Raw genomic sequence first — 57,671 nt, 5'->3', positions numbered from 1 at the left:
TTTAAATTTTCCTCTTTTACAAAAAAATTGTCGTAAACAAAAAATATAAAAAATGATACAATAACTCCTATACTGGAATTAACAAAATAAAAAATATAATGACTAGTTACTATATTTTTTTTACTGACAGGTAGAGTTAAAACATATCTATCATATCCAGAACTATTTTCTTTCTTTATTATTTCTAAAGAAGGTAATGAAGTTAATAATAAAATAATCATTATAGCTATTGGTAATGATTTTTCTGATGAGAACCAAAGTAATACAAAAGCAACTAAACTAGCGATAAATATATAAGACAAGACACTTCTATGTACTAAGTAGTAGTTTGTAAGTAATAAACCTTTCATTTTACTCCCCCCCTGTTAGTAATAAAACCATTTCCTCTAAATCAATGGCTTTATACTCTATGTTTTTAGGTATATTAGATCTATCTGAAATTAGTATTTTTTTCTTATTGTTATGTAAAGTGGTTTGATAAATAATTATATTTTTCTCAACAATATTTGAATCTTCGACCTCTACAACTGCATAATTTTGCATAATATTCTCTTTACTATCTTTCAAAATTATTTTACCTTTTTTTAAAATAATTAAGTGTGTTGCTATCTTTTGAACATCCCCTAGTATATGAGAAGATAACAAAATAGCTCCATTGTTTATTTCATTATAGACTTGTAATTTTTCAAGAAGCTTATTTCTTGAGACAGGATCTAAACCTCCTGTTGCTTCATCTAATAGTAAAACTTTGGCATTATGAGCCATTGAGATTGAAACTGAGAGCTTCATAGACATTCCCCGTGATAAAGTGGATACTTTTTTATTTAAAGGTAAATCAAATTCTTTAAGTAAATCAAAATACTCATTTTGATTCCATTCACTGAATATTTCTTGAAAGACATTATTTAGTTGTTTAGCAGTCAAGTCTGATGGTAAATTAATAGCATCAAAGACTGTTCCTATTTTATTCTTTAAATTTATATTTAAATCTAAATCTTCGTTAAAAAACAAAACTAATCCTTCATCTTTTGAAATAAGGTTTAACAAAGTTTTAAATGTTGTAGATTTGCCAGCTCCATTTTCACCTATAAACCCTACAATTTCACCTTCATTAATTTCAAAATTCAAATTATCTAAAATTTTTTTATTATCTATACTTTTACTAAGATTTTCAACTTTTAGTAAGACCATCATTTTTCCTCTCTAACAAATAAAATTTGGCACAAATAGTTATTATTAACACAATCTTCACACAATTTCATATATTTGTAAACTATTTTAATATTAAAATAGTGTAAATATAATTATAATATTGACTAAAATAATTATAATTATAAATAAAACATCAATAATATCTCGGAGGGATTATTATGAAAAATATAATAAAAATTGATTGTGGTTTTACTGATTTTTATATATTTAATAATGAACAATGCACATTTAATTTATCTCATTATTTTGTATTTTTCTTCAATATGATGTTACTCTTTTTAACAAGAGTTCGTGCATATATGCACCAATCCCCTCACTATTATGAGTAGTGAGGTTTTATTTATGTTGGCTAGTCGCCTATTTTACTTATCATCACGATTGCGTAGCCAAAACTGCTCATAACAACAAGCTCATCACATGAAATTCTCACAACCAATCCCCAAATATAAGCAAAAGCCGAGACAACGTTTCTTGTCTCGGCTCCATTCATTACGATACGCACATGCGTACAGCTCTTTATTATGATTGCATGATACTAAATTCCGCTGTGACTTTTGCCACTTCTTTGCGGTTCTTAAATAATGTCATTTGATATTGATAAAATGCATTATCTCCCTCTTTAGTTTCATTTAAACATTCTAATTCTGCGATGTAATTTTCTAATGTCATGATACGTTCTGTCTGTTCAAACTCACTTTTAATTTGTTTAAGTTTTGTATCATTTCTCATAAATGGCTTAAAACTATTAAACTCTCGAAGTACGCTTAATAAGTATTGAACTGGCACTTCTTCATAGTACTGATATCCCATTATATTACAATAATCTAAAACCGCTTCATCGTTAAATGAAATGCGCATTGTTTCCAATAATTCCACCCGCCATTTCTTGAGGCTAATCTCAGTTGTAATTGTACTTTAAAGAGTATCATCATTCAAGTGAATTTTTACTATGACTTATTACTCTAAATGTCGTCTTCTTCCCTTAAATACGCATTATTATCTAGTATAACTTCTACATTAGGATGATTATACAAAACAGATGCTGGTAAGTCTGTTGTTATGTCACCTGTTAATAATCGTTTAATCGCTTCTGCTTTCTTCGGTCCATAAGCTAATAGAATTATACGTTTAGCTTTCATAATAGATTGAATACCCATAGAAATAGCTTGTTCTGGTACTTCTTCAATTGTTTCAAAATATCTACTATTCGCTTCTATTGTAGACTCTGTTAAATCAACAATACTTGTCACACTATCAAATGAAGTGCCTGGTTCATTGAAACCTATATGTCCATTTTCTCCAATACCAAGAATTTGAACATCTATTGGTCCTTCTTGATCTAATAATGCTTCATAACGTTTCGTTTCTGCATCTAAATCCTCTGCTGAACCGTTTGGTAAATGTATACGCGATTCGTTCCAAGATGGTAAATGATTAAAGAGTACGTCATGCATATATGTGTAGTAACTTTCTGGATGATCATAATCGATGCCAATATACTCATCTAAATTAAATGTCGTGATTTCACTCAAATCAATTTCATTAATTCTAATCAAGTTCACAAGTTGTTCGTATACACGAACCATCGTTCCACCAGTTGCTAATCCAAGCACACTTTTTTTATTTGAAATAATTTGCTTTAATAACTCATTCGCAACATAATGGCATGCTTCCTCTTTAGATCCTAAATTCATGATTTGCATAATTATCCCTCTATTTCTTTTATAAATCTTTTCGCTATTTCTAAAGGTCTCGTAATAGCGCCGCCAACGACTGTACAATGTACACCTAAATCTGTTACGCGTTTAAACATTTCAGGTGTAATAACATTTCCTTCTGCGATTACTTTTGCGTTAACATTATCTAATACATCTTTTAAAAATTGAAAATCATTTTCGTATAATACATGACCTTTTGTATATTCTGTATAACCTCTTAAAGTTGTACCAACATAGTCGAATCCTAATTTATCAGCCTGAATAGCTTCTTCTAAATCAGAGACATCTGCCATAATTTCAACATTTGGTGCATGCTCTCTAATATATGAAACAAGTTCTTCAAGTGACTCTTTAGGTCTTTCTTGTTTAGTTGCATCTAAAGCAATAACTTCACAACCACTTTCAATTAATTCATCGACTTCTTTTGAAGTTGCTGTGATAAATACTTTTGAACCTTCATAATCACGTTTTACTATTCCGATTACCGGTAAATCAACTTCTTCTTTAATAGCGATAATATCTTCTTTCGTATTCGCTCTAATACCTTTAGCACCTGCTTGAGATGCAGCTAACGCCATCTTACTCATAATAAAAGATGAATGTAATGGTTCATCCGGTAAAGCCTGACATGACACGATTAATCCTTGTGGTAACATTTATAAAAACACTCCTTATTGATTTTCTAACGCTTCTTCTACTTCATTTTTTATAGTCGTAACATGTGGACCATAAATAATTTGAATACCCGTTCCTTTTTTGACGATACCTCTTGATTCTGTCGTCTTAATGAGATCTTCGTTGAACAAATGCTCATCATTAATCGTTACACGTAATCTTGTTGCGCAACAATCGACTGTATCTATGTTTTCTTTTCCACCTAAACCTTTAATGATTGTTTCGGCACGTTCACTTGCTTCAACAGTTTGAACCGCTTCACTATCTTCACGTCCTGGTGTCTTAAAGTTAAATTTCGTAATTAAAAATCTAAAAGTCACATAGTATAAGAAGAACCAAACTATACCGATCGGAATGACTAATAAATAGTTCGTCTTACTATTCCCTTGTAACACACCGAAGAGGATATAATCAATGAATCCGCCACTAAAGGTTTGACCGACAGTGATGTTAAATATGTCAGCCATCATAAATGCTAAACCATCAAATATTGCATGGATAACATATAATACTGGAGCAATGAATAAGAAACTAAATTCAAGTGGTTCTGTAATACCTGTTAAGAATGATGTTAATGCTGCAGAAAGCATTAAGCCACCTACTACTTTTTTCTTCTCTGGTTTAGCTGTGTGGTAAATTGCTAAAGCTGCACCAAGCAATCCGAACATCATTGTTATAAAGCGACCAGACATGTATCTTGAAATACCTGAATAATAATGTGTTAAATCTGCATCTCCTAATTGTGCGAAGAAGATATTTTGAGTCCCTTGTATGATTTTCCCGTTGATTTCCATCGTACCACCAAGTGCAGTTTGCCAGAATGGTAAGTAGAATATATGATGTAAGCCAAATGGCCCAAGCATACGTAATATAAATCCATAAATAAACGTCCCGATGACACCTGTTTTATTAACAAGACCACCCGCATTAAATATCCAACCTTGAATCGTTGGCCAAACAAAGAACAAAATAACACCTAGTACGATTGACGCAATTGACGTTACAATCGGTACAAATCTCGATCCACCAAAGAACCCTAAGAACGGTGGCAATGTGATTTTGTTATATTTATTGTGTAGCATGGCAGTCATAATACCGACGATAATCCCACCGAACACACCTGTTTCGACAGTTTGAATACCTAGTACCATACCTTGTCCTGCTTTAGCTAATGCTTCTGGTGCTGCAACATTATCCGTAATCGTTAATAATGCGTTCATCGTCGCATTCATAATTAAGAATCCTAACATTGCTGCTAAACCTGCTGTACCTTTATCACTTCTTGCTAAGCCTATCGCAACCCCGATTGCGAATAATACTGGTAAATTCGCAAAAACGATATTCCCCGCTGATGACATCAAAATAAATATATACTGTAATAAATCTACGTCTAAAATCGGATATGCTTTAATTGTGTTTGGATTACTTAAAGCACCACCTATACCTAATAACAACCCTGCTGCAGGTAAAATTGCTATGGGTAACATAAATGATTTCCCGAATTGCTGTGCTTTATCAAAAATTTTACTCATTCGAACACCTACCTCCCTATTTATCCTAAATATAACACCACGAAAATTACAGTCAACTTTATTAATTGTTTTGAAAAATATTTTCAATTATAATGTTATTTATTCTATAAATTGAGGTGTCCTTCATGAATTTTGAAAATCGTATTCAACAATTTTCATACCTTTTCACAAAGTCCGATGAAAAGATTGCTAGATTTATACTCGATCATCCAGTTGGCGATCATTTTTCAACAATTACTTCTTTAGCTTATGCAATTGGTGTATCAACTTCTAGCATTACAAGATTTAGTCATAAATTGAACTATCAACATTTTCAAGATATGAAGTTCAATATTCAACAAACTTATGAGAAGACAGATATTCAAAACGTTCCACTCATTAAAAGAATCCACGAATATCATCAAACGCTTATACAACAAACAGGAGAATTTATATCTAATGATAAAATTAATCAACTGATTGATATATTGACCAATAGCCGACAAACGCTTTTTGCAGGTTTAGGAAGTTCTGGTTTAACGGCAACTGAATTCTATTATCGAACGATGAGAATGGGCATAGCTGGAAGTTCTGTAACTGATGCGCATCAAATGAAAATTGGCGCTTCGCTATTAAATAGAAATGATGCGTTAATTGCTTTTTCTAATAGTGGCAAGACAGAAGAACTGATTAATGCTGCGAAAATTGCGAAATCTCAAGGGGCAACTGTTATTGCGATTACAAACTATGCTGGCAGTGAGCTGACTGCTTATTCTGACATTGTCATCATGACGATTGATCAAACGAGAGTGAACGATAGACAATTCATTAATACACAAATTTCAGCACATTTCTTGATTGATGTGGTCAGTTATATGTTGTTAGAGCGCCAAGATAATATGAATCTTTATCAGCATACGAGAGATGTCATACTTCAAGACAATAAATCATAACTTGTGAGCAGAATGTATATAAATTTACTCAAGAATTTAGTAGAATAGTAAAGTATATACTATGAGGAGTGAAAGGCATGGAATTAATTCAAGTAGATCAAGTACAATCACTAATATCGGAATATGAAAATAAGCCAGTTTATCTCCATGTAGAAACAACAAATGGTGCTTATGCAAACCATTTTGATAGCAAAGTATTTAATGCTGGTACATTTTTAAGAAATATTCAAGTTACTTTTACACACGCACATTTAACGGGCGGTAATAAAGAACCTTATCGTGTTGGTTTAAAATTAGACAACAATGGTTGGGTTTATGTTCAAGGATTAACACATTATGAAGTAACTGAAAATAACGAACTATTAATAGCGGGACTAAATTATGAAGGACAACTTGCTGCAACTTTAGAAATTAGTAGCAATCCTTTCAAGGATTAAGAGGTGAATACAATGAATGACGAAAGACAAGTATTAGTTATTTTTCCACATCCAGACGACGAAGCATTTGGAACATCTGGTACATTAAGTAAGTTCGTGGACAATGGTACACCAGTAACTTACGCATGTTTAACGTTAGGACAGATGGGCCGTAACCTAGGTAACCCACCTTTTGCTACACGTGAATCTTTACCATTTATAAGAGAACGTGAATTAGATGCAGCAGCTGAAGCGATCGGTATCACAGATTTAAGAAAAATGGGCTATAGAGATAAAACAATCGAATTTGAACCTAAAGATGAATTAGATAATATGGTAAAATCATTAATAGATGAACTTAACCCATCATTGATTATTTCATTCTATCCTGGTTATTCCGTTCACCCTGACCATGAAGCAACTGCAGAATCAGTTGTAAGAACAGTCAGTCGTATGGAAGCATCAGCAAGACCTAAATTACACCTTGTGGCATTTAGTAATGACACATACAGCGATTTAGGAGAACCGGATATTAATATAGATATTACTGGATATGAAGAACGCAAGATGAAGGTCCTTCAAGCTCATGCGTCTCAAACAGGTCCAATGTTACAAAACCTTGCTTCAAATACTCAAGAAGGTGAAGCAGCTAAAGATATGTGGATGAAGACAGAACATTTCTGGACATATCATATTGAATAGATAGTGGAGGCAATGTGAATGACACAATTAGATTTATCAACACGTGAAGCGCGCTGGAAATATTTCGGTTCAGTTGACCCTATTAAAGGTACGAAACCAACTGAAAAAGAAAAGATGCCTGATTTACAAAGCTCTAAGAAAGATTTCCTGTTCGAAATTGAACATGTTGGTATCAAGAACTTAATTTACCCTGTAAGAATTGATGATTTTCAAACAGTTGGAAACTTCGAATTTTCAACTAGTTTAAATCAAGACGAAAAAGGTATTAATATGAGCCGTATTATCGAAAGTGTTGAAAAACATTATGATAACGGTGTAAAACTAGATTTCGATCATCTAACAACATTATTAAATACACTACAAACTGCAATGATTCAAAATACTGCATCAGTAAATGTAACAGCAAAATGGTTCTTTAACCGCTTTAGCCCAGTTACAAACCAAAAGGCAGTCGGTCATGCAGATATTAGATATATCTTATCCGTTTCAGAAGATAAAATAATAAAGAAATCTTTAGGTATAGAAGTACCTGTAACAACGTTATGCCCATGTTCTAAAGAAATTAGTGAATACTCTGCTCATAATCAGCGTGGTATCATCACAGTCCTAATTGATTTAGATCCAGAAGTAAGCCTACCAGATAACTACAAAGATATTGTATTAGACGGTATGGAGGCTAACGCAAGTTCAATGCTATATCCAATCTTGAAACGAACTGACGAAAAAGCTGTAACAGAAAGAGCATATGAGAATCCAAGATTTGTAGAAGATTTAATTAGATTAGTAGCAGCTGATTTAGTAGAATTAGAATGGATTCAAGGATTCGAAATCGAATGCCGAAACGAAGAATCTATACATCAACACGACGCATTCGCAAGATTAAAATATACTAAGTAATTTAAATAGAGAACGGACCGACGTATAAAGTCGGTCCTTTTTTTGGGGTTGTGGACCGTTAATTTTTCGTATCGGTCCATATTTCCCACTCCCATCCCGACATTTCCACCATTCTCTATAAAGAAAAGAGCAACAGCCTAAGCTGTTGCTCTCCTCTTATTATGAATTTACTTCTTCTGTTTCAATCCATGGGTTATTTTGTATTAATTTTGTGATTTGTTCTGTAAATAATTTAACGCGTAATTTAATATCATCTACATCTACATAATATGTGCCGTCTTCTGTTTTACCATAATCTGCATCTTGTGTTGAGATTTGAACTGGTACTGCAATACCTAATAAGTTTCTCATAATAATACGTAAATGTGATAATGGTTCTGTACTGCGCATACCACCACTGTTACATATTAAGCCAACAGGTTTCATTTTAAATTGATCCATCGTTAAATGATCTAATGCATTTTTCAGTATACCTGAATATGAACCGTGATAATTTGGTGTACCGATAATTATTGCATCGGCTTCTTCAGCTTTCTCACGTAATTCATTTACATTATCTTTAACGCGTTCGTCATTTAAATGCTTGCCTGATACATCTAAAAACGGTATTGGTTTATCATATAAATCAACCAATGTTACTTCTGCACCTTGTTCTTCTAAATTACCTCGAACAAATTGTGCTAATGCATGTGTATGTGAATATTGTTTTGCGCTACCTACAATAAGTAATACTTTCAATGTTGTCACCTCAAAATTTTAATGATTATCATTACGGACCATTATAACATACAAAAAAACTATGAATTTAAATTTATAGAAAAATCATTCTTTTGGACGATGTTTTAGCGGTCATAATCTTTGAGTGCATGTATAATCGCTTTACCTACACCACTGTGTTCATTAGTGTCTGTAACATAATCTGCTATCTCTTTAACTTCGGGTGCACCATTTTCCATGGCAACTGCATAGCCTGCTTTTTCTAACATAGAAACGTCATTTAAATTATCACCAATTGCCATTACATCTGACATTGGGATGTTTAATTGATTTGCGATTTCTTCTAAAGCAATACCTTTTTGAGCATCTGAATGCGTAATTTCGATATTCCCTCTTGATGATGAAGATACAGCTAAGCTTTTTGATTCTGAAATTTCAGCTTTGGCTCTATCAATTTTAGATAAGTCACTCGCGAATGCTAATATTTTCAAAATGATTTCGCCTGGTCTATTTTTGATTTCATCGTAGCTATCAACCGTTTTTAAAGTACCGTTGTCAATTCTACTTTGAATGTTGGCACGAATTTTTTTAACATCTGCTTTTTGACCAGCTTTTTCAGCGATATCAACGTAGATTTCTAAATCTTTTTCTGGGTCTTCTGTATATATACCAAAGTTTGTATATACTTGATAATAAATATCTTCTTTATTTAAGACGCCTGTGATTTTGTTGATTAATGGACGTGTTAATTTAGATGTATGAACGATGTTGAATTCTTCATCCCTTACTTCTGCACCATTCAAACAAATATATGGTAATGTTAAATCTGTTTTTTCAATTGGACTGTTTGCTTCATAAAATGCTCTACCCGTAGCTATAACGACAGTTATCCCTTTAGATTGTGCATACTTTATTGCTTCATAATTTTCATTAGAAACTTCATGTGCAGCGTTTAATAAAGTACCATCCATATCTGTTGCGATTAACTTAATCATGAAAGTAACCTCTTTTCTTTATATTCAACATAAATTTTAACAAATAACAGTAATAATCTCTATGAATCTGTATTATTCTGCTTAATTTGTTTTTTTAAAATCCTTTTTTCCTTAAAAAATGTTCGTAACATGTCACCACATTCTTGTTCGAGTATCCCTCTTTCAACTGTAGAACGATGATTGAAGCGTGTATCTTCAATTAAATTCATTAAGCTACCACTACAACCGCCTTTTAAATCTGTCGCGCCGTAAACGACATGAGGAATTCTACTCATAACAATAGCGCCTGAACACATCACACAAGGCTCTAACGTGGCATATAATGTTGTCTCTTCAAGACGCCATGAATTAAGATGCTTGGCCGCTTCTTGTATCGCAATCATCTCAGCATGCGCTACAGGACTTTGATCATGTTCTCTTAAATTATGCCCTCTGCCAATTACTTCATTTTTATAAACAATTATTGCGCCAATCGGTACTTCATCCATAGCCCAAGCTTTTTTTGCTTCTTCAATTGCAAGTTTCATATATTTTTCATGCACGTCACATTTCACTCCGTTTAATTTGTGATAGAATAGGTATGTCTATTTTAACATCTGGAGAGATATATATGAAAAAAACCTTTATCGCAATTGAAGGACCTATCGGCGTCGGGAAAAGCTCTTTAACGAAAAAGCTTGCTGAAGCGCTCCATTACACTGAAGAATTTGAAATTGTTGATGAGAATCCATACTTAAGTGATTTTTATGACGATATTTCTAAGTGGAGCTTTCAAACCGAAATGTTCTTCTTGTGTCATCGTTACAAACAGTTAACCGATTTAGAAAATATTAACGGTATTGTGAGCGACTATCATATCTTTAAAAATAAGATTTTCGCTAAAAACACATTAAATGAAACTGAATTTGATAAATTTAGTAGAATTTATGATATCTTAACTGAAGATATTCGCATGCCTGACCAAATTATCTTTCTCGATGCATCCCTCGAAGTACTTCAACAACGAATTGCCCATCGAAATAGATCATACGAAACTCAAATTGAAAATGATTATTTAGCTCAACTTAAACGTGACTATAATCAATTTTATGAAGAAGTAAAAAATGAAATTGATGCCATTCAAATCGATACTTCTCATTTAGATTTCGTGAATAACACCGCAGATTATCAACAAGTCTTAAACTTATTACAACCTTTGATTGGAGAGATTATACATGACAAATAAAGTCATACCAAATGATGCTATCATCACAATTGCTGGTACTGTTGGTGTTGGAAAATCATCTTTAACACAAGCACTTAGCGAACGACTAAACTTCAAGACTTCTTTTGAAAAAGTCGATAACAACCCTTATTTAGAAAAATTTTATCACGACTTCGAACGTTGGAGTTTCCATCTACAAATTTACTTTTTAGCAGAACGCTTTAAAGAACAAAAGAGAATGTTCGAATATGGTGGCGGATTTATCCAAGACCGTTCAATATATGAAGACGTTGATATATTTGCTAAAATGCACGAAGAACAAGGCACAATGACGGAAGAAGATTATGCGACGTATAGAGAATTATTTGAAGCAATGGTTATGACACCTTACTTCCCTAAACCTGATGCATTAATCTATTTAGAATGTGACTATAATGATGTTATCCAACGTATCCAAAGACGTGGACGTCAAATGGAAATTGAAACAGATGAAGCATACTGGAAAAAATTATTCTCACGTTACGATAATTGGATTAATAACTTTACAGAATGTCCAGTTGTACGTGTAAATATTAACGACTATGACTTATACGAAGATCCAGATTCCATTAACCATATTATAGATAAAATTGCGCATGTCATTGAAACACACCGTTCAATCGATACACGCGTGAAATAATAAAAAGGCCATAAACATGCTGTTATTAGCATATTTATGGCCTTTTATTTTATTTACTCCATTCCGCTTCTTGTGCGTAAAATTCATTAATATCTTGATAAATAAAGTCTGCTTCTGATAAATCTTCTTTATTACCCGTACCGCTCAGAACGCCAATAACTTTCTTGAAGTGTGCATTCTTACCCATTTGTATATCTGTTGGTGTATCGCCTATAATCACAATTTCATCTGGTGATGCTTTCCATTTTTCATAAAATGCTTCTACCATTTTTGGATTTGGCTTTTGATAACCGTTAATAGATGCTGTTATTTTTTCATCTATTAAATGACCTACACCTGCATCTTGAATAAATCGATTTGTCCCGTCGATATCATCACTTGTTATAATTGCGATTTGGTATGACTTCTCTTTAAATGCTGTTAATGTTTCTACCATTCCTTCTATAACGATCGTTTCTGGTTCGTACTCTGCGATTAAATCTTTGCTTAATTGTACTGTCCAGTCTTCAATTTCTTTTGGATCAGCATTCTCTGCAAATTGTGTAAACACACGTACGATATCAGCTAACGTTCCAGATGCTAATATACCACTTGATAGAAATTGTCCATCTACATATCCTAACGCTTCTTGTAATGATTGTTTTTGCTCTATATGATATTTCTCTACAAAGCGATCAATCATCACAAGTGATATTTCAGACCATGTTTCATCAAACTTAAGCAATGTCCCATCTTTATCAAATAATAACCATTTAATCATCACTTTACTCCTTTAAAAAAGAGCCTGCTACAGATACTGTCTCAGACTCTCTTCTTATTATTGAATTTATTTACACAATTTCAATGTGGCTTTCTTGTCCTACAACAACTCTCCAACCATGTTTATCTTCTTTCTTACCTGTTTGGATTGCTGTATATTCATCAAATAACGTTTGAGTAACCGGACCGATTTCATTATTATTAATTGTAATTTCAGCTTCTTCGTATTTTAGGAATCCTACTGGAGAAATAACTGCTGCAGTTCCTGTTCCAAAAATTTCTGTTAAACAACCGTCATGATGAGCATTTATAATATCATCAATAGATAATCGTTTCTCTTCAGTTTCATAACCTAACTCTTGAGCAAGTTCGAGAACTGTTTTACGTGTAATACCTGGTAAAATACTACCATTCAACTCAGGTGTTACAACTTTACCATCGATGACGAAGAATATATTCATACTTCCGACTTCTTCGATGTATTTTTGTTCAACGCCGTCTAACCATAATACTTGATCAAATCCAAGTTCATTAGCACGTGTTTGCGCGATTAAACTTGCTGCGTAGTTACCACCACATTTAGCAAATCCAACGCCACCTCTTACAGCACGTACATATTCATCTTCAACATATATACTTGTTGGTTTCATTTGATCATCACCGTAATAAGCGCCTACTGGAGAAAGTATTACTAAAAATTCATAGTCCGTAGAAGAACGCACACCTAAGTATGGTTCAGTTGCATATACAAATGGTCTAACATATAAAGATTGACCTTCTCCACTTGGAATCCAATCGCGCTCTAAATCAATAAGTTGAATTAAACCGTTCAACACTTTTTCTTCATCGATTTGAGGCATTTCAAGTCTTTTTAAAGATAAATTAATTCGCTTGAAATTTTGGTCAGGTCTGAATAACGTAACTTCATCACCATCTTTATATGCTTTCATTCCTTCGAACACTGTTTGTCCATAATGAAGACCTTGTGCACTTGGTGACAACGTAATCGGCCCATATGGAATTATTTTTGGCTCTGACCAGCCTTCACCCTGTTTATATGACATAGATAGCATATAATCAGTAAAGATTTCGCCAAAGACCAAATTTGAAAAATCCGGTTTCTCTTTAAGCTGTTCACGCTTTTCTACGTAAAATGTTTCTGTCATAATGATTCCTCCTAGGCTAATTAATAATTAATGTTATCAAGTATATCAGTCATAGAGGTGTTATTCAATGAATTTTTGGAAAATTTAAAAAATATACACAATAAAATTACTGCTTAGCTAAATTATCTTTTTCTTCAATAGCTTTAAGCATTAATGAAGTCATTTTTTCTAAATCATAAGTTGGTGAGAAATCCCACTCTTCTTTCGCACAAGTTGAATCAATAGAATTTGGCCAGCTATCAGCAATTGCTTGTCTTTCTGGATCCACATCATAACCTAATTCGAAATCAGGCATATGTTTTTGGATAGCAGCTTTAATTGTCTCAGGATCAACACTCATTGCGCTCACATTATATGCATTACGGTTAATTAATCGTGAACTATCCGCTTCCATCAATTTAATGATTGCATCAATAGCATCATCCATGAACATCATATCCATAAATGTACCTTTATCTATATAGCTGTCGTATCTTCCTTCTCTGATAGCTTTGAAATAAATTTCCACTGCATAGTCAGTTGTACCGCCACCTGGTTCTTTAACATAAGAGATTAACCCAGGAAATCTCATACTTCTCGTATCTACGCCAAATTTCGTGTAGTAATAGTCACATAATAATTCCCCAGCTACTTTGTTTACACCATACATTGAAGTTGGTCTTTGAATTGTAACTTGTGGTGTCATATCTTTAGGTGTATTTGGTCCAAACGCACCGATTGAACTTGGTGTGAAGAATTGCATATCGAATTCACGTGCTATTTCAAGTGCATTCACTAATCCACCCATATTTAAATTCCAAGCGAATAGTGGATTCTTTTCAGCAGTTGCTGAAAGTAATGCTGCCATATGCATTAAAGTATCTGCATTGAAGTTTTCAACTAATTCATGAAATCTTTCTTGATCTGTAACATCTAAAATTTCAAATGGTCCATTGTTAATTTCGCTGTCACTTTCTGGTTCTCTAATATCAGTCGCTAATACATTTTCATTACCATATTTATTTCTTAGCTTTATAACTAATTCTGTCCCTATTTGTCCTAACGCCCCAGTGATTATTATCTTTTTCATTTTAAATCCTCCTGTATTGTTGAAATGTTCATTTGTGCGCTCAAGAAATACAAAAGCGCTTTCTTCAATGATATTTTACTATATTTTTACCGTTTTGTATACTTCAGAAGTACATAAGAATGATAAATTAAGTTACCTAATACAAAAAAACAATCGTATTGTAATACATAAGTTGAGAATAAAATGTTAGTTACGGTACGTTTCGTTACAAAAGTATGGAGTTTTGTTACTAACGCCCTCCTTAGTTACAAAAGTTCAGAGTTTTGTTACTAACAGCACCCTTAATTACAAAAGTTCAGAGTTTTGTTACTAACAGCTCCCTTAATTACAAAAGTTCAGAGTTTTGTTACTAACGCCCTCCTTAATTACAAAAGTTCAGAGTTTTGTTACTAACAGCACCCTTAGTTACAAAAGTACGGAGTTTTGTTACTAACAGCCCCCTTAATTACAAAAGTACTAAGTTTTGTTACTAACTCAAACTATCAAATTAAAAGCGCATGGGACGTATACATTTGTCCCATGCGCTTGATGAAATATTAATTATAGTAATCCTAATTCTTTACCGATTTTTTCATAAATATCAATTGCTTGATCTAGTTGTTCTTTAGTGTGAGCAGCTGTTGGCATATTTCTTACACGGCCAGTACCTCTTGGAACTGTTGGGAATACGATTGCTTTCGCATATACACCTTCGTCCATTAATCTCTTACTAAATGTTTGAGCTTTTTTCTCTTCACCGATAATTACAGGTGTAATTGGTGTTTCTGAATGACCAATATCGAAGCCTTTTGCTTTTAAGCCTTCTTTTAAGTAATTAGCGTTATCCCATAATTTATCATGTAATTCTGTAGAAGCCATTAATTTTTTCACTGATTCTGTAATAGCTTTAGTGTCTCCAGGTGCTAATGAAGTTGAGAATAAGAATGGTCTTGAAGCAACTTTTAACCAGTCGATTAAATCTTTAGTACCAGCTACATAACCACCTACAACTCCAATTGCTTTTGATAGTGTTCCGATTTGGAAATCAATTTTGTCTTGAAGTCCGAAATGTTTAACTGTACCTGCGCCTTTACCCATTACACCAGAACCATGCGCGTCATCAACATATGTGATTAAGCCAAATTCTTCAGCAATTTCTACAATTTCAGGTAATTTTGCTACGTCTCCATCCATTGAGAATACGCCATCTGTAATGTACATAACTTTATTATATTGACCTGATTCAACCGCTTCTTTAGCTTTCGCTCTTAAATCATCCATATCTGAGTGATTAACACGAATAATTTTCGCTTTAGATAAACGACATCCATCAATAATTGAAGCATGGTTTAATTCATCAGATAAGATTGCATCATTTTTATTCATAACAGCTGAAATAGCAGCCATGTTACAGTTAAAGCCTGATTGGTATGCAATTGCACTTTCAGTACCTTTGAACTGAGCTAAAGTTTCTTCAAGTTCTCTATGCAAGTCTAATGTACCATTAATTGTACGTACTGCCCCCGCACCTACACCGTGAGAATCTATCGCATCTTTAGCAGCTTTCTTTAAATCTTCATCTGTTGCTAATCCAAGATAGTTATTTGAAGATAAGTTAATGTAATTTTTACCTCCAATTGTAATCTCAGCACCATTTGCACCTTCAACGACATCAATCTCGTTATATAGACCATTGTCTTTTAATTCATTTAAATTTGTTTGTAAGAATGAATCTAATGTTTGTACCATTTAAACCTTCTCCTTTAGCACTTTTTCTCAATCATAACACATCAAAATCAAAGAATTAAGCGTTATCATCTCAAATTGAATTGTTTAAATTTTCTATAAATTTTGCTACAATTATCATATTATATTTTTAAAGAACTGAAAGAAGGTTTATGAATGGTTAATTGGAAAGAAGAAGTAGATAAAAAATTCGATCGACTTGTAGACATCAGAAGATATATGCATAAAAATCCTGAACTATCCTATCATGAGGAAAAAACTCATGATTTTATTTTATCTGAATTAAAGAAACTAGATAAATTAGAGATTAAAGCGCCAGTCGGGGAACGTGGTATTGTCGCTAAATTAAAAGGGAATGAACCTGGTCAAACGATCGCATTTCGTGCAGACTTTGATGCTTTACCTATTCAAGATGAAAAAGACGTACCTTATAAATCGACTGTTGATGGTGTAATGCATGCTTGTGGTCATGATGGTCATACCGCTACACTCTTAACATTCTGTGAAATACTGCATGAACATCAACATTTGCTTAAAGGGAATGTTGTTTTTATTTTTCAATATGCAGAAGAGTTAAGTCCTGGCGGTGCTAATCCAATGGTTGATGATGGTGCATTAGAAGGTGTCGATAAAGTTTATGGAAACCATTTTTGGAGTGGTCATGAAACATCTTCAATTAAGACACGTCCTAATGAAATGATGGCATCACCTGACTACTTTGAAGTGACCATTCAAGGTAAAGGTGGTCACGGTGCTAAACCTCATACATCAATCGATCCGATTGTAATCGTAGCTGAATACATTTCTAGCATCCAAAAAATCATTTCTCGAAACATAGACCCAATTGATCGAGGTGTGATTACAGTTGGGAAAGTAGATGCGGGTACTGCATTTAATGTTATTAGTGATACGGCTACTTTAGCGGGTACTGTTAGAACGTTTAAACCAGAAGTTAAAGACACAATAGAGGCTGAGCTTGAACGTGTCTTAAAAGGAATTTGTTTAGCCAATAACGCGACTTATGACTTTGAATACCGTAGAGGCTATCCTACAGTCGTCAATCACGAAGAACAATATGAAGTGGTTAAAGAAGCTGCTGAGCGCTTAGATTTAACTTATGAAGACATCCCTCCTATGATGATAGGTGAAGATTTCTCATACTACTTACTTAATCGTCCAGGTTGTTTCTTCCTAACAGGTAGTGGTAATGAAGATAAAGGCTCAACTGCCCCACACCATCACCCTATGTTTGATTTAGACGAAGAAGCGATGAAGACGACGACACAAATGTTTATTCAAGTACTTGAGATAGAAGGTGTTCTATAAGAATGAAAAATATTTTATTACAAAAAGTTGAAGACTATTATGATGAAATGATTGAAATCAGAAGATATTTACATATGAATCCAGAATTATCTTTTGAAGAAGTGAAGACACCTGCTTATATTGCACATTACTTAAGAGAATTAGGCATTGACGTTCGTGAAGGCGTCGGAGGACGTGGTGTTGTAGGTACATTAAACAAGGATAAAGAAGGTCCTACATTAGCGATTAGAGCTGATTTTGATGCATTACCTATCCAAGATGAAAAAGAAGTACCTTACAAATCAACTGTTGATGGTGTCATGCACGCTTGTGGTCACGATGCCCATACGGCTGTATTGTTAATGACTGCGAAAATTTTATCTGAACATAAAGATGAAATTAATGGTCGCGTCGTCTTTATTCACCAACATGCTGAAGAAGTCGATCCTGGTGGTGCTATTCAAATGATTGCTGACGGGTGTTTAACAGGCGTTGATGCGATTATCGGGCAACATGTATCTAGTCATTTAGATGTTGGTAAAATTGGCTATAAATACGGTACTACAACAGGTATACCAGATGATTTTTGGATTACTTTGAAAGGTAGAGGTGGACATGCTGCTCATCCAGATCAATTGATTGATCCACTCGCTGCAGGTATACAATTGTGTAACGATTTACAATACATTGTTTCACGTAAAACAAGTGCACTCTCTCCTGCCGTTCTATCTATTACAATGTTTAATGCTGGAGAAACGAATAATGTCATACCAGATACATGCAAAATTGGTGGAACGATTAGAACTTTCGACTCAGATACACAAAATAGTGTCATAGAAGGATTTAAGAAAGTATTAGAAGGCATTGCGACTTCTACCGACGTTACTTATGACTTAAAATATAGTAAAGGGTATCCTCCTGTCATAAACACGGAGCGTGAAACTGATCTTATATTAGAAGCGACTAAAGAAATTGATAGCGTTGAAGAACTCGTAGAATTAGAAGCAAGTCTAGGTGGAGAAGATTTTTCTTATTATCAACAGCGTGTTCCCGGTGCATTTTTCTATACAGGCACGAGAAACGAGCATTTCAAAGCCGATTTCCCTCATCACCATCCAAAGTTTGATATTGATGAGCAAGGCTTAATAAACGCTGTACGCATCTTCTTACTCACAACATTTAAGTTTATGGAAAGGAATGATATTCATGACATTAACGACTGAAGTTAATCAATACATGGATGAATTAATAGAAATTAGAAGACATTTACATCAGCATCCCGAACTTTCTTTTCAAGAAGAAAATACAAAGAAATACATAGCTGATTATCTTGAAAACCTTGGAATTGAAGTTAAAAGAGATGTCGGTGGTAATGGCTTATTAGGTTATATTAAAGGTGGACATGAAGGACCAACGATTGCATTAAGAGCTGATTTTGATGCATTGCCAATTCAAGACGAGAAAGATGTACCTTATAAATCTAAAGTAGACGGTGTGATGCATGCTTGTGGTCATGATGCCCATACAGCAAGTTTACTCATCACTGCAAAAATTCTTAAAAAGCACGAGCAAGATATTCATGGGAATGTCGTGTTAATCCATCAACATGCTGAAGAGTCACTTCCTGGTGGCGCTAAAGCGATGGTAGAAGCTGGTGCACTCGATGGTGTGGATTATGTCTTCGGAACACATACAGCAAGTCATATTGACGCGAATAAAGTTGGATTTTGTTCTGGACCAGCATATGCTGCAGCTGATTCATTTGAAATTGATATACAAGGACTAGGCGGACATGGTGCTATGCCTCAACTAGCTAAAGATCCAATCGTTGCTGCATCTTCATTGATTGTCCAAGCACAAAGTATCGTTTCAAGAACAGTAGATCCATTAGAATCGGCTGTCGTAACGTTCGGTACATTTAAAGGTGGTAATGCATTCAATGTTATCGCGGATAAGGTTCAATTATCAGGCACTATTAGAACGTATTTACCATACGTTAAAGATCAAATTAAAGAACGTTTGAACGGTATATTAAACGGTATCGAATCAAGTTATGGTGTTAAATGTCATTTGAAATATCACGATGGCTATCCACCAGTAGTAAATCATGAGAAAGAAACAGAATGGGCTAAAAAACTTGCTTCCGAAATTGATTCAGTTGAAGAAGCTTTCGATTTCCCTCCTTCTTTAGGTGGCGAAGATGTTGGTTATTTCTTACAACACGTTCCAGGAACATATTTCTTTACTGGTGTAGGTAACGAAGCACTTAAAGCGACTTATCCGCATCACCATCCAAAATTCGATTTAGATGAACAATCACTACAAAATAGCGTCAAATTATTCTTATCTATTATTGAACATAGTGATAAATTAGAAAAATAAGCAATTAAAAAAACCGAGACAACTTAATGTCTCGGCTTTTATTTTGTTTAATCAAGTTTATTCAATATCGAATTAAGCTTCGATGATTGTAACAACGCCTGATCCAACTGTACGTCCACCTTCACGGATTGAGAAACGAGTACCGTCTTCAATAGCGATTGGTGAAATTAATTCAACGTCCATTTCAACGTTGTCGCCAGGCATAACCATTTCAATACCTTCTGGTAAGTTAACTACACCAGTTACGTCAGTAGTACGGAAATAGAATTGTGGGCGGTAGTTTGTGAAGAATGGAGTATGACGTCCACCTTCGTCTTTAGATAATACATAAACTTCAGCTTTGAATTTAGTGTGAGGTGTGATTGAACCTGGTTTAGCTAATACTTGACCACGGTTAACGTCTTCACGAGCAACACCACGTAATAATGCACCGATGTTATCTCCAGCTTCAGCGAAGTCTAATAATTTACGGAACATTTCAACACCAGTTACAGTTGTTTTAGAAGATTCTTCAGTTAAACCGATGATTTCAACTTCTTCACCAACAGTGATTTGACCACGTTCAACACGGCCAGTAGCAACAGTACCACGACCAGTGATTGAGAATACGTCCTCAACTGGCATCATGAATGGTTTGTCAGAGTCACGTTCTGGAGTTGGAATGAATGTATCAACAGCTTCCATTAATTCCAGGATTTTATCTTCGTAAGCTTCGTCGCCTTCTAATGCTTTTAATGCTGAACCAGCAATTACAGGAACGTCGTCGCCTGGGAAGTCATATTCAGATAATAAGTCACGAACTTCCATTTCAACTAATTCTAATAATTCTTCATCGTCAACCATGTCAACTTTGTTTAAGAATACTACTAATGCAGGAACACCTACGTTACGTGATAAAAGAATGTGCTCACGAGTTTGAGGCATTGGACCGTCAGCAGCAGATACTACTAAGATACCGCCGTCCATTTGAGCAGCACCAGTGATCATGTTTTTAACATAGTCAGCGTGTCCTGGGCAGTCAACGTGCGCATAGTGACGTTTTTCAGTTTCATATTCGATGTGTGAAGTATTGATTGTAATACCACGTTCTTTTTCTTCTGGAGCGTTATCGATTTGGGCGTAAGAACGAGCTTCTCCGTCACCAGAACGTTTTGCTAATACAGTTGCGATAGCAGCTGTTAAAGTAGTTTTACCATGGTCAACGTGACCGATAGTACCAATATTGGCATGTGTTTTTGAGCGATCAAATTTTTCTTTAGCCATTATAAAATCTCTCCTATTCATATTAAAAATTATTTTTTATTTAATCCTCATGATGGTTACTCACCATCATGAGGATAACCTATAGTTAATTTATAAATCATTTTGAGGAAAAAATCAATTTATTAAAGCGAATGTATTATTCACCTTTGTTTTTCTTGATAATTTCTTCAGAAATTGATTTAGGAACTTCTTCGTAGTGGTCAAATACCATAGTATAAGTACCACGACCTTGAGTGTTAGAACGTAAGTTTGTAGCGTAACCGAACATTTCTGAAAGTGGAACAAATGCACGAACAACTTGAGCGTTACCGCGTGCTTCCATACCTTCAACACGTCCACGACGACTTGTTACGTCACCCATGATGTCTCCCATGTACTCTTCAGGCATAACGATTTCAACTTTCATCATTGGCTCTAAGATTACAGGGTTACATTTTTTAGCTGCTTCTTTAAGTGCTAATGACGCAGCAACTTTGAAGGCCATTTCAGATGAATCGACATCATGATATGAACCATCATATAGTTTAGCTTTAACGTCAACTAATGGATATCCAGCTAATACACCGTTTTCCATAGCGTCTTTAAGACCAGCTTCAACTGATGGAATGTATTCACGAGGAACTACACCACCGACGATAGCGTTTTCGAATTCGAAGCCGCCACCTTGTTCGTTAGGTGTGAATTCAATATGAACATCACCATATTGTCCACGTCCACCTGATTGACGAGAGAATTTACCTTGAACTTGTGCAGATTCTTTGAACGTTTCACGGTAAGATACCATTGGAGCACCAACAGTACATTCTACTTTGAATTCACGTTTCATACGGTCTACTAAGATATCAAGATGTAATTCACCCATACCACCGATGATAACTTGTCCAGTTTCATGGTCAGTGTGTGCATGGAATGTTGGATCTTCTTCTTGTAATTTAACTAATGCGTTAGTCATTTTATCTTGGTCAGCTTTAGATTTAGGCTCAACAGATAAGTGAATAACAGGTTCTGGGAATTCCATTGATTCTAAGATAATGTTATCTTTTTCATCACATAAAGTATCACCAGTACCAGTATCTTTAAGACCAACAGCACCTGCAATGTCACCAGAATATACAGTAGAAATCTCTTCACGAGAGTTAGCGTGCATTTGTAGGATACGACCTACACGTTCACGTTTACCTTTAGTAGAGTTTCTTACGTATGAACCAGATTCCATTGTACCTGAATAAACACGGAAGAATGTTAATTTACCTACGAATGGGTCAGTCATTACTTTAAACGCTAATGCAGCGAAAGGCGCTGAGTCATCAGGTCTAGCAATTACTTCTTCATCTTCGTTATCAACTCTATGTCCGATAATAGGTTTAACATCTAATGGTGATGGTAAGTAGTCAATAACAGCGTTCAACATTAATTGAACACCTTTGTTTTTGAATGCTGTACCACATAATACTGGGTAGAATTCAACGTCACAAGTAGCTTGACGGATAGCCGCTTTAAGCTCATCAATTGTGATTTCTTCTCCACCTAAGTATTTTTCCATTAAATCGTCATTTGATTCAGCAACAGCTTCAATTAAAGCTTCACGAGCTTCTTCAGCTTGTTGTTTGTGAGATTCTGGGATCTCAATTTCGTCAATTTCAGTACCTAAGTCATTAGTGTATTGGAAACATTTCATTTCTACTAAATCAATAATAGCGTTGAAATCGTCTTCCGCACCAATTGGTAACTGAATTGGGTGAGCATTTGCTTGTAAACGCTCATGTAGTGTACCAACTGAATATTCAAAGTTAGCACCCATTTTGTCCATTTTATTAATGAATACAATACGAGGTACTCCGTAAGTTGTAGCTTGACGCCAAACTGTTTCAGTTTGAGGTTCAACACCTGATTGCGCATCAAGAACAGTTACAGCACCATCAAGTACACGTAATGAACGTTCAACTTCAACTGTGAAGTCTACGTGTCCTGGTGTATCGATGATGTTTACACGGTGACCATCCCATTGTGCAGTAGTCGCAGCAGAAGTGATTGTAATACCACGCTCTTGCTCTTGATCCATCCAGTCCATTTGTGAAGCACCTTCATGTGTTTCACCAATTTTATGGATACGGCCTGTGTAATAAAGAATACGTTCAGTAGTAGTAGTTTTACCAGCATCGATGTGAGCCATGATACCGATATTACGAGTGTTTTTCAAAGAAAAATCTCTTGCCATAGTATTCTTACTCCTTCCAAAACATTGGATATTTGGTTGTTGTTTATATAGATACTTTGATACCCTAAGTGTTTAAAAAACTATAGATGACCTATAAATAAGCCTCTTTATAATTTTAACGCTTAGGGTTCTAAGTTCTATCTTACCAACGGTAATGAGCAAACGCTTTGTTAGCTTCTGCCATTTTGTGAGTGTCTTCACGTTTCTTAACAGCACCACCAGTGTTATTGGCAGCATCTAAGATTTCATTAGCTAAACGCTCTTCCATAGTTTTTTCACCACGAAGACGCGCGTAGTTAACTAACCAACGTAAACCTAAAGTAGTACGACGTTCTGGACGTACTTCTACAGGTACTTGATAGTTTGAACCACCTACACGGCGAGCTTTAACTTCAAGTACAGGCATGATGTTGTTGATAGCTTCATCGAATACTTCCATAGCATCTTTACCTGAACGTTCTTGAACAAGTTCGAATGCAGAATAAAGAATTCTTTGAGCAGTACCACGTTTACCATCAAGCATGATTTTGTTGATTAATTTTGTTACTAATTTAGAGTTGTGAATTGGATCTGGTAAAACATCTCTTTTTGCAACTGGACCTTTACGAGGCATAATCGTAATCCTCCTTCCTCATTATAAAGTTTAATTGTTTTATCGTCATTTAAAAAACTGTTATTTACAGAAATTTAATGTCAAATTATTTTTTAGCAGCTTTAGGTTTTTTAGCACCATAAAGTGAACGGCTTTGCATACGACCGTCAACACCAGAAGTGTCTAAAGCACCACGTACGATATGGTAACGCACACCAGGTAAGTCTTTTACACGTCCACCACGAATAAGTACAACACTGTGTTCTTGTAAGTTGTGGCCAATACCAGGGATATACGCGTTTACTTCGATGTTGTTTGATAAACGAACACGAGCATATTTACGTAAAGCTGAGTTAGGTTTTTTAGGCGTCATAGTTCCTACACGAGTACATACACCACGTTTTTGAGGAGAGTATACAGTAGTCATTTTTTTCTTCATGCTATTGTAACCTCTGTTTAATGCTGGTGCAGTTGATTTTTGTGATTTACTAGTACGAGGTTTACGTACTAATTGGTTAATAGTAGGCATCTTTAATGTCCTCCTCTCTTCATTTCTTAATTCCACACATCCAGGTGGTTCATTTTAAGTCAAATAAAAATAGTAAGCACAGCTTACACATTTATTTAAGCAATGCAACAACTGTCGCATTAACTTCTATTCCATAGCGTGATCCAAGTTCTTGTCGACTAGGACTATAACTTATCGGAACGCCTGTCTCAAATGCTATCGATAACACTTTCGACAAAATATGAATATTGACATCTTGAGCAATGATTACTTGACGTACATCATGCTTCAATAATGCTTTAGTGGTCTGTTTTAAACCAATGACATAACTGTCTTGATTTAAGCTTAAGGCTTTTTCATTAGACATTTCATATCCTCCAAAGCGTCTGCTTTCATCAACCTTAACAATAATAACATTGCACAGTTATAAAGTCAATCATTTTCAAGGTGTTTTTATAATAAAATACAAGCTGTTCTAGGAACCTAGAACAGCCCATATATATTAGTCAGTCACAACTTGTTCTTCAGGTACTACTTCTTTTTCAACTTTTTCAAAGTCAACACCAGTATATCTTCTCATACCTGTTCCGGCAGGGATCAATTTACCGATGATAACATTTTCTTTAAGTCCAAGTAAGTCATCACGTTTACCTTTAATAGCAGCATCTGTAAGTACTCTTGTTGTTTCTTGGAATGAAGCAGCTGATAAGAAACTTTCAGTCTCAAGAGATGCTTTCGTAATACCAAGTAATACAGGTTTAGCAGTTGCTGGACGTTTACGCGTCGCAAATACTTCTCTGTTTGCATCAGTGAATATATGAATATCAACTAATGCACCTGGTAATAATTTAGTATCTCCTGCTTCAATAATTCTTACTTTACGAAGCATTTGTCTAACCATAACTTCAACGTGTTTATCTGAAATTTCAACACCTTGCATACGGTAAACTTTTTGTACTTCTTTAAGTAAGTAACTTTGAGTAGCATTTAAGCCTGCAACAGCTAGTAATCCTTTAGGTTCAATTGAACCTTCAGTCATAACTTCACCACGTTCTACGTATTGACCTTCTTCAACTTTAAGTCGAGCAGTACCTGGTGCGTTATAAGTACGGATTTCATTTTCGCCTTTAACTTTAATTTCTTGTTGACGATCTTTAACGATCGTAATTTCAGTTACTTCACCATTAATTTCAGAAATAACAGCTTGTCCTTTAGGGTTACGTGCTTCAAATAGCTCTTGAATACGAGGTAAACCTTGAGTGATATCGGCACCTGCCACACCACCTGTATGGAATGTACGCATTGTAAGCTGAGTACCTGGTTCACCGATTGATTGTGCAGCAATTGTACCAACTGCTTCACCAACTTCAACTTGTTCACCAGTTGCTAAGTTCTTACCATAACATTTTTCACATACACCGTGACGAGTATTACATGTAAATGCAGAGCGAATATGCATTTCAGTAATACCTGCATCAACTATTTGTTTAGCAATATCAGCAGTTATTAATTCATTAACTTTAATAATTACTTCATCTGTTTCAGGATGACGTAATGTTTCTTTAGAGTAACGACCTTCAATACGTTCAATGAATGGTTCGATTAACTCTGATCCTTCTCTAATATCTGAAACAAGTAATCCACGGTCAGTTCCACAGTCTTCTTCTCTAACGATAACATCTTGTGCTACGTCAACTAGACGACGTGTTAAGTAACCTGAATCGGCAGTTTTCAGTGCTGTATCGGCAAGACCTTTACGCGCACCGTGAGTAGAGATGAAGTATTCAAGTACTGTTAAACCTTCACGGAATGAAGATTTAATAGGTAACTCGATAATTCGACCAGATGGGTTAGCCATCAAACCACGCATACCAGCTAATTGAGTGAAGTTTGATGCGTTACCACGGGCACCAGAGTCACTCATCATGAAGATTGGGTTTAAGCTGTCTAATGACATCATTAATTTTGCTTGAATATCATCTTTAGCTTTTGTCCAAATTTCAATTACAGCAGCATAACGTTCGCTTTCAGTAATTAAACCACGGCTAAATTGTTTCTGTACTTTATCTACTTTGATTTCTGCTTCTCCAATAATTTCTTGTTTATCAGGAAGTACCACAATGTCAGAAACCCCAACTGTAATACCAGCTCTAGATGAATATTTAAATCCTAAGTCTTTCATCTTATCAAGCATTACAGATGTATCTGTAATGTGGAATTTATTAAAGATTTCCGCAATGATTTGACCTAAGAATTTCTTGTTAAATGGTTTAACAAGTTCAACATCTTGTAAGTACTCGATTAATCCACCTTCTGGAATATCAGTAGGTGATACAAAGTATTTATCAGGTGTTGATTTTTCTAAATTGAAATTCGTTGGTTCATTAATATACGGGAATGAATCCGGCATAATTTCATTGAAAATAATCTTACCAACAGATGTGATAAGTAATTTATTGTTTTGTTCTTCAGTGAATGTTGGGTTCTTTAATGATCTTGCATGAACAGCTATACGTGAATGTAAATGAACATAACCATTTACATACGCTTTAATAACTTCTTCTGTTTCACTAAAGATTTCACCAGCTCCAGTAGCGCCTTTACGTTCAAGTGTTAAGTAATAGTTACCTAATACCATATCTTGAGAAGGTGTTACGACTGGTTTACCATCTTTAGGGTTCAAGATGTTTTGAGCTGCAAGCATTAACATACGTGCTTCTGCTTGTGCTTCTTTTGATAATGGAACATGGACAGCCATTTGGTCACCATCAAAGTCAGCGTTATAAGCAGTTGTTACAAGTGGATGAAGTCTGATTGCACGACCTTCAACTAATGTAGGTTCAAATGCTTGAATACCTAAACGGTGAAGTGTTGGTGCACGGTTTAATAGTACTGGATGTTCTTTAATAACATCTTCTAGTACATCCCAAACTTCTTCTTCCATTCTTTCTATTTTACCCTTTGCATTCTTAATGTTTGTAGCAATTTCACGTTCAACCAGTTCTTTCATAATGAAAGGTTTGAACAATTCTAACGCCATTTCTTTCGGTAGACCACATTGATACATTTTAAGGTTTGGTCCAACTACGATAACTGAACGACCTGAATAGTCAACACGTTTACCAAGTAAGTTTTGACGGAAACGACCTTGTTTACCTTTTAACATATGTGACAATGATTTTAATGGACGGTTACCTGGTCCAGTAACTGGACGACCACGACGACCATTATCAATTAAAGCATCTACAGCTTCTTGTAACATACGTTTTTCATTTTGAACGATAATACCAGGTGCACCTAAGTCTAATAAACGTTTCAAACGATTATTACGGTTGATAACACGACGGTATAAATCATTTAAATCACTTGTTGCGAAACGTCCACCATCTAATTGAACCATTGGACGAATTTCAGGTGGAATAATTGGTAATACATCTAAGATCATCCAAGATGGGTCATTACCTGAGTGACGGAATGATTCAACAACTTCTAGACGTTTAATTGCTCTTGTCAATCTTTGTCCTGTTGCTGATTCTAATTCTTCACGTAATTCTTTTAATTCTTTATCTAAGTCAATATCGCTTAATAAGTCACGGATTGCTTCTGCACCCATTTTTGCTGTGAATTTACCTGGATATTTATCATAATACTCACGGAATTCACCTTCAGTTAATAATTGTTTCTTCTCTAATCCAGTTGGACCTGGATCAATTACAGTGTAAGAAGCAAAGTATATAACTTCTTCAAGTGAACGTGGTGACATATCAAGTAAAAGTCCCATACGACTTGGGATACCTTTGAAGTACCAAATGTGTGAAACTGGAGCTGCTAATTCAATGTGCCCCATTCTTTCACGACGCACTTTTGATTTAGTAACCTCTACACCACAGCGGTCACAGACCATGCCTTTATAGCGTACTCTTTTATATTTACCACAACTACATTCCCAGTCCTTAGTTGGACCAAAAATTTTCTCACAGAATAAACCATCTCTTTCAGGTTTTAACGTACGGTAGTTAATTGTTTCTGGTTTTTTCACTTCACCAAATGACCAAGAACGGATCTTTTCAGGTGAAGCAAGTCCTATTTTCATGTAATGGAAATTATTTACATCAATCAAGGAGCCTACCTCCTTCAATTTAAATTAGTTGTGCCGGTTGATTGATAATGTATAACAAATGTAAAGCGCAAATGGTTAATCAAATGCGCTTTATTAACTTTTAGTCAGTTACTTGTTGCCCTTCTATTGATGCATCTTGTGAAACACCTAAATCAACTTTCTTGTCCATCATATCTTCATCTTCTAAATCACGCATTTCGATTTCGTTATCGTGTTCGTCCATAACTTTAACGTCTAGACCTAAACTTTGTAACTCTTTCATTAATACGCGGAATGATTCAGGAACACCTGGTTTAGGGATGTTTTCTCCTTTTACGATAGATTCGTAAGTTTTAACACGACCTACTGTGTCATCAGATTTATAAGTTAAAATCTCTTGTAAAGTATAAGCTGCACCGTAAGCTTCAAGTGCCCATACTTCCATCTCACCGAAACGTTGTCCACCAAATTGAGCTTTACCGCCAAGTGGTTGTTGTGTAACAAGTGAGTATGGTCCAGTAGAACGCGCATGTAATTTATCGTCTACCATGTGTGCAAGTTTAAGCATGTACATTACACCTACAGATACACGGTTATCAAACGGTTCACCAGTACGACCATCGTATAGTACAGTTTTACCATCACGAGCCATACCTGCTTCTTCAATAGTTGACCAAACATCATCATCGTTTGCACCATCAAATACTGGTGAAGCAACATGAATACCTAAATTCTTAGCTGCCATTCCAAGATGAAGTTCTAATACTTGTCCGATATTCATACGAGAAGGTACACCTAATGGGTTTAACATGATGTCAATTGGTGTTCCATCTGGTAAGTAAGGCATATCTTCTTCAGGTAAGATACGTGAGATAACACCTTTGTTACCGTGACGACCACACATTTTATCTCCGACATGTATTTTACGTTTTTGAACGATGTATACACGTACTAATTGGTTTACACCTGGAGATAATGAATCATCGCCTTCTTCTCTGTTAAATACTTTAACATCTAATACAATACCACCTGCACCGTGAGGTACACGTAATGATGTATCACGAACTTCACGAGCTTTTTCACCAAAGATTGCATGTAATAATCTTTCTTCAGCTGTTAATTCAGTTACACCTTTAGGCGTTACTTTACCAACTAGGATATCTCCGTCTTTAACTTCAGCACCAACATAAACGATACCACGATCATCTAAGTTCTTAAGCGCATTGTCAGAAACGTTAGGAATATCACGTGTGATTTCTTCAGGTCCTAATTTAGTGTCACGAGCTTCTGATTCATATTCTTCAACGTGAATTGAAGTATAAACATCATCTTTAACAAGACGTTCACTCATGATTACAGCATCCTCATAGTTATAACCGTCCCAAGTCATGAAACCAACGACTACGTTACGTCCAAGTGCCATTTCACCAAGTTCCATTGAAGGACCATCAGCTAAAATTTCACCTTTAGAAACAATATCTCCGCTGGCAATGATTGGACGTTGGTTGTAACAAGTACCTGAGTTACTACGTTTGAATTTAGATAATGGGTAACGATCTAATTCTGTTTCGATCTCTTTTCCATTCTCTTCAACAATACGTCTAACAAGGATTTCTTTTGCTTCTACGTGCTCAACTCTACCTTTATACTTAGCAACTACTGCTGCACCTGAATCACGTGCAGTTACGTGTTCCATACCAGTACCAACAAATGGTGCTTCTGGGTTCATTAAAGGTACCGCTTGACGTTGCATGTTCGCACCCATAAGCGCACGGTTAGAGTCATCGTTTTCTAAGAACGGAATACATGCTGTCGCTGCAGAAACAACTTGTTTAGGAGATACATCCATGTAGTCCATACGTTCTTTAGGTTTCGTAGTGTTGTCCCCACGGAAACGACAAAGTACTTCGTCATCTACGAATTTACCTGTTTCATCAAGTACAGAGTTTGCTTGCGCAACTACATAGCTGTCTTCTTCGTCAGCTGTTAAGTAGTCAATTCTGTCAGTAACTTGGTTTGTTTCGATGTTTACCTTACGATAAGGTGTTTCAATGAAACCAAATTCATTAACTCTTGCATAACTTGATAATGAGTTGATTAAACCAATGTTTGGTCCCTCAGGCGTTTCAATTGGACACATACGACCATAGTGAGAGTAGTGAACGTCACGTACTTCCATACCAGCACGCTCACGAGTTAAACCACCCGGTCCTAATGCTGATAGACGACGTTTATGCGTCAACTCTGCTAATGGGTTTGCTTGGTCCATGAATTGAGATAATTGAGAGCTACCAAAGAATTCTTTAATAGATGCAATTACTGGACGAATATTAATTAATTGTTGAGGTGTGATTGAATCAGTGTCTTGAATTGACATACGTTCACGTACAACACGTTCCATACGTGATAAACCAATTCTGAATTGGTTCTGTAGTAATTCTCCTACTGAACGTAGACGACGATTACCTAAATGGTCGATGTCATCTGTGTAACCTACACCATGTAACAAGTTGAAGAAATATGATAGTGAAGAAATAATATCTGCTGGTGTAATACATTTCACTGCTTCATCAGGGAATGCATTACCAATCACTGTTGTCGTACGTTTTTCTTCATCACCAGGAATATAAATTTTAACTGTTTGAACTTCTACTGGCTCATCTAAGACACCACTATTAAGTTCATAAACATGAATATTAGCGTTTGATTCTAAAACATCGATGATTTTATCTAAATTACGACGGTCTAAAACAGTACCTTCTTCAGCCGCAATTTCACCTGTTTCAACGTCAACGATAGGCTCAGCTAAAGTTTGGTTGAATAAACGATGTTTAAGATGTAATTTTTTATTCATTTTGTAACGACCTACTGCCGCTAAATCATAACGTTTTGGGTCAAAGAAACGTGAATATAATAGACTTTTAGCGTTCTCTACTGTTGGTGGTTCTCCCGGACGTAAACGCTCATAAATTTCAAGCAATGCTTGGTCTGTTGTTTCAGTATTATCTTTGTCTAATGCATTTCTTAAATACTCATTATCACCAAGTAAATCAATGATTTCTTGATCTGATGAGAATCCTAAAGCACGGATTAATACTGTAATTGGTAATTTACGTGTTCTGTCTATTCTTACGTAAGGAACATCTTTAGCATCTGTTTCATATTCTAACCATGCACCACGGTTAGGAATTACAGTAGTTCCAAAACTCACTTTACCGTTTTTATCAACTTTTTCGTTGAAGTAAACGGATGGTGAACGTACAAGTTGAGATACAATAACACGTTCTGCACCGTTAATTACAAAAGTACCAGTGTCAGTCATTAATGGGAAATCACCCATGAATACTTCTTGATCTTTCACTTCGCCTGTTTCTTTGTTAATTAAACGGACTTTAACGCGTAATGGTGCTGCATATGTTGCATCACGGTTTTTAGATTCTTCTAAATCATACTTTGGTTCACCTAGACGGTAATCTACGAACTCTAAAGAAAGGTTACCTGTAAAATCATCAATTGGAGAAATGTCGCGGAACATTTCTAGTAAACCTTCTTTTAGAAACCATTCATATGATTTCGTTTGAATCTCTATTAAGTTAGGTAGTTCTAAAATCTCGGAAATTCTCGCATAACTTCTACGAACACGATGTCTTCCATACTGGATAAGTTGACCTGTCAACAGATTCACCCCTCAAATATTGTGAATATAACTTTGCGCCTTACAAAATAAATATAATAAGACAAAAAGAAAACGGAAAGTCAATGATTCCATTTTCTATTTCGTACGACTTATTCCTAACATTCAATTAAGGGCGACGCAAAAGTACACACTTATTGAATATAATTTTTAACATTCTATTACTATATCAGAACAAAACACCAAAATCAAGCTTTTACACTTTTTAAAATGTAATAACCCTTGCTTTTTTCGATTATTTCTGCATTACCAAAAATATCTTGCATTTTTTTCTTTGCAGAAGGCATACCTTGCTTCTTCTGAATAACAACTAGAAGCTGTCCACCACTCGATAATACTTCGATGCTTTGCTCAAGAATTTTATGAACAATTTCTTTCCCTGCTCTAATTGGAGGGTTTGTTAATACAAAATCAAATTCTAAATCTAATACATCATCTAAACAGTTACTTACTTTCAACTGAGCATTTTGAATGTTGTTAGATCGTTGATTATCTTTTGCCAAATCCAATGCGCGTTCGTTCACATCTACCATAGTCACTTCACTATGCGGAAGTACTTTCGCACACATTAAACCTATTGGACCATAACCACAGCCCACATCCAATATTTTCTTTTTAGGACCAGGGGGATTTGCATTTAAGAACGTTGTTACGAGTAAATCAGACCCAAAGTCTATTTTCCCTTTTGAGAAAACACCATGATCTGTCTGAAGAGAGAGTTTGTTATCGCGATAAAAATAATCGAAACTTTCTCGTTCCGACTTCACGTTTGGATCGTTATCAAAATAATGACTCATTACGCCACCTCTTTATTGATTAAATGAGTAAATAAAAACCCGTTATCATGATAATAACGGGTTTTTTGATTTAATACAGAGATTATTTTAATTCTACAGATGCGCCAACTTCTTCTAATTTTTCTTTTAAAGCTTCAGCGTCTTCTTTAGATAAACCTTCTTTAACAACTTTAGGAGCGTTGTCTACGACTTCTTTAGCTTCTTTTAAGCCTAAGCCAGTTGCTTCTTTAACCGCTTTAACAACTTTAATTTTTGAATCCCCAGCTGAAGTTAATTCAACGTCGAATTCAGTTTTTTCAGCTGCTGCGTCTCCACCAGCTGCGCCAGCTGCTGCTACAGGAGCTGCTGCTGTTACACCAAATTCTTCTTCGATAGCTTTTACTAAGTCATTTAATTCTAATACTGACATTTCTTTAATTGCTTCAATAATTTTTTCATTAGACATGATATATATCCTCCATTAAATAGTTTTATTTGTTGCTGAATTATTCAGCACTTTCTTCTTTTTGTTCTCCAACAGCTTTAACTGCATAAGCAAAGTTACGAACTGGAGCTTGTAATACAGATAGTAACATTGATACAAGACCGTCTTTTGATGGTAATGAACCGATAGTGTTAACTTCTTCTGCAGATACAACTTGTCCTTCGATAACACCTGCTTTGATTTCTAACGCTACGTTTTCTTTAGCGAAGTCAGCAAGAATTTTAGCTGGTTCAACAACTTCTTCGTTTGAAAAAGCAATTGCGTTAGGACCAGTTAATGTTTCTTCTAAACCTTCGATACCAGCAGCTTCAGCAGCACGACGAACTAAAGTGTTTTTGTAAACTTTATATTCGATACCTGCTTCACGTAATTGTTTACGTAATTCAGTAACTTGCGCAACTGTTAAACCACGGTAGTCAACAATAATTGTTGAAACAGAATTTTTAAGTTGTTCAGTAATTAAATCAACTTTTTGTTGTTTAGCTTCAACGATTTTTGAATTAGACATCTCTACACCTCCATATTAATTGTCCGTGCTTTTATGATGAGGTTTCTCAACAAAAAAGCACTTTTTACCCACGGCAAAAAGTGCTTGAATTTTATACGTTCAAGTCAATTTAAGCCTCGGTAGGATCGCTTTTTAAGTTCAAAAATGAACTCCTACTGTCTTAGGTTAAATATTACACATCCAAAACTATAACGCGTTTTGGAGTTGAAGTCAATATTTTTATATTATAATTTAAAGCTTGAAGTATCAACTTTGATACCAGGACCCATTGTTGTTGTAACAGCAACAGATTTGAAATAAGTACCTTTAGATGATGCTGGTTTAGCTTTAGTTAATGTATCTTGAATTGTTTTGAAGTTATCAACTAATTGTTGCTCGTCAAATGATACTTTACCAATAGATGCATGAACAATACCAGATTTTTCAGCACGGTATTCTACTTTACCTGCTTTAATTTCTTCTACTGCTTTTTTGATATCCATTGTTACTGTACCAGTTTTAGGGTTTGGCATTAAACCTTTAGGTCCTAATACACGACCAAGTTTACCAACTTCACCCATCATGTCAGGTGTTGCAACGATTACATCAAAGTCGAACCAACCTTGGTTGATTTTGTTAATATATTCTTCACCTACATAATCTGCTCCAGCTTCTTCTGCTTCTTTGATTTTATCGCCTTTGGCGAATACTAATACACGTTGTGTTTTACCAGTACCGTGTGGTAATACTACAGCACCACGGATTTGTTGGTCATTCTTACGTGTATCAATGCCTAAACGAAATGCAACTTCTACAGATGCATCAAAGTTAACAGTACTTGTTTCTTTTGCTAATTTAATCGCTTCTTCAACAGCGTATGTTGCAGTACGATCGATTTTAGCAACTGCTTCTTGATACTTTTTACCTTTTTTAGCCATTTTGTTTTCCTCCTTTAGTGGTTTTAGCGGAATGTTACCTCCCACGTGCATTATCCATAAAGACAATGCAATAGCAGACAGCGAAATAGCCGCCTGCTTAAACTTTAAAACTCAATTATTCTACGACAATACCCATGCTGCGTGCAGTACCTTCAACGATACGCATAGCTGCTTCTTCAGATGCCGCGTTTAAGTCAGGCATTTTAGTGTTAGCAATTTCACGTACTTGGTCTTGAGTTACTGTAGCAACTTTAGTTTTGTTAGGTTCACCAGAACCTTTTTCTACTTTAGCTGCTTTTTTAAGTAATACTGCTGCAGGTGGTGTCTTAGTGATGAAAGTAAATGAACGATCTTCAAATACTGTAATTTCAACTGGAATGATTAAACCTGCTTGCTCTTGTGTACGAGCGTTGAATTCTTTACAGAATCCCATAATATTCACACCGGCTTGACCTAATGCAGGACCAACTGGTGGTGCTGGGTTTGCTTTACCTGCAGGAATTTGCAATTTAACAACTTTAACTACTTTTTTAGCCACGATGTGCACCTCCTTGATATCGTGATGTGGTCATGGGGTAATGATATTTTACCCTCCCACTCTTCATTTCGTGACGAAATGGTTGCGCATAGTCCGAGCGCGACCTTTAAATAATAACATTGAAATTATGAAATTTCAAGTGTTTTTTTACAACTTTTCAATTTGATCGAATTCAACTTCGACTGGTGTTTCTCTACCGAACATGTCAACAAGTACTGTTAATTTATACTTCTCAACATCGATTTCTTTGATTTCACCAACTTGGTTACTAAATGGTCCGCTTGTTACGCGTACTTGTTCACCTAATTCAACTTCTACGTCGACAGTTTTTTCTACCATGCCCATTTGTTTAAGGATGAATTTCGCTTCCTCAGGTAATAATGGATTTGGTTTAGATCCTGCACCAGCAGAACCAACGAAACCTGTAACGCCAGGTGTATTTCTTACGACATACCATGATTCATCAGTCATAATTAACTCAACTAATACGTATCCAGGGAAAGTCTTCTTGATTTGTGTCTTCGCTTTACCATCTTTAATAGATGTTTCTTCCTCTTCAGGAATCACAACTCTAAAAATTTGTTCTTGCATGTTCATTGTCTCAACACGCTTTTCTAGGTTTGTTTTGACTTTATTTTCATAACCTGAATAAGTGTGCACTGCATACCATCGTTTAGCGCCTATCTCTTCTGACATTTTGCCACTCCTTACTATCTAATCAAATTAATTAATTCTGTAATTCCTAAATCTAATGCATAGAAAAAGATTAAGAAAAAGATTACTGTACACACTACTATTGTTGTATATTTAACAAGTTCTTTGCCAGTTGGCCAACTTGTTTTCTGCATTTCTGATTTTACGCCTTGAAAGAAGTTTTCTTTTTTAGCCATTGATTTTCCTCCTTTTAGATGGATTCTTTATGCAATGTATGCGTATTACAAGTTTTACAAAACTTTTTTAGCTCTAATCGTTGATCTGTATCTTTTTTAGGGACTGTATAATTTCTAGCTCCGCATTTCTCGCAATTTAAAGGGACTTTTCTCATCTTATCACCTAATTCATTCTAATCCTAGATTAATATACAAAACAAAACACCTAATTGTCAAACAAAGCTGAAGTAATTTCAGCCTTGTTCAGTTTCTTTTTTAATCTGTATTGTGCGTTGTATATATGTTTTACTGGTACATCTAGTTCATTTGATATTTCTTTTTTTGTTTTTCCTTGTGCTGTTAATTTTAGAATGTCCGTTTCTATAGGTGATAGTTTATTAGAATCCATCAAATAGGATAGCGAACATTCTGTTAACATTTCATTTTCAAAATCCTGACCATGACCATCTCTTAGACACCCTATTAAATTAACCGAATCACTTTTTGTTTCATCAATACTCAATGAATCTTTTAATATTTGATACTTAGTACTTTTAACTTTTCTTATATAATCAATTTTAGCATTTTTAATAATGACATTCACACAATGTATAAAGGACTCTTGCTTGTCACAATCAAATGTGAGTGCTTGCTTATACAACTTATATCTTATAATTTGTGCGATGTCCTCTTTATCATTATAAGGTAGTCTCAATGTGCTTACCCGCTTCTGAATGTCACTTTCGAAAACATTTAATAGTTGATTAAACGCTTCTTTGTCACCACGCTGAATGTCAGCAATCCATTTTAACAACTGCTTGTCTGTATTCATGTCATTCATCATGCTCATCCCTTGTTATTGTTTTGAGCATATTTTACAGAGCGCGTTCCTTATAAATCAAACTCCAAAAAATCATATTTATCGATTATTTCTTCTCCATTTTTCAAATTGCTGTAATACTTCATCTGGCAAGTTCAATCTATTTCTAGGCGTCTTAGTTTTAATTTCTGATAGATGCTTTGTTACAACAGATTCTTGATTTGCAATTGTTGACCACATTTCTCTAGATGAGATTCTATACGCACCTGAACCAAAAATAGCATGTTGTTCACTCATATCACTTGTGACTACTGTAATATGCGTAATATGCTTTCGATATAATTCATACGTTAGTCTTTCGATATAACTATCTGCTGTTTCTTTCCCTTTCGTATAAACAACTTTCACACCGTGCTTAAATTCTACTGATTCAGTACCTTCTACACCATATGCATCAAAAACAACAATCATTTCACCATCATGCTGGGTATTATAATTGATAAGTGTGATTAACAATTTATCTCTCGCTTCTTCTAAAGAAACTTGAGCAATGGAAGACAATTCGTTTGATTGTCCTATTAAGTTATAGCCATCAATAATTAAATAGATATCTTTCATTATGATTGTCCTATTGGATGCCTTTTTCTATAAACTTCATACATAAGCAGACTCGCTGCAACAGAAGCATTTAAGCTATTAACGTGTCCAACCATTGGTAATTTAATATAAAAATCACACTTATCTTTCACTAATCGACTCATACCTTCGCCTTCACTGCCTATAACGATAACAAGTGGCATTCCAGCATCCATTTGTCTATAATCAGTCGCATTCTTTGCATCTGTACCTGCGACCCAATATCCTACTTCTTGAAGTCTTTCAATTGTTTGCGGTAAATTCGTCACGCGAATAACTGGAACATGTTGAATGGCACCTGTTGAAGCTTTTGCTACTGTTGCATTTAACTGCACGGATCTTCTCTTCGGAATAATAATGCCATCAATACCTATTGCATCAGCTGTTCTCATAATAGAACCTAAATTATGCGGATCTTCTAAACCATCTAACATCAATAAGCACGGTACATGGTCAATATCTTTAGTTTCTGAAATGAAATCTTCTAATTCTTTATATGGATATGGCGCAATTTGAGCCGCGATACCTTGATGTGGAACATCTGTTAAATAGTCAATTTTTGATTTAGGTACAGTTTGGACGACTATTTTTTCAGATTTTGCAATTTTTAAAATTTCACCAATTTGTTTCTTGTTGATACCTTCTTGAATTAATATTTTATTAATCGTATGACCTGAAGTTATCGCTTCTTTGACTGCATGCCTACCAACTATAATCGATTCATCCATTGGCTCCCACCCTTTCTTCTGTTATTTCAATCATTTTATTAACGAGTTCTTCTAAGCGTTCTGTTTCATCTATTAAGAATAAATAACCGATGACCGCTTCAATCGCTGAACTTTTTCTATACGTTTGAATATCTGTATTCTTCGCTTTCGTATAACTTTTTGCATTACGACCTCGTTGAATAATTTCTAATTCTTCTTCTGTAAAAAATTCATTCTCTATCAAAATATTAAGTGCATAAGCTTGTCCCTTTGCAGAAACATATTGTTTAGACAATTGATGTAATCGATTAGGTTTCCCTTTTATTTTAAGGATAATATGTTTTCTGACATACGTATCTAATATCGAATCACCCATGTAAGCTAAGGATAACGGATTTAACATTTTAATTGTTAATTTATCCACGTCTAAACCTCACACCTTGAGCTGTGTCTTCAAGAATAATATTTTGTTCTTTTAGTGCGTCTCTAATTTCGTCCGCTCTTTGGAAATTCTTAGCTTTTCTTGCTTCATTACGTTCTTCAATTAATGCTTCAATTTCTTCATCAAGCAATTCATTTTGTTGTTTACCTACTAAAGGTACACCGAGAACTTCACTAAAGATTTCATACACTTCTTTGAAACGATTAATTGTTTTTGTAGAAGTTGTATTTTCAAGTAAATATTTATTAGCTAATTTATTCAAGTCATACCATGCAGTCATTGCATTAGCTGTATTGAAATCATCATCCATAGATGTTTCAAAGTCTTTTAATATTTCATTAATACGTTCGATATGTTGTTCTGTTTCATCTTCTTCTAATACAGCATGTTGCGATCTATCAACTAACGATTGATAACTGTTTCTAATTCTTTCTAAACCTCTATTAGCTGCTTGTACAAGTTCTAAATCATAGTTTATTGGATTTCTATAGTGCGCACCTACCATAAAGAATCTTAATACATCAGGGTCAATTTCTTTTATAATGTCATGAACTAAAATAAAGTTACCTAATGATTTACTCATTTTTTCATTGTTAATATTTACAAAGCCATTGTGCATCCAATAATTCGCGAATGTCTTATCATTGTGTGCTTCTGATTGAGCAATTTCATTTTCGTGGTGAGGGAATTGCAAATCTGTTCCTCCAGCATGGATATCAATCGTATCGCCTAAATGAACTTGTGCCATTACAGAACATTCAATGTGCCAACCTGGTCTACCTTCTCCCCATGGGCTAACCCATTTAATTTCGCCTGGTTTAGCTTTTTTCCATAAAGTGAAGTCTAGCGCATCTTCTTTTTGTTCACCTGATTCTATTCTAGCGCCAACTTTTAAATCATCTAATGATTGATGACTCAACTTACCGTAATCATCAAAACGTCTTGTACGATAATAAACGTCACCACCGCTTTCATATGCATAGCCTTTTTCGACTAATACAGCTATGAACGCAATAATATCATCCATGTGATCCATTACTCTTGGGTTCGCTGTTCCACGTTTACAATTTAAAGCACCTGTATCTTCGTAGAATGCTTCAATAAAACGATCCGCAATTTCCGGAACTGTTTCACCTAATTCATTTGCAGCTTTGATTAATTTGTCATCAACATCTGTAAAATTAGATACATATTGTACATCGTAGCCACGGTATTCTAAATATCTTCTTACGACATCAAATGCTACTGTTGCTCTTGCATTACCAATATGAATGTAGTTGTAAACTGTCGGTCCACATACATACATTTTTACTTTTCCTTCTTCGATAGGAATAAATTCTTCTTTTTGTCTTGTTAACGTATTATATAACGTAATCATCAACAATCTCTCCATTCTTCGTCTTTTCAAGTTGACGTTCTAATTCTTTTAATTGTTCATATATTGGGTCTGGTAAATTTGTATGATTAAAGTTCTTACCAATTTTCAATCCATCTTGTTTAACAATTCTACCTGGAATACCAACTACTGTTGAATAATCTGGTACATCTTTGAGAACGACTGAGTTCGCGCCAATATTCACATTGTTGCCGACTTCAATATTACCTAATACTTTTGCACCAGCAGCTATCAGTACATTATCGCCTATGTCTGGATGTCTTTTTCCGCGTTCTTTACCTGTCCCACCGAGTGTTACACCTTGGTAGATTGTTACATTATTGCCGATACGACATGTTTCACCTATTACGATACCCATGCCATGGTCGATGAATAATCTCTTGCCGATTGTAGCACCTGGATGAATTTCAACTCCTGTGAAAAATCGAGCAATTTGAGATATCGATCTTGCTATAAAGTACATTTTTTTCTTAAAGAACCAATTAGCGATCAAATAACTCCATATAGCATGTAGTCCTGAGTAAGTCATAACGACTTCAAATGAAGATCTTGCTGCAGGGTCTTGATCAAATACCATTTGAATATCATCTTTGACTCGTTTAAACATTTAAATCCCCCCTCAGATAACAAAAAGCGCCCCTAACAATAATTGCTAGAGGTGCCTTTTTGCACGGTCCCACTCTTTTTAGCATTAAAAAATGCTCACTCTTTTAAATATTAACATCATCATATTTGTAATAAAGGTGCATTCGCTTAAGTAATGTGGCACATTTTCAGCAACCATGTACTCTCTAATTTCACATTATCTAATCTACTTGTCCTTTAAGTCATTTATATAATAATTTCTCGTTCTAAAAAAATCAAACAAAACGTTTTAATCTGTTAAGTACTTTATATCGACCTAACAACGCAATTGTATTCGGCAATTCAGGGCCATGAGTTTGACCTGAAACAGCAACACGTATAGGCATAAATAATTGTTTACCTTTGATGCCTGTTTCTTTTTGAACAGCTTTAATTGATTTTTTAATTTCTGCTGGTTCAAATGGCTCTAAAGTTTCAAGTTGTTTCACAAGTTCAGCCATAACAGTTGGAACTTGTTCACCATCTAAGACTTCTTGTGCTTCATCACTGAAATCAAGATGTTCTCTGAAGAATAACTCAGATAAAGGAACAATTTCTCCAGCATAACTCATTTGTTGTTGATATAAACCTACTAAGTCTCTTGCCCAAGATAATTCAGCTTCAGATGGACTTTCAGGTAATAGACCTGCTTTAACCATGTGAGGAATTGTCATTTCAAAGACTGTTTCAGAATCTTTTTCTTTCATGTATTGGTTATTAATCCATTCTAATTTTTTCTTATCAAAGAATGCTGGTGATTTAGAAAGACGTTTTTCATCGAAGATCTTAATAAATTCTTCTTTAGAGAAGATTTCTTCTTCGCCTTCAGGAGACCATCCTAATAAACCAATAAAGTTAAAGATTGCTTCAGGTAAATAACCTAAATCTTTATATTGTTCGATGAACTGTAGAATTTGACCATCACGTTTACTTAATTTTTTACGCTCTTCATTAACGATTAATGTCATATGCGCAAATTGTGGAGGCTCGAATCCAAACGCTTCATAAATCATAAGTTGCTTAGGTGTGTTTGAAATATGATCATCACCACGAATAACGTGTGAAATTTCCATGTAGTAATCATCAATCGCAACTGCAAAGTTATAAGTTGGAATACCATCTTTTTTAACGATTACCCAGTCGCCGATACCATTTGAATCAAATGATACTTCACCTTTAACGATGTCATCGAATTTATATTCTTTATCTTGTGGCACTCTAAAGCGAATACTTGGTTGTCTACCTTCTGCTTCAAATGCTTCTTGTTCTTCTTTTGTTAAGTGTGCGTGTTTACCACCATAACGAGGCATTTCACCTCTTGCAATTTGCTCTTCGCGTTCTGCTTCTAATTCTTCTGAAGTCATATAACATTTATACGCTTTATCTTCAGCTAATAATTTTTCAATTAATGGCTTATAAATGTCGCCACGTTCAGATTGACGATATGGACCGTATCCTCCGTCTTTATTAACAGACTCATCCCAATCTAAGCCTAACCATTCAAGGTTAGAAAATTGTGATGCTTCTCCGTCTTCTAAATTTCTGGCTATATCTGTATCTTCAATACGTATAACAAAGTCCCCATTATAATGTTTCGCAAATAAATAGTTAAATAATGCGGTTCTTGCGTTACCGATGTGTAAGTAACCAGTCGGACTTGGCGCGTATCTTACTCTTACTTTGTTACTCATCGTCTCACTCCTGTTTTATTCTTTACTTGTTAATAATACCACAGCTTGTGCTTGTATGCCTTCTTCTCTTCCTAGAAATCCTAATTTTTCATTCGTTGTTGCTTTTACATTTATATCTTCAATAGACACGTCTAATACTGAAGCAATTGCACTTCGCATTTGATCTATATAAGGCCTGAATTTAGGTTGTTCCGCTACAATTGTAGCATCTACATTCCCAAGTTTATATCCTTTTTTCAAAACTTGTTCATAAGATTCTTTAAGCAATAACTTTGAATCTGCATCTTTAAAAGCTGGATCTGTATCTGGGAATAGCTTTCCTATATCTCCTAGACTTGCAGCACCTAGAATAGCATCCGTAATTGCATGGAGCAACACATCTGCATCACTGTGACCATTTAAACCATGTGTATGTTCAATCTCAAGACCACCAATGATCAATGGTCTTGTCGGATCAAATTCATGCACATCATAACCGTAACCTATTCTAAACATCGCAAATACCTCGCTTCTCTAGTATAGAATGTGCAATGATTAAATCTTCGTGGGTTGTAATTTTGATATTGTCGTAATCACCATTTGATATGTGTACTTTATACCCTGCTCTCTCTACTAACGAAGCATCATCTGTACCTAAATAATTTTGTGCTTCTGCTTGTTCATAAGCTTTTAAAATTATGTCTCTTTTGAACGCTTGAGGTGTTTGAACTTGCCACATTGTTGAGCGATCGTAAGTTTGTTCAACAACACCATCGATAACTTGCTTAATTGTGTCCTTAGCTTGAACTGCTAAAATCACTGCATCTTTTGTTAAGGCATTTTGATATAATTGATTGATTTTTTCTTGTGTAATAAATGGTCTTGCACCATCATGAACCATTACAACTTCAGTATCAATCAATACTTTCAAAACTTCATTAATGCTATGTTGTCTTTCTTGACCACCTGGAATAACACCAGCAACTTTACTAAAGTCCTTTAAATGGTCTTCCATTAATTCAACTTCGTCTGGATGTGCAGCAATAAAAATCTGTTCACATGAATCTATTTCTTGAAACACGGCAACAGTTTGACGAATAATTGTTTCACCGTTAATTTCTAGAAATAATTTGTTGATTTCAGTTCCCATCCTTTTACCTTGTCCAGCTGCAGGAATGATTGTCGTAAACCCCAATTTATGACACCTTCTTCGCAAATATAATTCTACCAGAGGAAGTTTGTAGTAAGCTCATCACTTCAACAGGAATTGTCTTTCCTATATATTCTCGCCCTTTTTCAATGACGACCATTGTACCATCATCAAGATAACCAACACCTTGATCATCTTCTTTACCTATTTTCGTAATTAATAAATCGAAAATATCCCCTTGGTGTAGTACTGGTTTAATCGCTTCTGATAAATCATTTACATTTAGAACTTTTATACCTTGAAATGCACATACTTTATTCAAATTATAATCTGTTGTAATAATACTTGCTTGATATCGCTTAGCTAAATTGATTAAAAGGGCATCTACATCTTTATGTGTAGACGTTGGTTCAATAATTGAAATCGAGAAATCCGTTTTCTTCAATTCATTTAATATATCTAACCCACGTTGTCCTTTATCGCGTTTAACACTGTCTTTAGCATCTGCAATGACTTGTAACTCTTCAATTACACCTTGAGGTACGAGGATTTCTCCATCTATAAAATGACACTTCACGACGTCTAATATTCTCCCGTCAATAATGGCACTTGTATCTAAAATTTTGGCGTATTTTGAAGTTGTTTGTCTCGTTAAAGAATTTGATATACTTTCTGGAAATAATCGTAATATTTCTTCTCGCTTTTGCAAACCAATCTGAAAGCCTAGATAACATAAAAAAGCAGCAATAATAATAGGTAAAATATGTTTCAGAACTGGTGCACCGATCATTTCTAATATAAACGAAACCATAACCGCGATCATTAAGCCTATCATGACACCAACTGTGGCGAAGAATATTTCAAGAATACTCCTTTTTAATAAATATTTTTCTCCTTGATCAGCCATGTCTACAATCTTATCAATCAAAAACCCAAACAATAGGAAAATAACAACCGCACCTATAAGACCATCGATATACGGATTGGTCAGTACTTGTTCGGGTTGAATACTAAACGCATTAATCAGTTCTGGAATCACCATAATGCCTAGTGAGGAACCTATGACTAAATAACACAGTATGATTAGTCCTTTTAAAATTTTCATACGTTAACCTCCTAATGGTTAATTATGCATTAAAAGCAATTTTCAATGCTTCTCTTGTTGTTGATACGCCAATTACTTCTGTACCTTCAGGGAATTCTAAACCTTTAATATTATTTTTAGGTATGATAATACGTTTAAACCCTAATTTAGCCGCTTCTTGTACACGTTGATCAATTCTAGCAACCCTTCTTACTTCACCTGTTAAGCCAACCTCTCCTACGAAACAATCATCACCTTTAGTAGGTTTATCTTGGAAACTTGAAGCTATTGCGATAACAATACTTAAATCTACTGCGGGTTCACTTAATTTTACACCACCAGCAATTTTGATATATGCGTCTTGTTGTTGTAATAAGAAATTCTCTTTCTTCTCTAATACAGCCATCAATAAGCTTAATCTATTGTGATCAATACCTGTTGCCATTCTTCGTGGATTATGAAAAGTCGTTGGCGTCACTAAAGCTTGTACTTCAACTAAAATAGGTCTCGTACCTTCCATAGTTGCCACAATAGTCGAACCCGATACATGTTTCGTTCTTTCTTCTAAGAACATTTCAGACGGATTTTTAACTTCGTTAAGACCCGTTTGCTTCATTTCAAAAATACCCATTTCATTTGTTGAACCAAAACGGTTTTTGACTGCTCTTAATATTCTGTATGCATGATGTGTATCGCCTTCAAAATATAATACTGTATCTACCATATGTTCTAACAAACGTGGACCAGCAATTTGTCCATCTTTCGTTACGTGTCCAACAATAAATGTAGCAATGTTCATTTGTTTTGCGATGTGCATTAAATTTTGTGTACATTCTCTAACTTGAGAAACAGAACCTGGCGCAGAAGTGACTTCAGGGTGGAAGACAGTTTGAATGGAATCTATTACTAATACATCTGGTTTTTCTTTTTGAACCATACTATGTATAATCTCTAAATTCGTTTCAGCATAAACATTTAATTCTCCTGAATCTTCAACTAATCTTTCAGCTCTTAATTTTGTTTGTCTTACAGATTCTTCACCTGAAACATATAAGACATTTTTTTGTTGAGATAAAGCCGCACAAATTTGTAATAATAATGTGGATTTACCAATACCAGGGTCACCACCAATGAGTACAAGCGAACCTTCTACAACACCGCCACCTAAAACGCGATTAAATTCATTGATTTTTGTCTTAATTCTAGGTGTATCTTCTTCTTTAACGTCTTTTAATTTTTCTATTTTTTGTGCGGGTACATCTGACTTGAATGTATTTTTAGGACCTTTAGTTTCTTTATGTTCTATTGATTCTTCCATTTGGTTCCATGCACCACAATTAGGGCATTTCCCCATCCATTTTGGAGATTGATATCCGCAGGCTAAACACTCAAATATTACTTTCTTTTTGGCCATTCATGTTACCTCCGTATTAATTGAATAGTTATATTTTAAACTTGACTGACATTAAAAACAAATTAATATACTTTAAAATCAATATAAAAGCCCGCAAACTATTATGATAAATAGCTTGCGGACTCATTATAATATTAAATTAACATTGTTGATTTTTAAGCTTTTGAAGTTTCTTCTGCTTCTTTATCTTCCTTATGATCTGATAAATCGAATTTAAATTCATCATCTCTATAATCTACAATGACATCTTTACCTACTAAATCTTGTCCAGATAAGATTAATTCACTTAAATTATCTTCGACGTGTTTTTGAATAGCACGTGTTAATGGTCTTGCACCATATTCTGGATCAAATCCTTCATCAGCAATTTTTTCTTGTGTTGAATCTGAAAGCGTAATGTGAATACCTTGTTCTGATAATCGTTTCGTTAAGTTACCAGCCATTTTATTCACAATTTCTTTAAGATGTGTTTTTTCAAGTTTGTGGAAGACGATAATATCATCTACACGGTTTAAGAATTCTGGTCTAAATTGTTGTTTTAATTCATCCATCATTGTTTTCCTGATAGTTTCGTAATCCGGTCCACTTTCTTTAGCACCGAATCCAACAAATTTAGCATTTTGTAATTCTTGTGCACCAACGTTTGATGTCATGATAATGACAGTATTTCTAAAGTCTACTTTACGACCTTTAGAATCTGTTAAATGACCATCATCTAACACTTGTAACAAGATATTAAATACATCTGGATGTGCTTTTTCAATTTCGTCAAATAGGATAACCGAATATGGTTTACGTCTTACATTTTCAGTTAATTGTCCACCATCATCATGACCTACATAACCTGGAGGAGAACCTACTAAACGACTGACAGAGTGTTTCTCCATAAACTCACTCATGTCCACTCTGATCATAGCATCTTCTTCACCGAACATTGCATCAGCTAATGTACGTGCAAGTTCAGTTTTACCAACACCTGTTGGTCCTAAGAATATAAAGCTACCAATTGGTCTCTTAGGATCTTTAAGACCAGCACGGGCACGTCTTACTGCTTTAGAAATAGATTTAACTGCATCGTTTTGACCGATTACACGTTCATGTAAGATAGTTTCTAAGTTTAGTAATCGCTCTGACTCAGTTTCGTTTAATTTCGTAATTGGAATACCTGTCCAATTTGCGACAACGACTGCGATATCTTCAGCAGTTACACAAGTGTTTTTCTCACCTTGTACTTTTTTCCATTCGTTTTTAGTATCTTCTAATTGTTTTTCAAGTTTTGTTTGTTTATCTCTTAAATTAGCTGCATTTTCAAACTCTTGAGAATGTACGGCAGCATCTTTTTCTTTCTTAACTGTTTCTAATTCTGATTCAAGTTCTTTAAGACTTGGAGGTGTTGTATAGTTTCTAAGTCTTACTTTAGAACTTGCTTCATCGATTAAGTCGATTGCTTTATCAGGTAGGAATCTATCTGAAATGTAACGGTCACTCATATTAACGGCCGCTTCAATCGCTTCATCTGAAATATTAATACGGTGATGCGCTTCGTAACGATCTCTCAAACCTTTTAAAATCGCAATTGAATCTTCAGTATTTGGTTCATCAACTGTTACAGGTTGGAAACGACGTTCTAATGCAGCATCTTTTTCAATATATTTACGGTATTCATCTAATGTAGTTGCACCGATACATTGTAGTTCACCACGAGCTAATGCTGGTTTCAAGATGTTTGATGCATCGATAGCACCTTCTGCTCCACCTGCACCAATCAGTGTGTGTAACTCATCGATGAATAACACAATATTGCCTGCTTGATGAATTTCTTCCATTACTTTTTTAAGTCTTTCTTCAAATTCACCACGATATTTAGTACCTGCTACAACAGTACCCATGTCTAATGACATAACGCGTTTACCTTTTAATGTTTCTGGTACTTCGTTTTGTACGATTGCTTGTGCTAAGCCTTCAACGATAGCCGTTTTACCGACACCTGGTTCACCGATTAATACCGGATTATTTTTAGTTCTTCTACTTAACACTTCAATGACACGTGTAATTTCATCTGAACGACCAACTACTGGATCTAACGTACCATCTTGCGCGATGACTGTTAAGTCTCTTGCTAATCCATCTAAAGTTGGTGTTGCTTGATTTTTAGTCGTTTGAGCATTTTTTGAACCTTGTTCTGGACTGCCTAATGATTTAACAACTTGTGCTCTTGCTTTCGTGATATTTAAATCTAAATTAGCAAATACACGTGCTGCCACACCTTCGTTCTCACGAATTAATCCAAGTAATAGATGTTCTGTTCCAACAAATGTATGGTTTAACTTTCTTGCTTCATCCATTGAAAGTTCAATTACTTTCTTAGCTCTTGGTGTGTAATGAATCGCACCAACTTGTTCTTGACCTTGGCCAATTAAGTTTTCAACTTCTTTTGTTACTTTTTCTTCAGTAATACCGAAAGCATCTAACACTTTTGCTGCAATGCCTTCAGGTTCTTTCATTAAACCTAATAATAAATGTTCCGTACCTATATTTGAATGATTCAATCTCATTGCTTCTTCTTGTGCATGCGCTAATACACGTTGCGCACGTTCTGTTAATCTACCAAATAGCATAAACTAACCTCCTATTTTATATATGTTCTCTTAAAAAGGTTGCTCTTTGTTCATCTACAGATTGTTCCGAGTCATTACCTTCAAAGAATGGTGTTTGTATTGTAACCATTAAATTATCAAAATTAAAGTTATTACTCTCGATATGTCCTAAATCTATACCCAGTTTCATTTCACTTAATCTTAATGAAGCTTCTTCAACAGATATTAATTGTGCAGATTTCAATATACCTTTCGCACGATGAACTCTGTCTTTTGTTTCCATATGATTAAAGCGATCAAGTCTTTGTCTAATTTGTTCTTCTTCACTAATGATTTGTTCAACAATTTGAGTTAAATCTTCAATGATTTCTTCTTCAGTCTTACCAAGTGTTAATTGATTGGATATTTGATACACATGACCAAGTGCACCTGTACCTTCACCATAAATACCTCGAATAGTATATCCGAATCTATTGATAGCTTGTCCAATTCGTTTCATACGTTTCATAATGCTTAAGCCAGGTAAGTGCAACATAACACTCGCTCTTAACCCTGTTCCAATGTTCGTTGGACAAGTCGTTAAAAATCCGTGCTGTTCATCATATGAAATCGTTAGATGTTTATCAAGCTCATCATCTAATTTAGATGCTGTTTCATACAACTCGTTTAGCACGAGATTGTGACCCATAACTTGTATTCTAACGTGATCTTCTTCGTTGATCATAACACTTGTTGATTCATCTTCATTTAATAATACTGCACCAAATTTCTGTTTTGTCAGAGCTGGGCTAATAAGATGTTTGAACACGAGTTTATTCTGATCTAGTTCACTTAAATCTGATAACTTCGTCAATTTCAATTCTGATAATGCTTTACTCACTTTTTCTATTACTTTGTTGCCTGTTTCGTCATCTTCTTCATATTTGAGCGGATGAACTTCGTCTTGAAGGTTACGTGCAAGTCTTATTCTAGAACTCATGACAATTGGCGTGTCTTCTGTTTCTTTCATCCAATCGCTAATATGTTCATTCATATGCTCTTCCATTTACTCGACCTCACCTTCTGCTTTCAATGCTTTTATTTCATCTCTTACAACTGCTGCATCTTCAAAGGCTTGCTCTTCAATTAAGCCTTGGAGTATTTTTTCTTTCTCAGCAATTTGTTGTTTGAGTTGTATTTTACTTCTTGAAGATACAGGTATTTTACCTGTATGCTCCCCACTGCCCGCTTGAACTCTTCTAATAATTTGCGGTACATCATCTTTAAAAGTTTCATAGCAGTCATGACAACCAAACTTACCAACTTTAGCAATATCTGTTAAAGTCATGCCACAAGTAGGACAGTGCTTTTCTTCTTGTGGTTGAACTTGTTTAAAGTTAATACCATGTTTACCTACTAAATATTGTAGAAATTGGTTCACAACAAATTCTTGGTCCAAATTTTGATCACTCATATGATCATCTTGGAAATAAAAATGTTCTGAAGCACAGTTTTTACATATCCATTGTTCTGTTTTATGTTTCTTACCTGTTGATGTTAATTGAATTGTTGCTTCTTCTTTACCACAAATTTCACAAAGCATACTGTCACTCCTTTTTAACTATAATGTATGACGGCAAGTATACGTTTCAATATATTTGCTCGAATAATATCTCTATATGGTATTTCTATTTGCAATGTATCTCTATGAAGCGTTTGAACAATCATTTTTTTCTCTCTATCTGTAATTAAGTCATTTTCATACAAACCATCCACAATTCTAAATGCATTTGCTTGTGAGATTTGATCGCCTGTCAATTCAATTAGATGTCTAATGAATGCTGATTGACTATTCGTTTCAACTTTTGAAATACGAATGTAACCACCGCCGCCTCTTTTACTTTCAATAGCGTATCCGTGCTCATTTGTAAATCTTGTTTTTATAACATAGTTTAATTGGGAAGGTACACAATCAAACTTTTCAGCAATATGTGCACGTTTAATTTCAACGACATCTCCTTGAGCCTCCTCTAGCAATTGCTTTAAGTATTGCTCAATGATATCCGACATGTTGTGCATTAATTCATCACCTCTTTTGACCTTCTTTGACTATATTATATGTTCTGTTGTTTATTATTTCAATTAATTTGTTTCTTTAAAAATTTTTAAAATTTTATACCGCTTTCAAAAGAAATAAGTTATCATATAAGGTAGGTTATGATTGAGTATAAACGAAGGGAAAGGTGTGTCAATTATGCATTATATTATCGGGATTATCGGTATCTTATTATTCCTATTTCTAGCATGGTTAGTAAGCTCTGATAAAATGCGTGTCAGATGGCAGTATATAGGATTAATGATCGTAATCCAGTTTATATTTGCTTTCTTATTATTAAAAACAACAGGTGGATTAACTATCATAGGTGGTATTTCAAGTGGTTTTGGCTACATCATAGCAAAAGCTATGGAAGGGATAAACTTCGTATTTGCGGGTATTGCAAATATCGATCCTAAGACAGATAAGCCTGTTTCAGTTTATTTCCTTAACGTATTAATGCCAATTGTGTTTGTATCAGCACTTATCGGTATTTTACAATACCTTAAAATCTTACCTCTTATCATTAAATATTTAGGTTTAGTCATTTCTAAAGTTAATGGTATGGGTAAATTAGAATCATATAATGCGGTCGCATCTGCAATTTTAGGTCAATCAGAAGTGTTTATTTCTATCAAAAAACAACTTCCATTAATTCCTAAACATCGTATGTATACATTAACAGCTTCAGCTATGTCTACTATATCTGCATCAATCGTTGGTGCATATTTTACGATGGTTGAACCAAGATACGTTGTAACAGCTATCGTATTAAACTTATTTGGTGGATTTATTATGGCATCCATTATTAATCCATATACAGTAGATCCAAAAGAAGACGACATCATGATTCAAGAATCAGAAGAAAAACAATCATTCTTCGAAATGTTAGGTGAATATATTTTAGATGGTTTCAAAGTTGCCGTTATCGTAGCAGCAATGTTAATCGGTTATGTTGCATTAATCGGACTATTAAATGGTGTTACGTCTAACATTTTAAGTTTCGTTTCTGGTGGTACAGTTTCATGGGACTTCCAAACATTAATTGGATTTGTATTTGCACCATTCGCTTTCTTAACAGGGGTTCCTTGGGCAGATGCAGTACAATCAGGTAGTATTATGGCTACTAAAGTTCTTTCAAATGAATTTGTTGCGATGGGTATTCTACCTGATGCAGATATTTCAGAAAGAGCAAATGGTATCATTTCAGTATTCTTAGTTTCATTCGCAAACTTTGGTTCTATTGGTATCATCGCGGGTGCTGTTAAATCATTAAATGATAAACAAGGGGATAATGTCGCACGCTTCGGTATTAAATTATTATACGGTGCAACATTAGTATCATTCTTATCAGCTACAATCGCAGGATTTTTCTTATAATAAATAGAAGCAGTCTACAGAACAATAATCGTTCTGTAGACTGCTTTTTTGTTTATTATACTTGTTCTATTTGATATTGTTTTACGATTTCTTCAATGAAATACGCCATAATTTTGTAGTCTTCAGTAAGTTCCGGATGGAATGAAATACCTAAGTATTGATTTTGTCTTACAGCTACAATTCTATCTTCAACCTTAGATAATACCTCCACACCTTCATGAGCTGATTGTATGTGAGGTGCACGTATAAATACTGCATTAACCGCTTCTTCAATACCTTTAACATCTAAATCTTGTTCAAAGCTATCTACTTGTCTACCAAATGAATTTCTCTCAACAACAACGTCCAATTTATTTAAATGACTTTCTTGGCCAACTACTTCTTTCGCTAAAAGTATTAACCCCGCACAAGTTCCATACATAGGTAAGGAACTATTTCTTAGTGCTTCTGTAAAGCAATATAAATCCATTAAACGACGCATAGTCGTTGATTCTCCACCAGGTAAGACTAAACCATCAATTTCATCTAACTGCTCTACATGCTTAATTGTAATACCTTCATGGCCAGCTTTTTCAATATGCTTAATATGTTCTCTTACAGCACCTTGTAAACCTAGGACACCTATCTTCATATTACCATCCACGCTCTTGCATACGTTCTTCTAATGATAATTGATTGATGTCTAAACCTTTCATAGCTGGTCCTAATTCTTTAGACAATTCAGCAATTAATTTATAATCTTGATAATGTGTAGTTGCTTGAACAATAGCTTTAGCAAATTTTTCTGGTGCTTCAGATTTAAAGATACCAGATCCAACGAATACACCATCAGCGCCTAATTCCATCATTAATGCAGCATCAGCTGGCGTTGCTACCCCACCTGCTGCAAAGTTTACAACTGGTAAACGACCTAGATCTTTAATTTCTTTTAATACTTCATATGGTGCACCAATATTTTTAGCTTCAGTCATAATTTCGTCGTCACTCATCACAACTAATTTACGTACTTCTGCATTCACTTGTCTCATATGACGAACTGCTTCAACTATATTACCAGTTCCTGGTTCACCTTTCGTACGTAACATTGCAGCACCTTCACCAATTCTACGTGCAGCCTCACCTAAATTACGGCAACCACAAACAAATGGCACTGTAAATTCATCTTTTTTCAAATGATATTCTTCATCTGCTGGTGTTAACACTTCTGACTCATCAATATAATCTACGCCCATTGATTCCAATACACGTGCTTCTGTGATATGACCAATTCTACCTTTAGCCATAACAGGAATAGATACAGCATTCATAACTTCTTCTACAATACGTGGGTCAGCCATTCTTGCTACCCCACCAGCTGCTCTAATATCAGATGGTACGCGTTCTAATGCCATTACAGCAACAGCACCTGCTTCTTCAGCTAATTTAGCTTGTTCGGCATTAACCACATCCATGATTACGCCACCTTTTTGCATTTCTGCCATACCTCTTTTAACTTTATCTGAACCAGTAATTTTTGACATCGTAAAACTTCCTCCTTTTAAATCGCTTACTAGTAGGTTATACTAAATTCTGAACTGGTAAAAGAGTCAGATTTATCAAATAATTAGTGGTCAGTTTTCGAGGTGAATAAAATGGAAATGCTCATGTTCAACATCAATAGGAAGATTAATACGCCTATATACATACAACTATATGAAAATATCAAAAAAAATATTATTAACGACGTTATGAGGTATAACGAAAAATTACCTTCAAAAAGGCAATTAAGTCATTATTTATCGGTAAGTCAAACAACGATAGAACACGCTTATCAGCTACTTTGCGATGAAGGTTATATCTATAGTAAAAATCGTTCTGGCTTTTATATTAATGACATCGTTAATCTACCGGTAACCTATAAAACGAAAATTCCTGAAGCTCACTACATAGAAGAACAAAAGTATCAATATAGCTTTAAATTAGGTGCAATAGACAAAACGCATTTCCCGAATGACCTTTTTAGAAAATACGCTAAAGAAGCATTTGATGAACAACAAATAGATTTATTAGATAGTGGCCATAAGCAAGGTGATTTTAATCTAAGAAAAGAAATCAGTTATTATGTCTTTCATAGCCGTGGCGTAAATTGTTCACCAGATCAAATTGTCGTTGGGTCGTCAACAGAGCAGTTATTATCCATTATTACGGATATCATTTCAGAGTCTAAATATATGATTGAAGATCCTCTATACAAACAAGTGAGAGATCTATTAAAAAGAAAACATATCCCATTTGATTTTATTCCAGTTACACAAAATGGGATTGATATAGAGCAAATTATCAAGACGGATAGTGATGTTGTGTATATAACACCTAGTCATCAATTTCCAACTGGTGTCATTATGGACTTAAAACGACGAACACAACTCATTAAATGGGCTTCAGAACGAGACAATCGATTTATTATTGAAGATGACTATGATTCAGAATTTAGATATAGTGGAAGGCCGATACCAGCACTACAAAGTTTAGATCATTCAGATAGCGTTATATATGTCAGTACGTTCTCTAAATCTATTTCGCCTTCATTGCGAGTGGCCTATGCTGTACTTCCGAAAAATTTAATTGCTTTATATCACAAAAAGACAAACATAGAAGGTGGCACCGTACCAAGACATACCCAATATATGTTAGCAAGGTTTATGAATGAAGGTCATTTCGAAAGACATTTAAATCGCATGAGAAAAATATATCGAACTAAAAGAGATATTATACTCGAACAACTCAAAAAATATCCTGAAACCTTTTCGATTTCAGGGGAATTAACGGGAATGCATTTTATATTAAATGTTCATAATGGTTTATCTTTAGAGGAATGTATAAGAAGAATTGAAGCATGCAATATCGATATTAAACCCCTCTCTCATTATCGCTTTAAACAAACTGATGAGAAACCTCACTTTGTTCTCGGATTCGGTGGTATTAATATTGAAGATGCCAAAACACATATCAATAGTTTAATAGAATGTTTAACCAAATAAAAAAAGACTTCGCAATGAAGTCTTTTTTTATTTGCTATGACTTAAACTTTGTAATTTCATTAATTCATTTCTAATGCTTGTATATTCTTTTAATTCTGGTAAATCAATTTTTTCATAGTCTGCATTAAAGACCACTTTCTTACAAATATTCTCATATGTCGTTAAATAAAGTCCTAAGTCATGATCTGATAGCGTCGTAATCTTACCTTGTGCATAAGCTCTTTCTAACGTAAATGCTAATTGTTCAACTGTAAATATAATCGGATAAACATATTCAATCTTTTTAACTTTGTTATCCATTTCATTCAACGCAGCTTGATACATTGCCTTCGTATTCATGATTTCAGTGTGCAAATCTGTGATGATTTTTGATTTTGCTATATTATGATGATACTTATTAGAAGAAAATATTGCATGTAACAAACTTGCTTGTAGTTTTAACGTATTATTAATCGTCTTAGGTAATTTTTTAGACGCTTGATTTCTTCCTACTATTAGTACACCAATTAAACCTATTACTGAACCTATTACTACATCAACAATTCTTGGCATCACTAAATATGTATCGAAATGTTGAGTGATTGCTGCTGACATTAAAAGAACATTCGGTGTAATAAATGTGACTGCAATTGTATAATTAAATGCGACTAATAACTCAGCTGTTCCCATCAAGATAGCCATTAGTATGACAATCGTCCATGTATTAGGCTCAAATGCTAAAATTAAAATTGCAACTAACATACCCGTAATTGTACCTACTGTTCTTTGCAATGCTCTTTGGATTGTAGAGAGTGATGATGAACCTAATAATACAGAACAACAAGATATTGGTATCCAATAAGCTCTTTCAAACCCCATACCAAATGCGATGATAACTGAAGTAAATAATATAATTCCATATTGCATAGAAGACATTAAAACTAATGAATCTCTTGATAAATTTTCCTTAATAATTCTTGAGTACATCGGTTTTCTATATTTAATTTGTTTATCAAATTGCAAATTCTTATCGTTAAGAATCATGACTGTATCATTAATTAATTCAGCTAATGACTTTATGTAAGAGCTCTCTCCATCATATTCAATCGGTACATATTGAGCAGATTCACTACCTGCAATTCTAAGCTGAATATAAGTAAGTGCTTCACTTATTTCTTTTGGTAACACTTCATAACCTTTAGACGATAATTCTAAGCAGGCAGACCATATAGCTTCAGCACGCCCTTTTAACTGCAACATTCTATTATAACCATGCGTTTTATTCCAAAAAGCATTAGCAGTTGTTAAAGTATTTGTTGCATGATGTATCGCATTTAAAGTATTACTACGTGCATCATCAAATTTTTTCCCACTAAAATTTCCAGTTAAAATTGCTAAATTCTTATAAATATTTGATACACTTTCAGCTTCCGGCTTTTTATGATTAAACATTGCATCAATTATTACAACAATTGTACTAACAATACCCCCACATAAAACAAGTAATCCTCTGTTCAGGAAATCCTCAGGCATAATTGGCATAATAGAAGCTACACTATATGTAAGTACAAAGAATAAAGAAGAAGGACCAGGTATTTGAAAAGCTTTTAAAACGAAATGACCTATCATCCCTATAAGTCCTAATACTAATGCATATAAAAATGGAATCGTGATTGTAATCGTTCCTAACATGATACAAATACTTAATACTATAGAAATTGCTATAACTTTTCTAATTCGTGAAGGATATGATCCATTAATAATGTATATATTACTAAATGATCCTAATAACGCAGTTAGTCCTAGATCGAATCTTCCAAGTAATACACTTCCAGCTAAAATGATAAAAACAATGATGGCTTGCATAAATGCTTTTTTAGTTGCTAAATTATTTTTATTCACTTTAAACATCACTTCAAAATATTTTTTCATGTCATATCTCCTCTCACAATTTTCAAGCAAAAAAAAGAGACCTAACAGGTCTCGAGTGCGGCTCATCGCATCCATTTATAAATATTTGCCCGGCAACGTCCTACTCTCGCGGAACGTAAGCCCAACTACCATCGGCGCTAAAGAGCTTAACTTCTGTGTTCGGCATGGGAACAG

57 protein-coding genes, 1 rRNA gene and 1 other annotated feature (1 of these 59 running past the window's edge) are annotated in these 57,671 nt (G+C 34.7%); of the genes, 11 read left to right on the top strand and 47 right to left on the bottom strand.

Annotation, left to right across the window (positions count from 1 at the left end):
- The 6 genes from LQ686_RS06660 to LQ686_RS06635 form a co-directional block, all read right to left on the bottom strand.
- Positions 1 to 350, bottom strand: the 5' portion of a protein-coding gene (locus LQ686_RS06660) for an ABC-2 transporter permease (protein WP_107596549.1). 301 nt of this gene lie to the left of the window's left edge; the window shows 350 of its 651 coding nt (coding positions 1–350); it begins with the start codon at positions 348 to 350; the stop codon falls past the left edge of the window.
- A gap of 1 nt (position 351) precedes the next feature.
- On the bottom strand, positions 352 to 1,191 hold the full coding sequence (locus LQ686_RS06655; protein ID WP_232151886.1) for an ABC transporter ATP-binding protein: 840 nt from the start codon (positions 1,189 to 1,191) through the stop codon (positions 352 to 354).
- A 540-nt stretch (positions 1,192 to 1,731) separates the two neighbouring features.
- Positions 1,732 to 2,070, bottom strand: coding sequence for a hypothetical protein (locus tag LQ686_RS06650; protein WP_232157687.1), 339 nt, complete (start codon positions 2,068 to 2,070; stop codon positions 1,732 to 1,734).
- A 104-nt stretch (positions 2,071 to 2,174) separates the two neighbouring features.
- Positions 2,175 to 2,915 (bottom strand): glucosamine-6-phosphate deaminase, encoded by a 741-nt coding sequence (gene nagB / locus LQ686_RS06645; RefSeq protein WP_107572787.1) that lies wholly within the window; start codon positions 2,913 to 2,915, stop codon positions 2,175 to 2,177.
- A 2-nt stretch (positions 2,916 to 2,917) separates the two neighbouring features.
- On the bottom strand, positions 2,918 to 3,586 hold the full coding sequence (locus tag LQ686_RS06640; protein ID WP_025904887.1) for an N-acetylmannosamine-6-phosphate 2-epimerase: 669 nt from the start codon (positions 3,584 to 3,586) through the stop codon (positions 2,918 to 2,920).
- A 15-nt stretch (positions 3,587 to 3,601) separates the two neighbouring features.
- The gene (locus LQ686_RS06635) at positions 3,602 to 5,137 is read right to left on the bottom strand and encodes a PTS transporter subunit EIIC (protein ID WP_107572786.1); all 1,536 of its coding nucleotides are present in this window, start codon (positions 5,135 to 5,137) and stop codon (positions 3,602 to 3,604) included.
- Positions 5,138 to 5,262: 125 nt separating this feature from the next.
- Between LQ686_RS06635 and LQ686_RS06630 the strand changes: the two genes are divergently transcribed.
- The 4 genes from LQ686_RS06630 to folE2 all read left to right on the top strand — a co-directional run bounded on the left by LQ686_RS06630 (position 5,263) and on the right by folE2 (position 8,084).
- On the top strand, positions 5,263 to 6,069 hold the full coding sequence (locus LQ686_RS06630; RefSeq protein WP_025904885.1) for a MurR/RpiR family transcriptional regulator: 807 nt from the start codon (positions 5,263 to 5,265) through the stop codon (positions 6,067 to 6,069).
- Positions 6,070 to 6,146: 77 nt separating this feature from the next.
- Complete coding sequence (locus LQ686_RS06625) at positions 6,147 to 6,506, top strand: YojF family protein (protein ID WP_025904884.1); 360 nt, start codon at positions 6,147 to 6,149, stop codon at positions 6,504 to 6,506.
- A 12-nt stretch (positions 6,507 to 6,518) separates the two neighbouring features.
- Positions 6,519 to 7,187 carry a bacillithiol biosynthesis deacetylase BshB2 gene (gene bshB2, locus LQ686_RS06620; protein ID WP_025904883.1) on the top strand — a complete coding sequence of 223 codons (669 nt, stop codon included), beginning with the start codon at positions 6,519 to 6,521 and terminating at the stop codon, positions 7,185 to 7,187.
- 18 nt (positions 7,188 to 7,205) lie between these two features.
- Positions 7,206 to 8,084, top strand: a complete 879-nt coding sequence (gene folE2 / locus LQ686_RS06615) for a GTP cyclohydrolase FolE2 (RefSeq protein WP_025904882.1) — start codon at positions 7,206 to 7,208, stop codon at positions 8,082 to 8,084.
- Between the two features lie 159 nt (positions 8,085 to 8,243).
- On the opposite strand, the gene LQ686_RS06610 is transcribed toward folE2, so the two are convergent.
- From LQ686_RS06610 to tadA, 3 genes are all read right to left on the bottom strand, one after another.
- On the bottom strand, positions 8,244 to 8,822 hold the full coding sequence (locus LQ686_RS06610; protein WP_025904881.1) for an NADPH-dependent FMN reductase: 579 nt from the start codon (positions 8,820 to 8,822) through the stop codon (positions 8,244 to 8,246).
- Between the two features lie 104 nt (positions 8,823 to 8,926).
- Positions 8,927 to 9,796, bottom strand: coding sequence for a Cof-type HAD-IIB family hydrolase (locus LQ686_RS06605; protein ID WP_025904880.1), 870 nt, complete (start codon positions 9,794 to 9,796; stop codon positions 8,927 to 8,929).
- A gap of 59 nt (positions 9,797 to 9,855) precedes the next feature.
- The gene (gene tadA / locus LQ686_RS06600; protein ID WP_037559967.1) at positions 9,856 to 10,323 is read right to left on the bottom strand and encodes a tRNA adenosine(34) deaminase TadA; all 468 of its coding nucleotides are present in this window, start codon (positions 10,321 to 10,323) and stop codon (positions 9,856 to 9,858) included.
- A gap of 83 nt (positions 10,324 to 10,406) precedes the next feature.
- On the opposite strand from tadA, the gene LQ686_RS06595 reads away from it, so the two are divergent.
- Both LQ686_RS06595 and LQ686_RS06590 read left to right on the top strand, forming a co-directional pair.
- The gene (locus LQ686_RS06595) at positions 10,407 to 11,021 is read left to right on the top strand and encodes a deoxynucleoside kinase (RefSeq protein WP_037589930.1); all 615 of its coding nucleotides are present in this window, start codon (positions 10,407 to 10,409) and stop codon (positions 11,019 to 11,021) included.
- The gene (locus LQ686_RS06590) at positions 11,011 to 11,679 is read left to right on the top strand and encodes a deoxynucleoside kinase (RefSeq protein WP_025904877.1); all 669 of its coding nucleotides are present in this window, start codon (positions 11,011 to 11,013) and stop codon (positions 11,677 to 11,679) included. The genes LQ686_RS06595 and LQ686_RS06590 overlap by 11 nt, the downstream gene beginning before the upstream one ends.
- 49 nt (positions 11,680 to 11,728) lie before the next feature.
- Here the strand turns inward: LQ686_RS06590 and LQ686_RS06585 are convergent, their stop codons facing one another.
- The 4 genes from LQ686_RS06585 to LQ686_RS06570 all read right to left on the bottom strand — a co-directional run bounded on the left by LQ686_RS06585 (position 11,729) and on the right by LQ686_RS06570 (position 16,401).
- The gene (locus LQ686_RS06585) at positions 11,729 to 12,439 is read right to left on the bottom strand and encodes an HAD family hydrolase (RefSeq protein ID WP_107565234.1); all 711 of its coding nucleotides are present in this window, start codon (positions 12,437 to 12,439) and stop codon (positions 11,729 to 11,731) included.
- 70 nt (positions 12,440 to 12,509) lie between these two features.
- Positions 12,510 to 13,604: a branched-chain amino acid aminotransferase gene (locus tag LQ686_RS06580; RefSeq protein ID WP_239733213.1), complete on the bottom strand. Its 1,095-nt coding sequence runs from the start codon at positions 13,602 to 13,604 to the stop codon at positions 12,510 to 12,512.
- Between the two features lie 106 nt (positions 13,605 to 13,710).
- The gene (locus tag LQ686_RS06575; RefSeq protein WP_107565233.1) at positions 13,711 to 14,673 is read right to left on the bottom strand and encodes an L-threonine 3-dehydrogenase; all 963 of its coding nucleotides are present in this window, start codon (positions 14,671 to 14,673) and stop codon (positions 13,711 to 13,713) included.
- Between the two features lie 540 nt (positions 14,674 to 15,213).
- Positions 15,214 to 16,401 carry a glycine C-acetyltransferase gene (locus tag LQ686_RS06570; protein ID WP_025904873.1) on the bottom strand — a complete coding sequence of 396 codons (1,188 nt, stop codon included), beginning with the start codon at positions 16,399 to 16,401 and terminating at the stop codon, positions 15,214 to 15,216.
- A gap of 153 nt (positions 16,402 to 16,554) precedes the next feature.
- Here LQ686_RS06570 and LQ686_RS06565 point away from each other — a divergent pair, with 153 nt between their 5' ends.
- The 3 genes from LQ686_RS06565 to LQ686_RS06555 are packed head-to-tail and all read left to right on the top strand — an operon-like array spanning position 16,555 to position 20,085.
- The gene (locus LQ686_RS06565; RefSeq protein ID WP_107565232.1) at positions 16,555 to 17,724 is read left to right on the top strand and encodes a M20 family metallopeptidase; all 1,170 of its coding nucleotides are present in this window, start codon (positions 16,555 to 16,557) and stop codon (positions 17,722 to 17,724) included.
- A gap of 2 nt (positions 17,725 to 17,726) precedes the next feature.
- The gene (locus tag LQ686_RS06560; RefSeq protein ID WP_025904871.1) at positions 17,727 to 18,926 is read left to right on the top strand and encodes an amidohydrolase; all 1,200 of its coding nucleotides are present in this window, start codon (positions 17,727 to 17,729) and stop codon (positions 18,924 to 18,926) included.
- Complete coding sequence (locus LQ686_RS06555; protein WP_107565231.1) at positions 18,910 to 20,085, top strand: M20 metallopeptidase family protein; 1,176 nt, start codon at positions 18,910 to 18,912, stop codon at positions 20,083 to 20,085. The genes LQ686_RS06560 and LQ686_RS06555 overlap by 17 nt, the downstream gene beginning before the upstream one ends.
- Positions 20,086 to 20,157: 72 nt before the next feature.
- Here LQ686_RS06555 and tuf read toward each other — a convergent pair whose 3' ends face one another.
- The 30 genes from tuf to LQ686_RS06405 form a co-directional block, all read right to left on the bottom strand.
- Positions 20,158 to 21,348 (bottom strand): elongation factor Tu, encoded by a 1,191-nt coding sequence (tuf, locus tag LQ686_RS06550; RefSeq protein ID WP_107565230.1) that lies wholly within the window; start codon positions 21,346 to 21,348, stop codon positions 20,158 to 20,160.
- Positions 21,349 to 21,484: 136 nt separating this feature from the next.
- Positions 21,485 to 23,566 carry an elongation factor G gene (fusA, locus tag LQ686_RS06545; RefSeq protein ID WP_107565229.1) on the bottom strand — a complete coding sequence of 694 codons (2,082 nt, stop codon included), beginning with the start codon at positions 23,564 to 23,566 and terminating at the stop codon, positions 21,485 to 21,487.
- Positions 23,567 to 23,708: 142 nt separating this feature from the next.
- Positions 23,709 to 24,179, bottom strand: coding sequence for a 30S ribosomal protein S7 (rpsG, locus tag LQ686_RS06540; protein WP_025904867.1), 471 nt, complete (start codon positions 24,177 to 24,179; stop codon positions 23,709 to 23,711).
- 85 nt (positions 24,180 to 24,264) lie between these two features.
- The gene (gene rpsL / locus LQ686_RS06535; protein WP_025904866.1) at positions 24,265 to 24,687 is read right to left on the bottom strand and encodes a 30S ribosomal protein S12; all 423 of its coding nucleotides are present in this window, start codon (positions 24,685 to 24,687) and stop codon (positions 24,265 to 24,267) included.
- Between the two features lie 91 nt (positions 24,688 to 24,778).
- The gene (locus LQ686_RS06530; RefSeq protein ID WP_025904865.1) at positions 24,779 to 25,033 is read right to left on the bottom strand and encodes a ribosomal L7Ae/L30e/S12e/Gadd45 family protein; all 255 of its coding nucleotides are present in this window, start codon (positions 25,031 to 25,033) and stop codon (positions 24,779 to 24,781) included.
- 135 nt (positions 25,034 to 25,168) lie between these two features.
- Complete coding sequence (rpoC, locus tag LQ686_RS06525; protein ID WP_107572785.1) at positions 25,169 to 28,786, bottom strand: DNA-directed RNA polymerase subunit beta'; 3,618 nt, start codon at positions 28,784 to 28,786, stop codon at positions 25,169 to 25,171.
- A gap of 100 nt (positions 28,787 to 28,886) precedes the next feature.
- Positions 28,887 to 32,441: a DNA-directed RNA polymerase subunit beta gene (gene rpoB / locus LQ686_RS06520; RefSeq protein ID WP_037589920.1), complete on the bottom strand. Its 3,555-nt coding sequence runs from the start codon at positions 32,439 to 32,441 to the stop codon at positions 28,887 to 28,889.
- A 206-nt stretch (positions 32,442 to 32,647) separates the two neighbouring features.
- A complete protein-coding gene (locus LQ686_RS06515) occupies positions 32,648 to 33,256 on the bottom strand; it encodes a class I SAM-dependent methyltransferase (RefSeq protein WP_037589919.1) in 609 nt (202 codons plus the stop codon).
- A gap of 82 nt (positions 33,257 to 33,338) precedes the next feature.
- Entirely contained in the window at positions 33,339 to 33,701 is a 363-nt protein-coding gene (gene rplL / locus LQ686_RS06510; protein WP_267919501.1) for a 50S ribosomal protein L7/L12, read from the bottom strand.
- A 40-nt stretch (positions 33,702 to 33,741) separates the two neighbouring features.
- Positions 33,742 to 34,248, bottom strand: a complete 507-nt coding sequence (gene rplJ / locus LQ686_RS06505) for a 50S ribosomal protein L10 (RefSeq protein WP_107565226.1) — start codon at positions 34,246 to 34,248, stop codon at positions 33,742 to 33,744.
- A 42-nt stretch (positions 34,249 to 34,290) separates the two neighbouring features.
- Positions 34,291 to 34,431: a sequence feature (ribosomal protein L10 leader region), on the bottom strand.
- A 41-nt stretch (positions 34,432 to 34,472) separates the two neighbouring features.
- Positions 34,473 to 35,165: a 50S ribosomal protein L1 gene (gene rplA / locus LQ686_RS06500; RefSeq protein WP_037589918.1), complete on the bottom strand. Its 693-nt coding sequence runs from the start codon at positions 35,163 to 35,165 to the stop codon at positions 34,473 to 34,475.
- Between the two features lie 115 nt (positions 35,166 to 35,280).
- On the bottom strand, positions 35,281 to 35,703 hold the full coding sequence (gene rplK / locus LQ686_RS06495; RefSeq protein WP_025904858.1) for a 50S ribosomal protein L11: 423 nt from the start codon (positions 35,701 to 35,703) through the stop codon (positions 35,281 to 35,283).
- Between the two features lie 147 nt (positions 35,704 to 35,850).
- Positions 35,851 to 36,399 (bottom strand): transcription termination/antitermination protein NusG, encoded by a 549-nt coding sequence (nusG, locus tag LQ686_RS06490; protein ID WP_107565225.1) that lies wholly within the window; start codon positions 36,397 to 36,399, stop codon positions 35,851 to 35,853.
- Positions 36,400 to 36,413: 14 nt separating this feature from the next.
- On the bottom strand, positions 36,414 to 36,593 hold the full coding sequence (gene secE, locus LQ686_RS06485) for a preprotein translocase subunit SecE (protein WP_025904856.1): 180 nt from the start codon (positions 36,591 to 36,593) through the stop codon (positions 36,414 to 36,416).
- 14 nt (positions 36,594 to 36,607) lie between these two features.
- Positions 36,608 to 36,748, bottom strand: coding sequence for a 50S ribosomal protein L33 (rpmG, locus tag LQ686_RS06480; protein WP_075577615.1), 141 nt, complete (start codon positions 36,746 to 36,748; stop codon positions 36,608 to 36,610).
- Between the two features lie 50 nt (positions 36,749 to 36,798).
- Positions 36,799 to 37,413, bottom strand: a complete 615-nt coding sequence (locus LQ686_RS06475; protein ID WP_107565224.1) for a sigma-70 family RNA polymerase sigma factor — start codon at positions 37,411 to 37,413, stop codon at positions 36,799 to 36,801.
- Between the two features lie 78 nt (positions 37,414 to 37,491).
- The gene (locus tag LQ686_RS06470) at positions 37,492 to 38,010 is read right to left on the bottom strand and encodes an NYN domain-containing protein (RefSeq protein WP_025904854.1); all 519 of its coding nucleotides are present in this window, start codon (positions 38,008 to 38,010) and stop codon (positions 37,492 to 37,494) included.
- Positions 38,010 to 38,756, bottom strand: a complete 747-nt coding sequence (gene rlmB, locus LQ686_RS06465) for a 23S rRNA (guanosine(2251)-2'-O)-methyltransferase RlmB (protein ID WP_025904853.1) — start codon at positions 38,754 to 38,756, stop codon at positions 38,010 to 38,012. Before rlmB ends, LQ686_RS06470 begins: the two co-directional genes overlap by 1 nt.
- Positions 38,749 to 39,138 (bottom strand): Mini-ribonuclease 3, encoded by a 390-nt coding sequence (locus LQ686_RS06460; RefSeq protein WP_162841903.1) that lies wholly within the window; start codon positions 39,136 to 39,138, stop codon positions 38,749 to 38,751. Before LQ686_RS06460 ends, rlmB begins: the two co-directional genes overlap by 8 nt.
- Before the next feature lie 13 nt (positions 39,139 to 39,151).
- Positions 39,152 to 40,555 (bottom strand): cysteine--tRNA ligase, encoded by a 1,404-nt coding sequence (gene cysS / locus LQ686_RS06455; protein ID WP_107572784.1) that lies wholly within the window; start codon positions 40,553 to 40,555, stop codon positions 39,152 to 39,154.
- The gene (gene cysE / locus LQ686_RS06450; protein WP_025904850.1) at positions 40,539 to 41,180 is read right to left on the bottom strand and encodes a serine O-acetyltransferase; all 642 of its coding nucleotides are present in this window, start codon (positions 41,178 to 41,180) and stop codon (positions 40,539 to 40,541) included. The genes cysS and cysE overlap by 17 nt, the downstream gene beginning before the upstream one ends.
- A gap of 253 nt (positions 41,181 to 41,433) precedes the next feature.
- On the bottom strand, positions 41,434 to 42,888 hold the full coding sequence (gene gltX, locus LQ686_RS06445; RefSeq protein WP_107572783.1) for a glutamate--tRNA ligase: 1,455 nt from the start codon (positions 42,886 to 42,888) through the stop codon (positions 41,434 to 41,436).
- Between the two features lie 15 nt (positions 42,889 to 42,903).
- A complete protein-coding gene (ispF, locus tag LQ686_RS06440) occupies positions 42,904 to 43,383 on the bottom strand; it encodes a 2-C-methyl-D-erythritol 2,4-cyclodiphosphate synthase (RefSeq protein ID WP_107572782.1) in 480 nt (159 codons plus the stop codon).
- Entirely contained in the window at positions 43,376 to 44,062 is a 687-nt protein-coding gene (ispD, locus tag LQ686_RS06435; protein ID WP_107572781.1) for a 2-C-methyl-D-erythritol 4-phosphate cytidylyltransferase, read from the bottom strand. Before ispD ends, ispF begins: the two co-directional genes overlap by 8 nt.
- A gap of 1 nt (position 44,063) precedes the next feature.
- On the bottom strand, positions 44,064 to 45,122 hold the full coding sequence (locus tag LQ686_RS06430; protein ID WP_103360791.1) for a PIN/TRAM domain-containing protein: 1,059 nt from the start codon (positions 45,120 to 45,122) through the stop codon (positions 44,064 to 44,066).
- 22 nt (positions 45,123 to 45,144) lie between these two features.
- Positions 45,145 to 46,515, bottom strand: coding sequence for a DNA repair protein RadA (gene radA / locus LQ686_RS06425; RefSeq protein WP_025904845.1), 1,371 nt, complete (start codon positions 46,513 to 46,515; stop codon positions 45,145 to 45,147).
- 155 nt (positions 46,516 to 46,670) lie between these two features.
- The gene (locus tag LQ686_RS06420; protein WP_107572780.1) at positions 46,671 to 49,133 is read right to left on the bottom strand and encodes an ATP-dependent Clp protease ATP-binding subunit; all 2,463 of its coding nucleotides are present in this window, start codon (positions 49,131 to 49,133) and stop codon (positions 46,671 to 46,673) included.
- Between the two features lie 16 nt (positions 49,134 to 49,149).
- Positions 49,150 to 50,157: a protein arginine kinase gene (locus LQ686_RS06415; RefSeq protein ID WP_025904843.1), complete on the bottom strand. Its 1,008-nt coding sequence runs from the start codon at positions 50,155 to 50,157 to the stop codon at positions 49,150 to 49,152.
- Entirely contained in the window at positions 50,158 to 50,694 is a 537-nt protein-coding gene (locus LQ686_RS06410; protein ID WP_025904842.1) for a UvrB/UvrC motif-containing protein, read from the bottom strand.
- Between the two features lie 14 nt (positions 50,695 to 50,708).
- A complete protein-coding gene (locus LQ686_RS06405; protein WP_025904841.1) occupies positions 50,709 to 51,170 on the bottom strand; it encodes a CtsR family transcriptional regulator in 462 nt (153 codons plus the stop codon).
- Positions 51,171 to 51,345: 175 nt separating this feature from the next.
- On the opposite strand from LQ686_RS06405, the gene LQ686_RS06400 reads away from it, so the two are divergent.
- The gene (locus LQ686_RS06400; RefSeq protein ID WP_103360789.1) at positions 51,346 to 52,566 is read left to right on the top strand and encodes a NupC/NupG family nucleoside CNT transporter; all 1,221 of its coding nucleotides are present in this window, start codon (positions 51,346 to 51,348) and stop codon (positions 52,564 to 52,566) included.
- Positions 52,567 to 52,621: 55 nt separating this feature from the next.
- Here LQ686_RS06400 and pdxT read toward each other — a convergent pair whose 3' ends face one another.
- Together pdxT and pdxS are read right to left on the bottom strand one after the other, a co-directional pair.
- Positions 52,622 to 53,197: a pyridoxal 5'-phosphate synthase glutaminase subunit PdxT gene (gene pdxT / locus LQ686_RS06395; RefSeq protein WP_103360788.1), complete on the bottom strand. Its 576-nt coding sequence runs from the start codon at positions 53,195 to 53,197 to the stop codon at positions 52,622 to 52,624.
- 1 nt (position 53,198) lies between these two features.
- A complete protein-coding gene (gene pdxS, locus LQ686_RS06390) occupies positions 53,199 to 54,086 on the bottom strand; it encodes a pyridoxal 5'-phosphate synthase lyase subunit PdxS (RefSeq protein WP_025904838.1) in 888 nt (295 codons plus the stop codon).
- A 111-nt stretch (positions 54,087 to 54,197) separates the two neighbouring features.
- On the opposite strand from pdxS, the gene pdxR reads away from it, so the two are divergent.
- A complete protein-coding gene (pdxR, locus tag LQ686_RS06385) occupies positions 54,198 to 55,586 on the top strand; it encodes a MocR-like pyridoxine biosynthesis transcription factor PdxR (protein WP_107565220.1) in 1,389 nt (462 codons plus the stop codon).
- Between the two features lie 27 nt (positions 55,587 to 55,613).
- Here pdxR and LQ686_RS06380 read toward each other — a convergent pair whose 3' ends face one another.
- Both LQ686_RS06380 and rrf read right to left on the bottom strand, forming a co-directional pair.
- A complete protein-coding gene (locus tag LQ686_RS06380; RefSeq protein WP_239733212.1) occupies positions 55,614 to 57,497 on the bottom strand; it encodes an FUSC family protein in 1,884 nt (627 codons plus the stop codon).
- Positions 57,498 to 57,584: 87 nt separating this feature from the next.
- Positions 57,585 to 57,671: ribosomal RNA gene (gene rrf, locus LQ686_RS06375) — 5S ribosomal RNA — on the bottom strand; the annotation flags it as partial.

Origin of the sequence: Mammaliicoccus sp. J-M41, assembly GCF_022385935.1 — a bacterium.
In the GTDB taxonomy this organism is placed as follows: domain Bacteria; phylum Bacillota; class Bacilli; order Staphylococcales; family Staphylococcaceae; genus Mammaliicoccus; species Mammaliicoccus sciuri_A.
This window is presented reverse-complemented; position numbering and strand designations above follow the sequence as displayed.

Bases quoted from the DNA above. Each gene is read 5' to 3' on its own strand.
- pdxS (WP_025904838.1), bottom strand. From the start codon at position 54,086: ATGTCAAAAATTACTGGTTCAGATAAAGTTAAAAGAGGTATGGCAGAA.
- LQ686_RS06635 (WP_107572786.1), bottom strand. From the start codon at position 5,137: ATGAGTAAAATTTTTGATAAAGCACAGCAATTCGGGAAATCATTTATG.
- LQ686_RS06405 (WP_025904841.1), bottom strand. From the start codon at position 51,170: ATGCACAACATGTCGGATATCATTGAGCAATACTTAAAGCAATTGCTA.
- LQ686_RS06595 (WP_037589930.1), top strand. From the start codon at position 10,407: ATGAAAAAAACCTTTATCGCAATTGAAGGACCTATCGGCGTCGGGAAA.
- rplL (WP_267919501.1), bottom strand. From the start codon at position 33,701: ATGTCTAATGAAAAAATTATTGAAGCAATTAAAGAAATGTCAGTATTA.
- LQ686_RS06430 (WP_103360791.1), bottom strand. From the start codon at position 45,122: ATGAAAATTTTAAAAGGACTAATCATACTGTGTTATTTAGTCATAGGT.
- LQ686_RS06555 (WP_107565231.1), top strand. From the start codon at position 18,910: ATGACATTAACGACTGAAGTTAATCAATACATGGATGAATTAATAGAA.
- LQ686_RS06420 (WP_107572780.1), bottom strand. From the start codon at position 49,133: ATGCTATTTGGTAGATTAACAGAACGTGCGCAACGTGTATTAGCGCAT.
- cysE (WP_025904850.1), bottom strand. From the start codon at position 41,180: ATGTTTAAACGAGTCAAAGATGATATTCAAATGGTATTTGATCAAGAC.
- LQ686_RS06585 (WP_107565234.1), bottom strand. From the start codon at position 12,439: ATGATTAAATGGTTATTATTTGATAAAGATGGGACATTGCTTAAGTTT.
- tuf (WP_107565230.1), bottom strand. From the start codon at position 21,348: ATGGCTAAAGAAAAATTTGATCGCTCAAAAACACATGCCAATATTGGT.
- gltX (WP_107572783.1), bottom strand. From the start codon at position 42,888: ATGAGTAACAAAGTAAGAGTAAGATACGCGCCAAGTCCGACTGGTTAC.
- rpsG (WP_025904867.1), bottom strand. From the start codon at position 24,179: ATGCCTCGTAAAGGTCCAGTTGCAAAAAGAGATGTTTTACCAGATCCA.
- LQ686_RS06655 (WP_232151886.1), bottom strand. From the start codon at position 1,191: ATGGTCTTACTAAAAGTTGAAAATCTTAGTAAAAGTATAGATAATAAA.
- cysS (WP_107572784.1), bottom strand. From the start codon at position 40,555: ATGATTACGTTATATAATACGTTAACAAGACAAAAAGAAGAATTTATT.
- LQ686_RS06470 (WP_025904854.1), bottom strand. From the start codon at position 38,010: ATGAAAGATATCTATTTAATTATTGATGGCTATAACTTAATAGGACAA.
- LQ686_RS06530 (WP_025904865.1), bottom strand. From the start codon at position 25,033: ATGTCTAATGAAAAAGCCTTAAGCTTAAATCAAGACAGTTATGTCATT.
- LQ686_RS06580 (WP_239733213.1), bottom strand. From the start codon at position 13,604: ATGACAGAAACATTTTACGTAGAAAAGCGTGAACAGCTTAAAGAGAAA.
- LQ686_RS06475 (WP_107565224.1), bottom strand. From the start codon at position 37,413: ATGAATGACATGAATACAGACAAGCAGTTGTTAAAATGGATTGCTGAC.
- LQ686_RS06400 (WP_103360789.1), top strand. From the start codon at position 51,346: ATGCATTATATTATCGGGATTATCGGTATCTTATTATTCCTATTTCTA.
- secE (WP_025904856.1), bottom strand. From the start codon at position 36,593: ATGGCTAAAAAAGAAAACTTCTTTCAAGGCGTAAAATCAGAAATGCAG.
- LQ686_RS06415 (WP_025904843.1), bottom strand. From the start codon at position 50,157: ATGGAAGAGCATATGAATGAACATATTAGCGATTGGATGAAAGAAACA.
- rpsL (WP_025904866.1), bottom strand. From the start codon at position 24,687: ATGCCTACTATTAACCAATTAGTACGTAAACCTCGTACTAGTAAATCA.
- LQ686_RS06605 (WP_025904880.1), bottom strand. From the start codon at position 9,796: ATGATTAAGTTAATCGCAACAGATATGGATGGTACTTTATTAAACGCT.
- rplA (WP_037589918.1), bottom strand. From the start codon at position 35,165: ATGGCTAAAAAAGGTAAAAAGTATCAAGAAGCAGTTGCTAAAATCGAT.
- rplJ (WP_107565226.1), bottom strand. From the start codon at position 34,248: ATGTCTAATTCAAAAATCGTTGAAGCTAAACAACAAAAAGTTGATTTA.
- tadA (WP_037559967.1), bottom strand. From the start codon at position 10,323: ATGAAACTTGCAATTGAAGAAGCAAAAAAAGCTTGGGCTATGGATGAA.
- bshB2 (WP_025904883.1), top strand. From the start codon at position 6,519: ATGAATGACGAAAGACAAGTATTAGTTATTTTTCCACATCCAGACGAC.
- LQ686_RS06630 (WP_025904885.1), top strand. From the start codon at position 5,263: ATGAATTTTGAAAATCGTATTCAACAATTTTCATACCTTTTCACAAAG.
- nusG (WP_107565225.1), bottom strand. From the start codon at position 36,399: ATGTCAGAAGAGATAGGCGCTAAACGATGGTATGCAGTGCACACTTAT.
- nagB (WP_107572787.1), bottom strand. From the start codon at position 2,915: ATGCAAATCATGAATTTAGGATCTAAAGAGGAAGCATGCCATTATGTT.
- pdxT (WP_103360788.1), bottom strand. From the start codon at position 53,197: ATGAAGATAGGTGTCCTAGGTTTACAAGGTGCTGTAAGAGAACATATT.
- LQ686_RS06410 (WP_025904842.1), bottom strand. From the start codon at position 50,694: ATGCTTTGTGAAATTTGTGGTAAAGAAGAAGCAACAATTCAATTAACA.
- fusA (WP_107565229.1), bottom strand. From the start codon at position 23,566: ATGGCAAGAGATTTTTCTTTGAAAAACACTCGTAATATCGGTATCATG.
- radA (WP_025904845.1), bottom strand. From the start codon at position 46,515: ATGGCCAAAAAGAAAGTAATATTTGAGTGTTTAGCCTGCGGATATCAA.
- rpmG (WP_075577615.1), bottom strand. From the start codon at position 36,748: ATGAGAAAAGTCCCTTTAAATTGCGAGAAATGCGGAGCTAGAAATTAT.
- LQ686_RS06640 (WP_025904887.1), bottom strand. From the start codon at position 3,586: ATGTTACCACAAGGATTAATCGTGTCATGTCAGGCTTTACCGGATGAA.
- LQ686_RS06590 (WP_025904877.1), top strand. From the start codon at position 11,011: ATGACAAATAAAGTCATACCAAATGATGCTATCATCACAATTGCTGGT.
- LQ686_RS06570 (WP_025904873.1), bottom strand. From the start codon at position 16,401: ATGGTACAAACATTAGATTCATTCTTACAAACAAATTTAAATGAATTA.
- pdxR (WP_107565220.1), top strand. From the start codon at position 54,198: ATGGAAATGCTCATGTTCAACATCAATAGGAAGATTAATACGCCTATA.
- LQ686_RS06460 (WP_162841903.1), bottom strand. From the start codon at position 39,138: ATGTTAAATCCGTTATCCTTAGCTTACATGGGTGATTCGATATTAGAT.
- LQ686_RS06625 (WP_025904884.1), top strand. From the start codon at position 6,147: ATGGAATTAATTCAAGTAGATCAAGTACAATCACTAATATCGGAATAT.
- LQ686_RS06560 (WP_025904871.1), top strand. From the start codon at position 17,727: ATGAAAAATATTTTATTACAAAAAGTTGAAGACTATTATGATGAAATG.
- folE2 (WP_025904882.1), top strand. From the start codon at position 7,206: ATGACACAATTAGATTTATCAACACGTGAAGCGCGCTGGAAATATTTC.
- LQ686_RS06575 (WP_107565233.1), bottom strand. From the start codon at position 14,673: ATGAAAAAGATAATAATCACTGGGGCGTTAGGACAAATAGGGACAGAA.
- LQ686_RS06515 (WP_037589919.1), bottom strand. From the start codon at position 33,256: ATGAGTCATTATTTTGATAACGATCCAAACGTGAAGTCGGAACGAGAA.
- rlmB (WP_025904853.1), bottom strand. From the start codon at position 38,756: ATGGATGAATCGATTATAGTTGGTAGGCATGCAGTCAAAGAAGCGATA.
- LQ686_RS06650 (WP_232157687.1), bottom strand. From the start codon at position 2,070: ATGCGCATTTCATTTAACGATGAAGCGGTTTTAGATTATTGTAATATA.
- ispF (WP_107572782.1), bottom strand. From the start codon at position 43,383: ATGTTTAGAATAGGTTACGGTTATGATGTGCATGAATTTGATCCGACA.
- LQ686_RS06380 (WP_239733212.1), bottom strand. From the start codon at position 57,497: ATGAAAAAATATTTTGAAGTGATGTTTAAAGTGAATAAAAATAATTTA.
- LQ686_RS06565 (WP_107565232.1), top strand. From the start codon at position 16,555: ATGGTTAATTGGAAAGAAGAAGTAGATAAAAAATTCGATCGACTTGTA.